Origin of the sequence: Paenibacillus rhizosphaerae, assembly GCF_014192015.1 — a bacterium.
GTDB lineage: Bacteria > Bacillota > Bacilli > Paenibacillales > Paenibacillaceae > Paenibacillus_AQ > Paenibacillus_AQ rhizosphaerae.
The window spans coordinates 230,687-288,357 of the sequence record NZ_JACHXJ010000001.1; the positions used below are offsets into that span (position 1 = coordinate 230,687).

Sequence of the window (57,671 nt, forward strand, 5' to 3'; positions counted from 1 at the left end):
GCGGAAGTGCGAATTATGCGGATGTATTAAGATCATGATCGCTATGCGCCGTCTATCCAGACGGTTTTTTTATATCTGTTATGCAAAGCGAACTAAGGCTTAGAAGGATATGAATCCAGGCTGGCGAACTCCTCACTAACCCAAAATGTTAATAAGAAAAATTCATGATGAAATAGGGGGCGTTTGAGGAGTATGAAAACGATTCGCAGCATGTTCGAACAGTTGTATTGGGCCGACAAGCGCATGCTGGATGCGCTGGAAGCTGAAGGGGACGGGGAATCCGGGGCCGAAGCGGTCCGGCTGCTAAGTCATACCCTGCGTGCGGAACAGGTGTGGTTCACCCGGCTGCAGGGACAGGACAGCAACCACCTGCCGCTTTGGCCAAACGACAGTCTGGATGACTGTAAACGTCTTGCGCAAGAGATGAGGGAAGCCTTCACCGCATATCTCGCTGAGCTAACCGCCGAACGACTGGACGATGTGTTAACTTATAGGAACCAGTTCGGGAGGTCGTATCAGACATCCGTTCGAGACATTTTGACTCATCTTGCCCTGCATGGCCAGTATCACAGGGGGCAAGTCAACATGAAGCTCCGCAGCGCCGGCATGGAGCCGGTTAACGTGGATTATATTACATTTGTGCGCCAGCAGGGGCAGTAATCCCCCGTTCTCTCATAAGCGAAAAAGTCATAACCACAGATTGTGGCTATGACTTTTTTTGGATGACCGGTGCTCCAGTTCGTACGCTAGAAGATATGCCCCAGCTTGTCGGGGTTTCGAACGATATAGATGTTGTGGATCTTCCCATCTTCAAAGTGAAAGAGCAGCACTCCATTGACTGCGCTGTCCTCCGAACGAAGTAATATGGCAGCTTCTCCATTGACTTTGCCCATCTCGACAGTCACTCCTTCGCCAAACATGGCTGCTTTACGCATACCACCAAGAAGGTAGCGGCCGACCCGTTCACGGGAGACCACGGGATGGACCGTTGCAACCACTTTGCCGCCACCATCGGCAACCAGCACGACATCCTGGTCCAGCAGCGATAAAAGCTGATCCATGTTCCCTTTCTTCAGCGCTCCCATAAATCCATGAACCCACTGCTGGCTCTCAGGGTGAAGATGAACGGGCTCATCGGATATCCGTCCCATCTTTGCGCTCGCACGGCTGAACATTTTCCGGCAGCTCACCTCGCTTTTTTCCATCAGCTCGGCGATCTCATTGTAGTTGAACCCCAGCGCCTCGCGGAGAATGAACACAGCACGCTCGGAGGTCGTCAGATGTTCAAGCAGTACAAGCATTCCGTAAGAAAGGAGATCATCCCTTTCCAATGCTTCCGCTGAATCGTCGTTTAACGTGAGAAAGGGCTCCGGAAGCCATTCACCGTAATATTCCTCCCTTTGTTTTCGTGCCGATTTCATCATGTCCTTGCAGTGATTGGTGACCATTTTGCACAAAAAAGCCTTGGGCTGCGTTAATTTCTCCCGCGGGACACCATGTACCTTAACGAAAACATCCTGAACGGCGTCCTCCGCATCGGAAACCGAACCTGTCAATTGATAAGCAAGCTTGAATAACAGCTTCTTGTACTGCATGTAAAGATCCTGCATCCGACTTGCTCCTTCCGCAGCTGATTTTCTATCTTCACCATAAAGGAATTTGGATCTTTAGGCAATTTCTACCGCCACTCGACGATTTCATCGAGGCGCTGCCTGGTTTTGGGACGTTTGGGATCCTCCTGCCGGTATCCGAAAGCGACCATACAGGATACGCCGAAATCGCCGGCGCCGATGATACCTTCGTTTTGTAAAATAGTTGTCACCTGCTTTTTGTCAAAACCTTCGATCGGACTGGAGTCAATGCCGATTTGAGCCGCGGCTGTCATCATGTTTGCCAGGGCGATATAGGTTTGTTTGCTGGCCCATTCAAACAGGAGACGGTCATTATCGTCGAGCTCCGTTTCGATGAAGGTTTTATAGAAACCGGAAACCCGCTGCGCCACGTCATCGGGCATACGCTGGATGTCTTTCAGCATTTTAATGACATGAGCCGAATTATGCCTTAAGCCTTGTCTGGCCAAGATCACAACAAAATGGCTGGCCGTAGGAAGCTGTCCCAGGGCACCGCCCGTGACAGGTTTTAATTTTTCGCGAAGCGCTGCATCCTGGATCACGACGAACTTCCAAGGCTCAAGGCCAACCGAACTCGGAGACAATCTCCCTGCCTCCAAAATAAAGAGGAAATCCTCATCCGATATTTTTTGGTTGACATCAAATACGTGGCATGCATGTCTGAATTGAAAAGCCTTTATAATTTCTTCTTTTTTACTCTCCGCTGCGATCATATGGATCAACCTTTCTTTGTCGTTTACACATATAACGAGGGAAGGCTGCGATGTGTGACCTCCGTAGAATCACGGCCCTTGGTTCATTTACAATGCGGAAGAACTGTGCTAAGTTTATTTTCGTATCAACAAGTGGTATATAGTTTCATTCTGTGAAACAAACAAACAACGACCGCGGACAATTGGATTCGGAGTACTAAAGATGATTTAAGGAGGAGAGAGTCTATGATGGATGAGTCGATGAAAAACCAGGTAAAACAGCAGTTTTCCCGGAATGCCGAAAAGTACGTGACGAGCGCAATCCATGCCAAAGGCGAGGATTTGGCCTGGCTCGTGTCATGCGCCAAAGCCAATGGAGAGATGAATGTGCTCGATATCGCGACAGGGGGAGGGCATGTGGCCAATGCGCTCGCGCCGCTGGTTCGGCAGGTAACGGCCTGCGATTTGACCCGTGAAATGCTGGCGGCTGCAGAACGCTTTATTGGCGGCAATGGACACACGAACGTAAGCTACATCACGGGAGACGCGGAGCAGCTTCCTTTTGAAGATGAATCCTTCGATCTGGTGACCTGCCGAATCGCCGCGCACCATTTCACGGATGTTCCGGCGTTTGCCGCGGAAGCCCTGCGGGTTGCCAAGCCTGGAGGGAAACTGCTCTTCATAGACAACGTAGCTCCCGAGCAGGATTCTTTGGATCTGTTTTATAATGATATCGAAAGGTTACGGGACGCGAGCCATGTCCGGGCATGGAAGAAATCGGAGTGGATCCATTTGCTCGAAAGCACCGGCTTCCGCATCGAGATGGCCGTCTGCTTCCCGAAACCGTTCCGGTTCCAGGATTGGTGTGAGCGGGCCGGTCTGCCGCAAGCGGAGAGAGATGCCTTGGAGAACAAGATGCTGCAGTCTGAAGAAGACGTACGCCGGTTTTTCTCAATATTTTCTGATGAAAACGGCAGGCTTTCAGGCTTTTCCGGAGAATCCTTCTATATTCAGGCTGTCCGGGTGGAGTAACAGGCGGGCATCTGCTGCCGGAGCGACTGTCACGCCTTGCCTTACCGATAACGGATGGGTCGGCCGTCGCTGCGTAACCGGGAGAAAAGGGGATTATGCAGCGGCCCGGCTAATAATCCGGAATTTGAAACAGAAAACCCAAGGAGGTCGTTAATCTGAAAGCAGTAATTCAATATGTGCTGCTTGGAGCTGCGGTGTTTGTTGCAGGATTGATCGTTATTCTACTTCTTACCAGTTCTGATATGGATGCGGAGCTGACCTATGTTGCGGCTATTGCATACGCACTGTTGTACTTAGCAAGTGTCATATCTGTTTGTACCGCGGTTATCGTTCATAAGATCAATCAATTAACAAAACAAGGATCCGATTCATCTAACGGGTTATGAAGCACCGGCAAGTACCGGACCCCAGGAATGATAAAATGTATATCATCAGGCAGGAAATGGGGAAAGGACGGATAAATGATGTAATAGCGCACATAAAATGAATCGGATCGTCAATTGCCGATTGTTTATGTATGCGCTTGCAGAATAACCGACCACATTAAGGAGGTTAAAAAAGCAATGGAGCAGCAGGTACAAAGCGAAACGAAGAAAACGAGGGGCGGCCGGACATACGGTATTATCGACTGCGACGTACATCCGTCTCCCAGAAACACGGACGAAATCCGGTTTTACATGTCCCAGCCGTGGAAGGACCGGTATCACGGAAGCACGCGCGGCTTTTTCGGCAATCCGGTTCACGGAGCGCGTCTGGACGCGACGCCTCCAGGAGGCGGCCCCACCGGCTCCGATCCAGATTTCCTGCGGGAGCAGCTCATCGACAAATACGGCCACGCGTATGCGATTTTGCTGCCGCGCGCCTTCTGCAATCTTCAACCTGACCCTGATTTCGGAACCGCAATCGCCGCCGCGTTCAACGATTGGCTGGCCGACACCTGGCTCGGCAAGTACAACCATGACGGCGTGTTCAAAGGATCGATTACGGTCAACCATCAGGATCCGCAGGCTGCCGCTCGGGAAATCGAGCGATGGGCCGGACACCCGCATTTCGTCCAGGTTATGACCGATTCCGGTGCTAGAGCCCCTTTCGGACAACGGCAGTATTACCCCATCTACGAGGCATGCGAACGCCACGGCCTCCCCTTCGCCATCCATCCGGGCACGGACGGCATGGGCATCAACGTCCAGCCTTCTCCCGGTTACCCCACCCATTACATTGAATGGCACACCTGTCTTTCCCTGGGCTTTCAGGCTCATCTCGTTAGCTTCCTCACAGAAGGCGTGTTCGAACGCTTCCCGAATTTCAAGATCGTGCTGACCGAGGGCGGTGTCGCATGGCTGCCCGGATTGATGTGGCGCCTCAACGCGGAGTATAAGGCGCTGCGGTACGAAGTGCCGTGGATGAAACGCCGCCCGAGCGACTACCTGCGGGATCACGTCCGGATCTCCTCCCAACCGCTGGAGCGTCCTGATGATGACCGCGAGCTGCTGCAGATGCTGGACATGATGGACGCGAAGCACATTCTGATGTTCGCGAGCGATTATCCGCATTGGGATTTCGATTCGCCTACGCAAACCTTTCCGCGGCTGCCCGAAGAGATGCACCGGCGGATTTTCTACGAAAATGCCCGCGAACTGTATAATCTATAACGAATTCGGTTGGGAGGAAGGCGAGGAATGGGAAGACATGTAATCGGAGCCGCGGCGGATCTGCCTCCGGGCAAGAACAAGATTGTGACGGTCGAAGGCCGTTCCGTCGGCGTGTTTAACGTAAACGGCAGCTATTATGCGCTAAAGAACGCCTGCCCCCATCAAGGCGCTCCGCTGTGCATGGGCCGGGTGACCGGGATGACCCTGCCGTCCGAGCCGGGACAGTATTTATATGGAAGGGACGGCGAGATTTTGCGGTGTCCGTGGCACGGCTGGGAGTTTGACATTACGAACGGCAAGTCGATCTTTGATCCGCATAAATGCCTGGTGAAGACTTACAAGGTGGCCGTCGAAGAGGAGAGTATCGAGGAAGAGAGCCCTTCCGTTGAAACTTACGAGGTCAAAGTGGAGGATGCAAAGATCGTCGTCTATATTTAATACACGGTACGAACCCGGGCTGAAGGTGTTAGTCGCAGCGGCCGGCAATTGTGGGACCTTGGCAAACATTTCGCCGTATGCGATGATGGGTTCATATATTCGCTCGGGAAGGGGAATTGAAGGAAATGAAATGCGCAATTTTGGACGATTATCAACGGGTTGCCTTATCGATGACGGATTGGTCGGCCTTAGCTGAGCGTGTCGAGCTCCGCGTTTTCGACCAACATTTCGGTGACGAGGAGGAGCTGGCCGCTGCGATCGAAGATTGTGAGATCATCGTCATTATGAGGGAGCGGACGCCGTTCCGGGAATCGCTGTTCCGGCGTCTGCCGCACCTGAAGCTGCTGGTCACGACGGGCATGCGCAACGCCTCGGTCGATCTGGCCGCAGCTGCGGAACAAGGCGTCGTCGTCTGCGGGACGCGGGGCGGCGGCGAAGGGACGACCGAGCTGACCTGGGCGCTCATTCTCGGTCTCGCGAGAAGGCTGGTGCAGGAGAACGAAGCGCTGCGCAGCGGTGGAGCCTGGCAGAGCACGATCGGCGTAGACCTGATCGGCAAGCGGTTAGGGCTGCTCGGCCTCGGTCATATCGGGAGCAACGTCGCGCGCATCGGGCAAGCGTTCGGCATGGAGGTGATGGCTTGGAGCCAAAACTTGACCGCCGACAAAGCCGCCGCCGCCGGCGTGAAGCTCGCATCGTCGAAAGACGAGCTGCTGGAGAGCAGCGACTTTATCTCCATCCATCTCGTGCTCGGTGACCGCACGAGAGGATTGATCGGCTCGCGGGAGCTTGGACTCATGCGTCCGTCCGCCTACCTCATCAACACCTCGCGGGCGCCGATCGTCGACCGGGAGGCGCTGATTGAGGCTTTGCGCAGCGGCCGCATCGCCGGAGCCGGCCTGGACGTCTTCGAGCAGGAGCCGTTGCCTGCGGACGACCCGCTCCGCACGATGCCAAACGTGCTGGCCACGCCGCATATCGGTTACGTGACCGAAACGTCCTACCGCGCCTTCTTCCGCGGCATTGTCGAGGCGATCGAAGCGTACCTGAAAGGCTCGCCCGTGAATGTACTTGGCTAACGACGGCTCTATAATCATCGGTAAGAAGCTGAATAAGATTTCAACCGATATGCCAATAAGCCGGGCCTCCTTTTTAGGGGGCCTTTTTGTGTGGTGAACATCGTTTTTGTCCTCGCAAAGACATACCGCTGTCTAAAATCTAGCATTTAAAAAATAGTCATTTAAACGTTCATATTCGCCTTTCCTCTCTTTCTCTTGCCTTCATAGTATGTTGGTATATTACAAGATTGGAGGAATGAACAGATGGCAGTTAGTCCTAGTCCGCTTTGTAGACAATTCGCTTCCATTTTGAAGGCGACCCCGCAGGTTATTAACGGTGTTTGTACGGCTTCATCGGTCAGAAACAACATTAAGCCAAGAATTTTAGGTAAAAGAACCAAATCATTTCTGGCCATCCCGCAGGCTTTTTCCTTTGAAAATATTGGCCGTGACGGGAGAGCCTTGTGCCTTGGCGAAACCGTTATTTTAACCGCAGAAATCAATCCTTTTATTTCCCGACTTCGCAGTCATGGCATCAAGGTAACGGCGCTTCATAACCACTGGTTGTTTACGAACCCTAATATTTGGTATATTCACTTCGAAAAAAACGCGAAACCGTTAACTTTCGCAAGAGACGTTCGGGATGCGCTCGATGTCCTGACAACGAAAACCGTTCGGCCTGTTATGATCAAAAAATAAATCAGGTCAAAAAGGTCCGCCAAAGGCGGATCTTTTTTGTTTCCGCTCTGAGCGATCATCACAAATACGGGTGCCAATGAAGAGTTCGAAGAGATCACGTCCCGATGTGTAGATGCATCCGCGAAGGGTTGCAGCGCACATTGGTGGGAATTCTCCTGATGTGTTAAAATTTCTCGTGTTTGTTCAATGATATGAGCTTGCCGAATAGCAAGCTGGCGTAGGAGGGTTCGAACATGAAAATATGGATCGTCGGCGCATCGGGTACGCTTGGAACGGCGGTTCGCCGTGAATTGGAGCCAAGCCATGAGATCATTACGGCCGGACGCAAAGGGGCCGACGTCACCGTCGATATGTCGGTGCCTGAAAGCATCATCGCCATGTATGATGCCGTCGGCAAGGTCGATGCGGTGATATGTACCGCCGGACAAGCTTACTTCGGTCCGCTTAAGGAGTTAACACCGGAGCATAATGAAATCGCGGTCTTAGGGAAGCTGAAAGGACAAATCAACCTTGTGCTGCTGGGGTTGGACCATGTGCATGATCGGGGAAGCTTTACCTTGACAACCGGTATTATTATGGACAATCCCATTGTCGGCGGCATCTCATCAGCGATGGCGGGAGGAGCCATCAAAGCCTTTGTACAGTCGGCAGCCATTGAAATGCCAAGAGGAATCCGCATCAACCATGTCAGCCCGAACGTACTGGAGGAGTCCATGGATACCTATGGACCTTATTTCTCCGGCTTTGAGCCTATACCAGCTAGAAGAGCTGCCCTAGCGTTCCGTAAAAGCGTGGAAGGTGCCCAAACCGGACAAACTTATACGGTCTATTGATAGGACGACCGGAGCGAGTGTTGTTATCCGTGAAGTCGAAGCTCGCTTAAACGAATTTAGCTGTTAGCGAACAAGAGCTTTGGCAGATATGCAGAGCCAGTGGTTGGAGGATATCCAACCACTGGCTGTTTTTATGAAGTTTCACGCTTTCTTTATTACCTTGACAGTAACCGAAGGTTGGAAAATCGAACGATAAAAAGCCGGGCCCTACTTCCCCGCTTGGACTTTGGTATAAGTCTGAACGAAAATGCCGTCCCCTTCCTGCCATTCGGCGATCAGAACTTCTTTATCATCGGTTACGTGATGCGATTCCAGCTGCGTTCTCAACCAGGATTCGTCAAATCCGAGATCCTTGATTTCGTCCCACAAAACCTTTCCGTCGCGGATGATCGTCACGGGAACGTATACCGGTTTGTCCGGCAGATTCAAGTCCTCCCCGGTCGTTTTCTGATACTTGGATTTTTTTAAAATGCTGAGGGAGCCGTCGGCCTCCAAATAGCAGAAGGCGACTTCCCGAATCGAAAAGGTCTCGCTCTGGCGGAGCAAGCTTTGCAGCTGGTTTATGTTCATCCGGTTTTTCTTCAGCTCCTGAAGATCCAGGACGCCGTTTTTAATCAATGCAGAAGGTTTGCCTTCGAATATCCCCCGGAAAAACAGCGATTTTTGCCCCAGGTATTCGATAACGACAAGCAGCACACCCCATAGGCAGATGGAATAGACGATATAAGGCAGCCCGACTTTCGGTTCATACAAGGCGTTTCCGAGCAGCTCCCCAAACACGATGGAGGCGATGAAAGTGAAAGGGGTAATTTGTTTTATGATTTTTCTTCCGGCAAATCTCACGATCACAAACAATAAAAAAAATCCGACGATTAGTTTGAGGGTTATAGGCCCTAAATGAATTTCCGGCATATCATTAACCTCGCTGCGGTTTCTATTTTGGATTACATTCTATGTATGCCCATATTGTGCTCGATATTTACTATCGACGCCTCATGCAGAACGCAGCAGAATAGAACCGGCATGACGCCGGTTCTTTGGCTAAAGTTATCAGAACGTGTCTGCAAAAAACTTATGCTTAACACGGTCCTGGCTACAGTCTGCTTATCGTCAGCAATCTTCTGCCCCTGAACCATATGGCAGTGCCGGTCCCCCACAGGATCAGGGCGGATCCAAGGCCGACAACGGACATATAAGCATTAATGTGAGCCGCACCCAACCTGGCTTCCACAGGCAGGAACAGCAGCGCTGCGAGCGCCAGCATACAAAGTAACGCCCCGGTTAGATGATAAAACTTGACCCGGAACAAAGAGGCTAGCGGAAAAAAGTGAATTCCGACAATCAGAGCGGTCACGATCGGAATCAACGCGGTGCGGCCGGCGGCATTGCAGACGGCAACCGCAATGGCGATCGCAGCCCCTTCTGCCGCAAAAATGATATTGAAACGGATGGCGATCCGTTTTCCGGGCCTGGCATCAGTAACCTCGCTTTGATCCTTGATCTTTCGTGACGCACGGATCAGCGAGGCACCGCCGATGAACAGCACAATCCCAACGGCGACGGCTGCGGCCAACCACAAGGGAGCTGCTAATTCCTGCAATCCCATGATGCCGGTATATGCCCACAGCGTACCGAATAAGGCCATGAAAAAAACGCCGCTTGCCGTTCCGCGTATGGCGGAACTATGGATAGTGCTAGATGGTTTTTTCATCATTTATAACTCCTCCGAATTCGATATGATCTTCTCTGGATTCATCATATCAAACGGACCGAAACCTTCGGTATTCACGGTTGTCATGACTTTGATGTGACAGTTGTCATCATTTGCACAGTGTTCAAACGCTGCGATAATTCGGCAGTATGCCATGCAAATGGGCGCCGGTCAGCTTCTGCAGGTTGCATTATTTGGTCCGCAAATACCGCTTGTCCTTTAGGAATAGCCACCAGAACAAAATAAACGCGGGCAGCAGAATAACGGTGCCGAAGCCGTATCCCCAGAGCAGCGACACGAACATCGAATGGTTCGTAAAACCGGCCTCCACGGTCAGGTCGGGGTGGACGATGTAGGGCATATGCGCTTTCCCGTAAGCGTAGCTGGCCAGGGCAAACTGCAGGATCACGGCGACGACGGACAGGCGCAGCCAGCCTTTCCCGCCGTTTTTCCGGCGGATCCACAGCGCGCCGTATCCGATGGCAAAAGCGACGACCGACAGCAAAAACCACAGCGACTGCTCCTGCATTCGGGCGACGATCCATAACGCTTCCGGAACCATCGTAAACGTCGCCAGGACGGCCATCGCCAGCGCCAGCGGCCCCAGAACGACCGCGATGGAGCGGTAATGCTGCGAGACCTGCTCGTCGCCGGCTTCCCGGCCGTAATCGGACAGGAACAAGGCGGACAGGAACAGTTCGGTCAGAATGCCGAAGCCGACGTGGGCGTACAGCGTGGCGCTGGCCAGCAGCTTGCCGAACTCAAGCTGGGGAAACCCCTGACTCCTATGAATAAATCCGCCTAGCGAAATCGGCAGTACGCTGACGAGCAGACCGGGGATCAGCAGTCCGGTGACGCCGGATACGATCCGAAGCGCCAGTTCATGCTTCTGCACGGAATACGAATAGACGATAAACGCGCTCCGAAACAGCAGCAGGACGAGCACCAGGCTTACCGGCACGAGCAGAAGTGTGCCCAGGACATAAGCGGCCCGGGGAAAAAAGCCGACAAGCGCGACCACCAGCAGGACCAGGAAGACGTTGGTGACTTCCCAGGAAGGGGAGAGGAAGCGATTGGCGATGTCGGCCGCATGCGGATTCCGTCTGCTGAACACCATGGACCAGAAGCCGGCGCCGAAGTCGATGGAACCGGCGATCGAATAGATGAAAATAAAGCACCAGAGAATGGTGATTGCAAGCTGCGTGTCGCTCATAGGCTTCTCCCCTCTCCGCTTACGCCCTCCACCCCGTCGAAGGAGACCGGATGCCGCTTGAAGTAGTAGTACATGACCACGGCCGTGACGATGAGCAGAAAGACATACAGGCCGAGGAAAAGGACAAACAGCGAACCGAGATGCTGCGCCTTCGTTGCGGCCGACGCCGTCGTCTGCATATGGTAGATCGTCCAAGGCTGACGTCCCGTACAGCTGAACACCCAGCCCGTTTCAATGCCGATCATGGACAGCGGGCCGGCCAGCAGCAGGGCGGACAGCAGCCACCTCGGATAGGGACGCTTGGTCAGCAGCCGCAGCCCGATCGTAAAAGCCGATGCGAGGATAAGCAGCGTGCCGATGCCGACCATGACGTTGAACAGCGTATGAATGATCAGCGGCGGCCACTGATCCTCCGGAAAATCATTCAAACCCTTTACCACCGTGTCGAACCGGTTGCCCGCCAGAAAGCTGAGCGCCCATGGGATTTCGATGGCGCCTTTAATACTGCGGGTATCTTTATCGGTGACGCCGCCGATCGAGAGCGGCGCGTAGGCTTGGGTCTCAAAGAGTCCCTCGGCGGCCGCCAGCTTCTCGGGCTGATGCTCATGCAGCATTTGCGCGGTCTCGTGGCCGCTAAGTGCCGTCATCAGCGAAATGATGCCGCCGATGAGCAGTCCAAGGAACAGGCTCTTCTGGTGATAGGACCGCTCGCGGTCCGACGATCCGCGCTTTAGCAGCTTATAGGCGGCTACCGAAGCGACCGCAAACGCGCCGGTCATATAGGCCGACAGCAGGACATGCATGGCCGTCGTCGGCAGGCTCGGGTTGAACACGGCCGCCCATGGATGAACGTCAAACACCCTGCCGTTTTCCATCCGGAAGCCGCTGGGCGTATTCATCCAGGCGTGGGCGTCGGTAATGAGCACGGCGGACATGCTGGATCCGATTGCAACGAAGATGACGCTCAGAATCCGCAGGGTTCCCGGAAGCCGGTCTGCTGCGTAGACATAGATGGACATGAACAGCGCCTCCAGGAAAAAGGCCCAGATTTCGATCTGAAAGGGGAGCGCGATCACTTGGCCGACGATTTCCATAAAGCCGGGCCACAAGAGGGAGAGCATCACGCCGACCAGGGTTCCCGACGGAATGGCAACGCCGAGGAGAATGGCGAGGCCCTTTGTCCAGCGTTTGGCGAGCGTGGCGTAATCCTTATCCTTTTTCACCTGGTACAAAATTTCCGCGATCACGATCATGAAAGGGATGCCAACCCCGAGCGTCGCAAAGATGATATGAAACGCCATGGACGAGCCGAACAGCGACCGTGCCAACATTACATTATCCATAAGGATGCCTCCGTTCTGAGCATAAAGTCGCAACTTATTCTGAACCAAGACTATCCAAAGTATCCCTGTACAGATAAATAACACCAAGGGCGCAAAATGGACGGGACAGAAAGGATGCGGGCGGAGACAATGGATTGTGGCTGCATGAACCCGGGCTGTATAATGAGGAAAAGATGATTAGGAAAGGGGCGACCCGGAGTGAAAATCAACGAATTGTCGCGGTTAACCCATGTCAGTGCCCGCTCGATCCGTCATTACGAGAATCAAGGTCTTCTAATCGCCGACAGACTGGACAACGATTACCGGGATTTCCACGATTCGGACGTCGGGCGGGTTAAGGCGATTCAGCTGTACTTGAAGCTGGGATTGACGGTTGAGGAGATCAAAGCGTTATTCAGAACGGAGGTGGCCGATCCTGACGGTTATGAATATTGCGAGGAGATGCTGGCCACGTATGAGGGAAAGCTGCAGCAGGTAAATGAGCAGATCGATGCCTTGCACGGGCTGAAAACATTACTGGAAAGGCAAATCGCCTTCACCAACGGGAAAAAGAACATCGTATAGCCATGACAGCACTGGAGCGAAGGAAGCAGGCTCCAGTTTTTTTGTGTTGACATTGACACTAGTGTGAACCTTTATGATGGGCTTAATCTCGTGATGAAGGGAGCATTACCTATGAATACAGGCTTTCCAAAAGACAACCGTCATGCTGGCGATTTGAATGCGTCTGGCCATTCCAAATCAGTCACCCTCATCGGACTTGGCCCCATGGGACAGGCGATGGGGCGTGTGCTGCTTGACCGCGGCTATGCCGTGACCTTGTGGAACCGGACCCCCGGCAAGGTGGAAGAGCTCGTTCTGCAAGGTGCCGTCCGGGCCGAGACGGTGGGCGGCGCTTTGGATGCGAATGAGCTTACGATTCTCAGCCTGACGGATTATGACGTCATGTACACCATTCTCGAACCGGCATCGGAGCGCTTGGCAGGCAAAACGATCGTCAATTTGAGCTCAGACACGCCAGAGAATGCCCGCAAGGCGGCGAAGTGGCTTGCGGACCGTGGAGCCCGTCTCGTCACAGGCGGCGTGCAGGTTCCACCTTCAGGGATCGGCCAATCCGGATCTTACACGTATTACAGCGGACCAAGGGAGGCGTTTGAGGCTCATCAGGAGACGCTGGAGGCGTTGACCGGCACTGATTACAGGGGAGAGGATCCCGGACTTGCCATGCTGTATTACCAGATCCAAATGGACATGTTCTGGACGTCCATGCTCAGCTATCTGCATGCGCTTGCGCTGGCTTACGCAAACGGCATTTCAGCGGCACAGCTTCTGCCGTATGCTTCAGCAACGCTGTCATCGCTGCCAGGCTTCATCGCATTTTACACGCCCCGCCTTGACGAGGGGCTGCATCCCGGCGATGTGGACAGATTGGCCATGGGTGTGGCGAGCGTTCAGCATGTCGTGCATACAGCCGAAGATGCGGGAATCGATGCGGCTTTACCGGCTGCCGTGCTCCAAATTTTCAAGGGGGGAATGGACAAAGGATATGCCGGGAACAGCTTTACCCGCCTGATTGAAACGTTCAAAGCATCCGAAACGCGGAACCTGTGACCCGTTCGCGATTCGCCGAAGCCTGACTCCATCTGGAGTTCAGGCTTTTTTGTAATGTATCCGAGAAGACGATTGACCTTCGTGGAGATCTAGGGGTATACTTTATTCAATTTTTCAGAATACGTTTTCGTTCGCTCGGCAAGAGCCGGAAAACGAGCGTCTGTCTTACATATAACGGTATAAGTTGACCTACAGAATAGTATGACTATGTGTTTGCTGCATGCAGCGTAACTAATTTTAGGAGGTTATCATTTGCTTACTACATTAAATCTAGCCGGTATTTGGGAACTCCAATTGGATGGAGAGAAGTCCGGTTTGCAAACGCCGCTGACCGATACGATGGCGCTCCCGGGTACGACATCCCATGCCCGAAAAGGGAAGCGGAACGAAGCCTCGGAGATCGCTTCGCTGACGGATGAGTATCGTTTTGAAGGTTATGCCTGGTTTTCGCGGACGTTTGAAGTGGACGCTTCACTCGCGGGATTACCCTGCTTCCTTTACCTCGAGCGTACGCGCGTGACAACCGTCTGGATCGACGGTCAGGAATGGGGCAGCCGGAACAGTCTGAGCACGCCCCATGTATATGAGATCTCCGGAGGACTGACAGCAGGAACGCATTCGATCCTCATTCGTGTCGACAACACGAACTATCCGACCAAAGGCGGCCATCTTACATCCCCGGATACGCAGACGAACTGGAACGGCATCACCGGACGGATCGAGCTGCAATTTACGGGCCAGCGTTACCTGCAAAATGTCCAGGTTTTTCCGGATGCTGCAAGCCGGTCGGTCACCGTCAAGGCGCGCCGCGTTGGCATCTCCGCAGACAAGCTGGTCGTGTCAGCATCCGGTTTTAACGGCGATTCCGAGCATCGGCCGGAGGCGCAAACATTCGTCCTCGCCGTTGATCGCGAGGTTGTTATCACTTACCCGCTAGGTGAAGACGCCAAGCTATGGAGCGAGTTTGAGCCCTACCTGTACAAGCTGAACCTACGTCTGGAAAACGAGGAAGGGACGCTGCTGGACGCGACCGAAATCGTATTCGGACTGCGGGCATTCCAGGCTGACGGCGATAAGTTTACCATTAACGGGGTCCGGACCTTTCTGCGCGGGAAGCATGACGGCCTCATTTTCCCGTTGACGGGCTATGCGCCGACGACCGTTGACGAATGGCTGCGGGTGCTTACCATCGCCAAATCGTATGGTATTAACCATTATCGCTTCCATACCTGCTGTCCGCCGGAAGCCGCCTTTACCGCGGCCGATCTGCTGGGGATCTATATGGAGCCGGAGCTGCCGTTCTGGGGAACCGTCACCGACGAATCCGATCCGAATCACAATGCCGCCGAACAGGAATACCTGATCCAGGAAGGGTTCTCCATGCTGGAGAGTTTCGGCAATCATCCGTCTTTCGTGATGATGTCGCTCGGGAACGAGCTGTGGGGCAGCAAGACGCGCCTCAGTGGAATTCTGGCCGCTTACAAGGCGTTCGATGACCGCCCCTTATATACGCAAGGCTCAAACAACTTCCAGTTCGTGCCGGACATTCTCCCGGAGGAGGATTTCTTCTGTGGCGTCCGCTTCTCGCGGGATCGTCTCTTCCGCGGATCTTACGCCATGTGTGACGCGCCGCAAGGCCACGTGCAGACGGACATGCCAAGCACCCGCAAAGATTATGACGAGCAGATCCAGCCGTCCGTCTTCGGTAAAGGACCGGAGGAAGGGTCCGGGAACAGCATCCAGATCCAGTACGGCACAGGTACAAAGACGGTGCAGGCGTCGGCCGTAGAGGAAGAATTGATCCCCCGGATTCCGGTCGTTTCGCACGAGATCGGGCAGTATGCCACCTTCCCGAATTTTGCCGAGATCGAGAAATACACGGGTCCCCTGAAGGCCCGCAATTTCGAAACGTTCCGGAAACGGCTCGAGGACAAAGGGCTCGGCCATTTGGCGGAGGCTTACTTTTGGAACTCCGGGCAGCTGGCGGTAGACTGTTATAAGGAGGAGCTGGAAGCTGCTTTCCGGTCCCGCAAGTTGGCAGGGTTTCAGCTATTGGATCTCCAGGATTTCAGCGGCCAAGGGACGGCGCTCGTGGGTGTGCTGGATGCTTTTATGGACAGCAAGGGCTTGGTGACTCCGGAGGAGTGGCGGACGTTCTGCTCCGACGCCGTGCTGCTGGCGCGTTTTGACAAATATCATTTGACAGCCGGGGAGCATTTCGGCGCGCACGTCGAACTGGCGTATTTCCGCGGCATACCGCTAAACGCGGCCGAGGTGGTCTGGAACGTTGCGGAAGGCGGGGCGATCCTGGCCGAAGGAACGCTGGCCGCAGAAGTATCCAAAGACGACAACTACGTCGATTTCAGGGATATCTCCTTCGTGGTTCCGGAACTTGCGGGTATGACACAGGTCGCATTGACACTCGCCATCACCGGGACGGATATCCGTAAAACCTATCCGCTCTGGCTCTACCCGTCTGGAGTGACTGTCGATGATTCTGCCCAGCAATGGGTAACCGTACTGGACCCAGGCGTCCTGGCGCGCCTTGCGCAGGGGGAGTCTCTGCTGCTTACGCCGGACCCGGCCCGGCTGGAATCCGCCGTAGACGGCACGTACTGCACGGACTTTTGGTGTTACCCGATGTTCCGGTCGATATCGGAGAGCATGAACAAGCCTGTGCCTGTCGGTACAATGGGACTGCTGATCGACCATTTGCATCCGGCACTGCGGCATTTTCCAAGCGCATCGCATTCGACGTATCCTTGGTGGAGCATCGCCACCCACTCGCGTCCGCTCATTCTGGACGACCTGTCCCGGGCCTTGTCGCCGATTGTACAGACGATCGACAATTTTGAACGCAATCATAAGCTGGGCCTCTTGTTCGAGTGCCGGGTCGGCGCCGGCAAGCTCCTCGTCTGTCCGCTGAATACGGAAGCGGTGAGCGGTACGCCGGAGGGCAAGCAGTTCCTGCACAGCCTGATCGAATATGTACGATCTGAAGACTTTGATCCGCAGGTTGAGCTTGCACCTTCCGAGCTGCAGTCGATCCTATAAGTTCTCGACCTTCAGGAATTGCTCAATCCGGGCGATGGTGTAAGCGCGGGTACGCTCGGATGGGCCAAGTTGCCGCCGCGTTGCAGCGCCCCGTTACTTGCCCGATGATTAAGGAGAAAAGGGCGCTGAAAGTGGCAAGAACCAAAGCGTTTGATACAAATGAAGTTCTGCATAAAGCGATGAAGGTTTTCGGGAGCCGGAGCCTGTACGGTATTATGCGGATGGTGCTGTCTCCTCAATCCAGGTGGTAGTCATGTTGAATAGAAGCGGTGCACAAAAAGGGCTATCCCGTGGTCATCGGTCATGATCATGGGGATAGCCCTTCTTCAAGCTGCTTAAAGTGTAAATAAGCTATTACAGGCCTGGTAGAATGTTTTTTGCGTTAGGCTGGCTTAAAGTTAGAGGTTTTACGAATTTGTAGACGGAATATCAGAGAATAGGCGGGAATACATGAAAAATGGAAGTATGATGAATAAACAAGAGAGAATTAAAACCGTCTTTTTATATGGTGTGTTCATTTGTTACATCCTTTTTTTATGTAAATTATTGCTTTTATCAAGAGTTTCACTTTTCGATTTGTTCAATAGTCAAAGGACTGTGGAAAGGTCAATCAATCTCATTCCTCTTCATAGTATAAAGGAATATATATTTAGCAACTCCGCCACGATCAAAAATTTCGCTTTTGCTAATGTGGTTGGCAATATCGTGATCTTTATTCCTCTTGGCACCTATTTGTCATTATTCAAAAACAACAAAAGAGTAATCCCCATTCTTCTATTTATATTCATAGCAAGTTTATTTATTGAGATCATTCAGGGGCTTTTAGGCATGGGAGCATCAGACATTGATGACATCATTTTAAATGGTTTGGGTGGAATCGCCGGTGTTTTAGGATACCGGTTTGTATTGTTTATATTACGGGATAAGAAAAAAGTACGTACTGCAATTACAATACTATCGGCAATAGGCTTACCTGTTTTATTATATTTATTATTTGCTGTGAGATTACGCCTCTGAATATCTTTATTGCATATACAAAATGATCCCTTACAGAAAAGGAACGGACATCCGACAAAGGATTGTTCCTCTGTCCAAATGTTCTTTACCGTAAGCCCGCTCCATGACCGTAATAAAGTCGCGCTATTCTTTTTCTGCCATTTGGTGGTTAATCAACAGGCCTGAAGTTATACATTGTTTCTTCGGCGTTAAGCCAGCTCCAGCCAGCTCCGGTTGTCCCGAATAAAATCCTCCAGGGACCGCGGATTTCGCCCGGTTACTCGCAGCACCGTGTCCGTAACCTGATCCTCCACTCCTTCTGTCCGAATACGGCGATCCAGATCAGCCAGGAGTTCGGCGTAATGGTCCGGAATACCAGCAGCTGTAAGCGACTGTGCCAGCTGCTCCTCCGTAATACGGCTGTGCGTGACGTCCAGGCCGGTAAGCCGGTTGATAACCGCTGCGGCTTCATCATAGCTGAGCGATTCGGGTCCCGTAATGACATGCTCCGTGTTGTGCGGTCCCTTGTCCGTCAGCGCATGGAAGGCGACGGCCGAAATATCTTCCGCATCCACGAAGCCGATTTTGCCGTCCCCGGTCGCCGTGAAGATTTGACCTCGCTGGCGGATGGTATGCCCGTGCCCGGCTTCCGTAAAATTTTGCATGAAATAGGAAGGCCGCAGCACGGCCCATTCGGGCGCATGCTCCTTCAGGTATCGATGGACGGGGCCGAAGACGGGCCCATGCTCCGTTACCGATGCGCTGGACAGCAGGACAAAGCGGCGGACGGAGGCGTCCAGTGCTTTGCGGATAAAAGGGACCATGACTTTATCCGGGTGCATGTCCGTCGGGGCGACGAGATAAATCGCACCAATACCCTGCAGGGCTGCTTCGTGGGTAGAATCGTCGTACCAGTCAAAGCGTACATGGTCTGCCAGCGTATTCTCCATATGGGACGGTCTTCGTCCGGCAGTCCGGATGGAGTAGCCTTGGTTAATCAAAAGCTGGGCGAGACGGGAGGAAGTTTTTCCTTGTCCTCCTGTGATTAGAATGCGATTGGATGAATCGGTATGCATAAGAACAGCTCCTTTTTTATCGTTTGGGCGATGATCAAAGCGCTAATGGGTTCCAGTAGTCCTGAAACCGGACAATTTTTCCGTTCTTGACCTCTACGACAGAAATATACTTCTGCTCGTACGGTTTACCATCCGCGAGGACCGTCCCGCTTCCTTCATACTGGGCAATAAATACCGGGGATTCCGCCGATACATGGATAAGCGGTTCGGTAAAAGAACGAATCTCAAGCAGGGTGTCCAGCGTTTCCAGGTACTCCTTCAGCGCTCTTTTACCATTTAAAATTTGCGTCAGTGCTTCAGGCGCATAAGGGAATTCGAAAACGACATCCTCATCAAACAAATCGAGAAAAGCCCCATAATCTTTGTTCATAATACGATCTGTGAATAATTGCATGATCGTTTTTGCCTGTGCAGAAGAAATTGTGCCCATTTCAGATGCCTCACTTTCTGGGGTGGAATGTACCTGTTTAGCTAAATTCGCCGAGGTCTGGAATTAATATAACAATTCCAGACCGAATGGTCAATAATATTTTGACTAAATAGTCTGAAATAAAAAATCGTTGGAAGGAGCGTCTTTTAACGGGATGCGGATTCCGATTCGTTGACTAGGTGCATTCCATTGGCATACGGGCGAAGGGAGGTATACAATACAATTTGGGCGCGCATCGCAAATAACCCATCAAAATCTGTTCATAGGAGGGGAACCATGCCGCAGGAAAATGTGATCAAAACCGTGATGAAACAGTACATTGACCGTTTCAATCAGGATGATGTGGAAGGTGTGCTTTCCCTTTTCAGTGAAGAAGCCACCGTGGAAGATCCGGTCGGCTCACCGGCTGTAGAAGGGAAATCCGCGATCGCTGAATTTTACAAACAGGTGGTTAATGGAAATACCCGAATCCGGCTTGAGGGGCCCATACGGGGATCTCACAGCAATTCGGGAGCCATGGCGCTGCAGATAACGACCTCAGCTGAAGGGAAAACCGTTTCCATACCGGTCATTGAAGTGATGACCTTCGACGAACAAGGCAGCATCGCTTCGATGATGGCATACTGGGGACCGGGGGATATGGTCATCAAGTAAAACGGTATTGGCATGGTTGCCGCCGTACTGGAGCACATGCTGCCCGGTGCGGCGGCTTTATGTTTTCTGGGGAGAAAAATGCACGAGGATACTCACCATACCGGATAATCATAAAATTTGATTATTTTCACGTCCGGCAGCAGGTGATATTCTGGGAAGGCGCAGCCCTGAAGTCAATATTATTATATGATTCCGCACTATTTTAATATTGTCCTTTCCATTGCATGACGGTAAGATCGTTGTAGTTTGGATTGAAACCGCTTCCTAAATAGAATTCCATATGCGTATTTCTACAGATAAGGATTGCTGATCAACTTGAAAATGAGGTGCAGTTCATGACGGAAATCGAAAACCTAAAACAGCAGTTTGCCGATCCGCCTGCTGAATTCAGCCCTATTCCTTTTTGGTTCTGGAACGATGCCTTGTCCGAGGAGGAAATCATCCGCCAAATTCATGATTTTCATGCCAAAGAGGTGGCAGGCTTCGTCATTCACCCGCGGATGGGCATGCCCAGAGAGATCCCCTATTTGTCGGAGAAGTACATGGACTTGGTTGAAACCGCCGTATCGGAAGCCGCCGATCTCGGGATGAGGGTCATTCTGTATGACGAAGGGATGTATCCTTCCGGCTCCGCCTGCGGACTCGTCGTGCAGCAGAATCCCGGGTTCGCCAGCCGCGGATTGCGGCTTCAGGAGATCCCATGCGATAAAGGATCAGGCCCCGTAAGGGTTCCCATCGCGTTATCACCGGGGGAGACACTGGTGTCGGTTCAAGCCGTCATCAAGCCGTCTGCGGGTGAGGCCCAAGTTGGAACGGCACTCGTGCTCGAATGTGAGAACGGCGGCGTGACGTTCACACCGCCGGACGAAGGAAATTGGTCGATTTTATTGTTCATTGAGACTCCGTCGCGGGGAACCATCCGCGGCGTTCATCCCGGACAGGACGATGGCGAGCCGGACGCTCCATTAGCGGCTGATTTGCTGAATCCGGATGCGGTGAGAAGCTTTATTACGATAACGCATGAAAGATATTACCTTAAGCTGCATCGTTATTTTGGATCGACCATATTCGCCTTTTTCACCGACGAACCGGATTTGCTCGGCCGCGGCCATATCAAGGGGCTGAAGCCATGGACGCACGGCTTCCTGAACGAGCTTATCGAAGGCGGCTTTCGCGAGCAGGATTTGCCGGCGCTGTGGTTCGAGACGGGAGACTCGGCCGCTTCCATCCGCGAAGCCTACGAAACGGCAGTTCGGAACCGGCTGGCGCGTACGTATTATAAGCAAATCGCCGAGTGGTGCGAAGCGCACGGCATCGGCCTTACCGGTCATCCCGCGGGAAGCGACGACATCGGTTTGCTGGAGCATTTTCATATTCCCGGGCAGGATGTCGTCTGGAGGTACATCGCCCCCGAAGACGGCAAGTCGCTCACAGGCGTGCACAGCACCATGGGCAAGTGCTCATCGGATGCCGCCCGCCACCGGGGGAGACGTAGAAACCTGAACGAATGCTTCGGCGTCTGCGGAATCGAGGGCGGCTGGTCGCTGAGCGCCGACAATATGAAATGGTACCTGGACTGGCTGTTCGTCCGCGGTGTCAATCTAATCAGCCCGCATGCCTTTTATTACTCCATCCGCGGGGAGCGCAGGGACGAGCGTCCGCCGGATGTCGGACCTCATAACATTTGGTGGCCGGAATACGGCCGGTTCGCCAGGTACATCAAGCGGATGAGCTGGATGATGACGGACGGCGTGAACGGAGCGGAGGTCGCCGTATTGGCGGGGGCTAAGCACCTGCCTTGGCAAATCGTCAAGCCGCTGTATGAGCATCAGGTGGAGTTCAATTATTTGGAGGAATCGCTGCTGAACGGCTCCTGCCGAATCGAGGGCGGGACGATTGCGATTGCCGGTTACCGTTATAAAGCGCTCCTGATCGAGGATTCCCTGCGGATCAAGCCTACCAGCCTGCAATTTCTAAGGATGTTTGCCGATCAGGGCGGTGTGATCATCGAATGGAGTCCGGAAGGCAAGGATAGCGCAAACATTGGCCAGGTCGCAGTAAGCCGCGCCGAAGAGATTCCGGAAGCGCTGGGACGCAGGCTGGGCAGGATGCATAGGCTCGAACCCGCCGCGGAGGCCATTCGGATCAGCCGGGTAATGAAGAACGGTGTCTACTTCTATGTCATCGTCAATGAGGGTGAAGAAGGATACGAAGGAGCCTTACGGATAAACCACACCGGTCCGGCGGAATATTGGCGGCCTTGGACAGGGGATTTCGAAGCGGCGAGGACGGTTCGAACAGAGGATGGACAGGTCGTCGACTTACGTATAGAGCGCAGGGAATGTATCATCGTTGCCGTGAATCCGGACTCGAATGACCCAGGGGCAAGCCTCAGAGCAGAGCCCTCGAAGAGCAAGAAGGATGGGAACGTATCGGTGGTGGACCTGTCGGAAGGATGGCAGGCGGTGGAGGGACCATGGACCGGGGAGCTCCCTTCGCTGTCGTCATGGACCCGTTGGGAAGGAATGGACCACTTCTCGGGAACGGTTATTTACGAGAGAACCCTTGAGCTCGCAGACCCGTCCGCGTGGGCGGAACTCCTGCTGGATCTCGGGGATGCCCATGAATTCGTTCGGCTTGAGGTGAACGGCCGGGAGGCGGGGGTCCGGATGTGGAAGCCTTACGTTTTTGATATTTCAGAGGCAGGGGTGCTTCCCGGAACGAACCGCCTGCGTGTGTCCGTCACGAACAGCCTGGCCAACCGTTACGACGGCAAGTCCTTTCCGTCCGGGTTGATTGGCCCGGTGCAGCTGAGGAAGGAGCCGCATCATTGAGATTTTCTATGCCAAGTAAATGATCATTTTATTGGATTATCGATCTTAAGAAACGTTCTGTGCGAAGAATCATCCCGGTGCGAGGGTGGTTCTTCCTTATTTTGAGACCGGTGAGGGGGAGATCAGTGATGAGAAAACCATGGGCTTACTTTGCATCGACATCCGGGCCGGAATTCAAAAAAGTGCTGATTGCCGCATCGCTGCTTGCGACGATTCCCGTATTGATTATGGGTTTGATTGCGTGCTGATTGACGATGCGCTGCACCAGTTCTATGGGCACATCAATGACTTGCAGGATGACAATACCGGGTTATGGTACCACGGCTATAACCATATCCACCAGGATCATATGTCCGGCATTCACTGGGCGCGTGCGAATGCTTGGGCGCGGCTTATACGATGGCCCGCGCGGCACGTACTTTACCGGAAGGGTATTTGTATCCCCAAATGATGCACATTTGGGGCTCCCTGCGTGATCAGCTTGCGGCGATAAAGAAACTTCAGAAAGATGGCGGCCTGTGGGGAACCGTGCTCGATCATCCGGATGCTTACGGCGAGGTTTCGGCTTCGGCGGGCATTGCTGCGGCTATGGTAACGCAGAACAAACCGCTACACGCCAAATATGTGCAGCGTGCCTTGGACGGAATCCTTGCCAATATTGCCGATAACGGACGGGTGATGAACGTTTCCGGAGGGACGGCCGTTATGAACGACATCGAAGGCTATCTTGGCGTGGGCCGGAAATGGGCCCAGGGCTGGGGACAGGGACTGGCGCTGGCCTTGTTGACTGCCGTGTACGAGAAAGCAGCGGGGGATCCGAAAAAAGAAGCCGCCTTGCAGCCGAATTCCAAAGAAGAAGAGCATGTTTGACGCCATATGACCGCCAAGCCCTCATTTCTTGGAGGGCTTGGACTTTTTTGCATGTCGGTTTTGTCCACAAAAAACACTGAATTTTGCATGTCGGACCGCTCTTTTTGGGATTACACTGATTGGCAGCCGCTACTCAAAACTTGAAGAAGGAGGTGAACAACCGGGTGATCCATCGATTTAGCGGGACATAGCGATCGCGGCGGCATAATTTGTAACCGCTTTCCGAGACAGTGTTTCCCGATTTCTTGATGTCGGGGAGAAGGAACGAGGAGTAATGATCTGTACGCTCCTGCAGACTTTAGCGATGAATTTTTGAAGATGCAAAGGAGGTTCAATGTAATGAATCGACGGGCACAAACCGCTGTACAAAGGAAGATTGGGTTAAAAATGATGGCCATGATCATGATGCTGGTGCTTATTATTCCGTCCGTTCCCCATTCAGTGATGGCTGCGGATACCGTGCTGGCCGAGGATGATTTCAGCGGTTATCCATTGGGAGAGCTTACGGTAGGTACCGACAACAGCTGGACGAAGGAGGGATCCGCCCCCAGCGTGACGGTCGCCAAGGATAGCGTGACCGGCGCCACTTATGGGTCTTTTACCAACACCACCACCGGGTCTTCCTATGTCGGTGAGCGGTTCGCCCCGCAAAACGGCGGCATGGTTCTGGAGTTCGATGCGAATATACCGACGAATAAGGGCGGGACCTTGTGGGTGATGGACGGCAAAGTCAATGCGACCAATGCAGCGGCCCTGCGCTATCAGCTGGATGCCGGGGTCATCAAGCGGGCCGGCTCCACTTCGGCCGCCAGTCAGATCAGCTACGATGTGAACCACTGGTACCGTTTCAAGATCGTATTCAACATCCCGAACAAAACGTACACCACGACGATCCAAGATTTGAATGCCGCTCAAACTGTCAAATGGGAGGAGCCGTTTTACAGTGACAGAACCAAACTCAGCAGCTTCGGCTTCTATCTCAATACGGGGGGAGGGACCATCAATCTGACGAATGTCAAGGTGACGTCCCTCGATTTGGGCCTAAGCCGTCTGCAGCTTGATGCGGAAGGATTCACACCGCAGCTTGATCCGGTGTTCGACCCTAACGTCACAACGTATAATGCCGAAGTGCCTTCTTCCGTAACGAGCATCTCCGTTCAACCGGCAGCAAGCAGCCCGGATATCGTCAGCGTATCAGTGGGAGAGCAAGCCGTTGCCGACGGAACGCAGGCAGAGGTGCCGATAACGGACAATGAGACCAGCATCGCCGTGAATGTGACTTCCAAGGTGTATGCAGGGATGACCCAGACCTATACCATCAACGTGAAACGGTTGGAGAAGTCGCCGGACCTGGTGTACGTTTCCACGGAGCCGCATGATAGGATGGTAAAAATCGGCTGGGAGGAAACGAGCGATCCGGCTTACAAGGAAGCCCATATCTATAAGGTCAATACGGATCAGAGCCAGACCTTGGTCGATACCGTGCCGAAAGGGAAATACATCTCGACCATTAACGGTTTGACCAACGGAACAGCGTATTCCTTTGTCGTGAAAGGACTGTACTCGGACGGTTCCGAGTCGCGTGGCGTTACGGTTACACAGACCCCGGTAAAACACGCCCCGCGCCAGATGGAGCGCTTGAACCGTGGTCTCGTGGCGATGAAGACGCAGGACGGTGTTTACGTCGGTTGGCGCCTGCTGGGCACCGATCCCGAGGACGCCGCGTTCAACGTGTACCGGGACGGCGTGAAACTGAACGACGCCCCGATGACCGGCAGCACGAACATGTTGGACATCGAAGGTGAAGGAGCTTCGACCTATTTTGTCCGCACGGTCGAAGAGGGAGCAGAGCAGAACCAATCCGAGTCCGTGAAGGTATGGGATACAAATGATTTGAGCATTCCGCTGCGCAAACCGCAAGGCGGGGTAACACCGGCCGGGGAAGCCTACTCATACCGGGCTAATGATGCATCAGTCGCCGATTTGGATGGTGACGGCGAATACGAGATCATCCTCAAATGGGATCCGACCAACGCAAAAGACAACTCGCAGGCCGGTTATACGGGCAATACGCTCGTCGATGCCTATGAATTGGACGGGACGTTCCTGTGGAGAATCGATCTCGGCCGCAATATACGCGCCGGAGCTCATTATTTGGACATCATGGCATACGATCTGGATGGAGACGGGAAAGCGGAAGTAACGTTCCGGACGGCGGACGGGACTATCGACGGCCAAGGCAACGTGATCGGCGACGCGGATGCAGATTACCGGAACGACAGCGGTTATATTTTAACCGGACCGGAATACCACACCATCTTTGAGGGAGCGACCGGGAAAGCCCTTGCCACCGAGGATTACGAGCCTGCCCGGGGCAATCCTTCCGACTGGGGAGATTCCTACGGGAATCGCGTCGACCGTTTTGGCGCAGCCATCGCTTATTTGGACGGCGAAAGACCAAGCATCATTATGCAGCGCGGGTATTATACGCGGATGGTCCTCGTGGCGTACAATTGGCGGGACGGCAAGCTGACCAAGCTGTGGACCTTCGACACGAATACGCCGGGCAATGAATCGTACGCAGGGCAGGGCAACCACCAACTGTCTGTCGCCGATGTGGACGGAGATGGCAAGGACGAAATATTTACGGGGGCGGCAGCCATAGATGACAACGGCACCGGCTTGTGGAACTCCGGCCTGGGCCATGGGGATGCGATGCATGTAGGCGACCTGGATCCGGATCGTTTGGGGCTGGAAATCTGGGCGGTTCAGGAAAATACCTCGGCAGCGTATTCCGCAGACATGAAAGACGCGAAAACAGGCCGGGTTCTGTGGGGCTCGCAGCAGATCGGCAAAGATGTAGGTCGAGGCCTGAGCGCCGATGTCGATCCTGCGCATCGCGGCGAAGAAGCATGGGCGATTGACGGGGAGTGGAACAGCACGACCGGCGGGTTGTTTAGCGCTCAAGGTGATAAAATTGCGAGCAGCATTCCGTCCTCGAACTTCGCGATCTGGTGGGACGGCGATTTGAGCCGGGAACTGCTGGACCACAACTTCAGCGATACGCCGGTCCGGCAAGGTGTTCCGAAGATCGACAAGTGGGACCCCGAGAACCATACGCTGAACAACCTCGTTACCTTTGACGGCATGGTCTCGAACAACGATACGAAAGGCAATCCCTCGCTTCAGGCCGATCTGTTCGGGGACTGGCGGGAGGAAGTCATGTTCCGCAATGAGGACAGCACGGAGCTGCACATTTATTCGACGACGGATGTCACCGATCATCGGTTGGTTACCTTGATGCATGATCCGACATACCGGTTAGCCGTCGCCTGGCAGAACACCGGCTATAACCAGCCGCCGCATCCCGGATTTTATCTGGGCAGCGGCATGGATCAGCCGGAACGGCCGAACATTCGCACCAACGTTGTACCCGCATCCCAGCTGAGCATTTATGCCAATACGGATGTAGTGTCCGTCGGCGATAAACTGAGCTTGTTCCCGGTCGTGACCCCGTCCGCTGCGGCGTTCGGAACGGTGAACTGGACGGTAACAGGCGGGGAGGGCAATTCAACGTCCATTGCCACGATTGATGATCGGGGGATATTGACGGCATTTGGAGAAGGTACGGTTAAGGTTACGGCGACAGCGGCTGACGTTCCCGGTTTGACGGCCAGCTTGACGGTTACGATCCATCCAGCGGCTGACGGGGGCTCGGATGGCGTACTGACGCTGCCTGTCCAAGTGGACGAGGACGGTATGGCGACAGCCGAAGCATCTCCGGAAGATATGCGGAAGGCGGTGCTCTCATCCGCCGGGGAGAACGTCGTGGTCGAGCTGCAGCCATCGTCCGCTGTGCAGGATGTCCGGCTACGCCTGCCGCTTCAGGCATTCGGCGAAGCCGGGAAAGAAATCAAGCAGGTGGTAGCACGTCTAAGCCTTGCCGAATACACGATCGATATGGATTTGATCGAACAAGCCATCAAGAAAGGCTCGACGACGCTTGATCTAACGGTGAAAACCGTGGATTCGTCCACGTTATCTCCCAAAGATCAGGATCAGGTCGGCTCGCATCCCGTTTACAGCTTCGGTTTTGACGCAGACGGGAAGAACATCGAGGGATTCGGGAACAATCTGAAGATTGCGGTCCATTATGACCTGCAGCCGGGGGAGAATCCGAAGCAGGCCGTCATTTTTTACTTGGATGACCAAGGCAAGCTGAAGGCAGCGAGCAGTGGCAAATATGACGAAGCGGCACATCGGTTTGAGTTTGAACCGGGACATAATTTCAATTGAGATCATCGTAAAATAACGGCAGGATCTGCTCCTCTTCCTGCGGCTGCACAGCGACTGTGCAGCCGTCCGAAGGGGAGTTTTCGCATTTGGCCGTCATTGGCTCATATACGCATGCGCAACGATTCTCAAGTATATGGGTTCTTCGAAATGGCGAAAATGATGAGAAAGATTCATAAACCGTGCTGCAAGGGGACCGACAAATGTCATTTATCAAGCAACTATGGAAAGCCATGCTCAAGGATGAATCTAAATCACAGGAAGCGATTGTCACACCATACACGGAAAACAACGAAAGACCATCCCTTCAGCATACGCTGGAGCAATTTGACGATTGCGCCGATCTGGTGCATCGAGCTTACCCCAAACTTCAAGTTGATATCGTGTATTTTAGCCCCATGATGGATATGGACAAGCTGACCCGAGACGTATTAACCCCGCTGCTGAAGGCTGGTGAAGATGAAGTATCCGACTTGTTGGAGCAAAGCCAATTTTCCAAAAATGAGGACAGCAAGCAAATCATTAAAGGGATTCTTTCGGGGCAGGCTGCTATCTTTTACAGGCAATCCGCCTATTTAGTGGATGTTTTTGGCCCTGAATCGCGCGCCGTTACCCAATCCGAAACGGAGACGGTCATCACCGGTCCCCATGATGCTTTTACAGAACGTGCGGGAACGAATCTGGCACTGATTCGCAGCCGAATTCGAAGCTCACATTTGAAAGTGATCCGGTTGTCCGTGGGGGAAGTCACCAAAACAGATGTGTTTATCCTTTATATAGAAGGCATTGCAAACATGGATTATGTCCATGAGGCGATAAGCAGAATTAAAGCTATTGAAATGGACGCCGTGTATGACACCTCGATGCTCATCCAATGCATAGAGGACAGCCCGAAATCCGTGTTTCCCCAATTCATTACGTCGGAACGTCCGGACGCGATTGCATCCAAGCTGGTATCCGGGCGGGTGGTCGGGCTCTGCGACGGGAGTCCTTCGGCATTTAGCGCCCCTACATCCGTGTTCGAATTTTTCTCTTCCTCGGACGATTACTACCAACGATGGATGGTCGGTACAGGGATCCGCCTGCTGAGATTCGTGGCCTTTATCATCACGGTGGCCTTCACCGCCCTTTACGTTTCCGTTACGACGTATCATTATGAGATGATTCCTGAAAATCTGCTGATCCCGTTAACGGAATCCAGAAGCAGGGTCCCCTTTCCACCTTTATACGAAGCTCTGCTGATGGAAACCACGATCGAGCTGCTTAGGGAAGCCGGCGCCCGGCTGCCCACCAAAATTGGGCAAACCATCGGTATCGTCGGGGGGATTGTCATAGGGCAGGCAGCCGTTCAGGCCGGTCTGACAAGTAATATTTTAATTATCGCCGTGGCAATCTCTGCGATCTCCTCCTTTGTTATTCCCAGTTATGCCATGAGCGGCTCGATTCGAATCATTCGTTTCGGGATCATCGTATTGGCAGGAATATGGGGGAACTTCGGGATTGCGATCGGGTTCACCGCGATCATTATTCATCTGGGTGGAGTGCTTAGCCTCGGTACGTCATACTTAACTCCCATTGCCCCGTTTAAGCTTAGGGATTGGAAAGATACGTTTATCCGGGCTCCATTTTTCATCCTGGATGAAAGACCCACGCAAACCAAGACTCCAAACCGGATAAGACAAAAGCCCAGAAGGTAGGTGACGGCTCATGAAGGAGAAGTTATCTGCGTTTCACGCCACCATATTAATCTATATGACCCAAGTCGGCGTATTCAGTTTCAGCCTTCCCCGAATGCTGGCCCAGCACTTTGGAACGAACGGTTGGCTTGCGATATTTATTTTGGCGCCCTTTGTATTTCTAAATACCGCGATCATCGCTGTTGTTTATCGGCTGTCCAAAGGGAAATCCGTACTTGAAACGATAGAAAAGTCGATTTCCAAAATCGTTCTATTCCCGATATACCTTTGTTTATGCTGTTTCTGGGTAACGATCGGTTGTTTAGCTGCGAAGGAGTACATATTTATCTTTCAAATCATTGCATTTCCTTCAACCAATCCAATGATCTTTATGTTTATTTTTTGTGTGCTCGCCTATTTATTAATTAATAAGGGAATTTACAATATTGCCAAAGTTTCGACCGTTTTTTACATCATCACGGTGTGGATCCTTTTTTTGTTCTTTTTTTACTATCATGACTTTAAGTGGACCCGGCTTACGCCTTTCATTTTTCAAGGTGGAAATCCGGACAAAATCAAAGGATTTTTCGATGTGTATCCGGCTTTTCTCGGATACGAGCTGACGATACTGCTCTTTCCATATGCGGACAAAAAAACGCATCTAATGCGGTCAGCATTTATAAGCAGTGGGCTGGCGACCATCGTATATGCGTTCATTGCCTTAGTCTCATTTGGCTTTTTCAGTTTGGGCTATCTGAAGGTGCTGCAATATCCGATTCTGGTCTTGTTTGCGTATGTTCACCTTCCGCTCATTGAACGCATTGAGAATCTGCTTTACGGTTTTCTCTTGTTTACGACGATGATCACGACGGTGATGAACAGCTGGGCTGCCGTTGAGGTTGGGAAAAGGATGTTCCCGAAATTAAAAAACGCCGTATTAAGTTTTTTGATCATTCTGTTCGGTTATGTGATCTCCTTTATCCCGGAGGTGCTTATGGAGGCGCGAAGGTGGCTGGATTACGCAGCTCACATAGAAACCGGTCTCGCTTTCGGTTTCCCGATTGCTTTGATCCTGTTGTTGCTTATTCAACGAAGCAGAGGTGAATTACAACCATGAACAAAAGGTGGCCCGGATTATTGTTGGCCCTTGTAATGCTTACGGGATGCGACGATCAGCACATATTAGAGAGAACCGGATTTTGCCACACGATCAGTTACGATCTTTTGCCGGACCATAATTTTAAAATCGGACTCAGCGTACCCAAGGCAGATCCGAACTCCAAGACGGATCGGGAAGTGCTGCAAGCCATCGCCCACAGCAGTAAGGACTCACAACCGAAATTGGTCAGACAAACCAGTCTGCTGCTGGTTAACGGACAGCTGCGGAACCTTCTCTTTAGCCTGCCCTTAGCCGAGGGCGGTCTCTTGGACCAAATGGATACGCTGAGCCGAGATCCAACGATTCCGCCTAAAGTCAAGATTACTCTGGCTGATGGGGATGCATATGATTTACTTAAGAAAAACTATAAGGAACACCCCAGAACCGACCGGTATATTTACACTTTGCTGGAAAAGGAAGCCTCGTATCAGACGGTGCCTGAGGCTACGCTGTACGAATTCATACGGGATTATTACGATGACGGAATCGATCCGATCGCCCCCATCATCAAAGACGCGGGAGATACGATTACGGTCTCCGGCGTAGGTCTGTTTAGAGGGGACAGATATATAACCAGAATCAAACCGGATGATTTGAACATTTTGGCGTTATTAAGACATAATCTGCAGCATGCAGATATGACGATCCATCTGGCCTCGGAAGGACAGCACAAAGAGCTGATCACCTTCAACTATCTGAAGAGTGACCGGAAGATCGATGTTCTTCGCGACAAAAGCGGTAAACCCGTGGTGATAATTCATATCAAGGCGTCCGGATCGGTCCTGGAGTATATCGGAAAATTGAAGCTGCACAGCGATGAAGACCGAAATACATTATTACAGCAGGCGGCTAGACATTTAGAGAAGCGGGCCGAAGAGATGATCCAGTTTATGCAGCATAACAAGGTGGACAGCATTGGGATCGGCGCGTATGTACGCAACAGCATGAGTTATGCGTCTTGGAAGAACCTTGACTGGTACGAAGAGTATTCTCATCTTACCGTCAAATGCAAGATTGATTTAAACATTATCAATTCTGGACAAACCCTCTAGAGGCGGTTAACTGATGAGGGGAAGGGGGATTCAGAAAGACGAAAAAAAGGGGTTGACACCAATCGGATTTAGGCATAGAATTGTCTCATAATCAAATATCTCAAATTAAAGACAAATGATTTTAAGGTTTTTGAAGGGAGGATATCGGATGCAAACGACATGCAAAAATAAAGCATACCTGGCGTTAATGCAGACTTCGAAAGAAATCCAGGAATGCATTAGAGCCGAGCTGGCGAAAACCGACCTCCATGTTACGGAATTTTCAGTATTGGAAGTCCTCTATTTCCATGGTAAGCAGACGATCCACGAAGTGGCGCAGCGCATTTTGGTGTCAAGCGGATCCATGACGTATGTCATTGATAAGCTGGAGCGCAAGCACTTGCTCCAACGGGTACCGTGTCCTGACGACCGTCGGGTGATCCATTTGGTTCTTACACGAGAAGGGGAAGAGTTCATGCAGTCCGTCATGCCGGGACATCAGGAACGGGTTGAGCACTTTTTCGGATCATTGTCGGAAGAGGAGTCGGGCATATTCATACAGCTGCTAGGAAAGATCAAGCATCAGCTTCATGTACAGGTTTAATGAACATCATATCCAAATAAAACGAGATAACGGAGGAATATGAAATGAGTAAAAAAACGATGGGAATTCACCATATTACAGCGATTGTAGGCCATCCGCAAGAAAATGTTGATTTTTATGCCGGCGTATTGGGGCTTCGCCTGGTCAAGAAAACCGTCAATTTCGACGATCCGGGTACCTATCACTTGTACTTTGGCAATGAAGGCGGCAAACCGGGAACGATCATTACGTTCTTCCCTTGGGCAAACGCGTACCAAGGCAAAATCGGCGACGGCCAGGTTGGAGTAACCTCTTACGTTGTGCCTGCCGGCGCGATGCCGTTCTGGGAAAAACGGTTGGAGCAGTTTCAGGTTCCTTTTACAAAAACGCAGCGCTTTGGCGAAACGTACTTGACGTTTGACGATCCGCACGGACTCCATCTGGAAATCGTTGAGCGGGAAGAAGGCGAGCCCAATGCCTGGAGCTTCGGCGCCGTAACTGCGGACGTTGCGATCAAAGGATTTGGAGGTGCGACCCTGTATTCTGCTCATCCGGAGCAGACGGCGGCATTGCTGGAGAACGTGATGGGTCTGGAACTCGTCGGCAAAGAAGGGGATCTGGCCCGGTACCGCTCTACTGCGGATATCGGCAACGTCATCGATCTGAAGCTGACATCGGCTGGCCGCGGCCAAATGGGGGTCGGGACGGTTCACCATATCGCCTGGCGGGCCAAAGACGATCAGGATCAGCTGGACTGGCGCAGCTATGTCGCAGATAACGGCTATCATGTGACACATGTGCGCGACCGCAACTATTTCAATGCCGTCTACTTTAAAGAGCATGGCGAAATCTTGTTTGAAATTGCCACCGATCCTCCAGGATTTGCCCATGACGAGTCTTTGGAAACGATGGGACAGCAGCTGATGCTGCCGGCACAATACGAACCTCATCGGGATGAGCTTGAACGGATCCTGCTTCCGTTTGAAGTCAGAACGCTGGACTAATTCATTGTTTAAGGAAGGGGCGATCCGCATGCTATCCATTGATCCCGAGACCCAGAGCGAAAGGGACAACTACAAACTTCTGATTGGGAGCATCATTCCGAGGCCGATCGCGTTTGTGACGACAGCATCACAGGATGGTGTATTGAACGGGGCGCCTTTCAGCTACTTTAATATCGTGTCCAGTAACCCTCCGATGATTTCGCTGTCCATTCAGCGGTCAGGCGGCGAGCTCAAGGATACAGCCAGAAACATTCGCGATCTCCAAGAGTTTGTCGTTCATATCGTGGATGAGGAGAATGTCCGCCAAGTAAATGAAACGGCGGCAAAGCTGCCTCCGGACCAAAGCGAAATCGAGAAGGCCGGTTTAACGCGAGCCGAAAGCACGAAAGTCTCCGTTCCGGGTATCGCTGAAGCCAAGATCCGGATGGAGTGCGTACTCGAACACGCGCTTGAACTGGGCGGAACGGCCTCAGACGGATGCGACCTCATCATCGGCAGAATCGTTCAGTTTCATATCCAGGAGGATCTGTATGAGAACGGCAGAATCGATGCCCGGCGTCTGGCTGCGGTCAGCCGGCTGGCCGGTAACCATTACGCGCGGATTGGGGACATTTTTACGATAGAGCGCCCGCAGTAATCTTAAAAAGTAGCTTTGCTTGACTGAAAAAGGTATGGAAATGAAATGACAAAAATGGCGGTGCAAGGGAGTTATCCCTGCGCCGCCATTTTCTAATTTAATGGTTGATATTGTGCTCTTTCTTACCGGGTGTCGTAAAATGGTCCTTGCCTTCTCCGGAGGGGTGCTCATGATATCGGAAGTATAAATTTCATGATGAAGTTTCCCTAAGCTTCCTGCATACGCTCGGAGCTCAGCCAATCCCGAGCCTGCTCGGTTCTTTCCGGGAGCGTTATACCGACATCCGTTTTGAGCTTCATGAGAGCTCCAATCAGCAACTGCTCACGCTCATCTCCAATACGAATGCGATTTCGGCCTCTCCACGCCCGAGCTGCTGGATGACAAGTTCAACTGGCATTTGCTCGGTATGCCCGAATTATTTCTGGCCCTTCCGCAGCAGCATCGTTGGAGCAGCAAAAGCAAAATCAGTCTGGAGGAGCTGCAGGATGAGCCTTTTGTCGGTCTAAAGACGACCTGCGGGTTAAATTACACCATTCAGCAATTGTTCGCCAAAAAACAGATTCGCCCGAACACCGTATTTGAAGCAGACGAATTGGATACGGTGGCCGGGCTGGTTTCTGCGGGTTTTGGGGTTGCCTTGCTGCCGAAGACGGTAGGTGTTCAAAATCATCGTTTGCAATGGGTGAAGGTCGATGATCCAGAATGTAAGCTTCCGATCGGGTGGTGTGGAAAAAAGACAGGCCGCTTACGCCTGTATCGGACATTTTCCTGGATTTCATCTGCGAAAAGTACCCCTTGGTTAAGCGGGAGTAATGCTGCATCAGTTCATTTCATCTTGGAGATGCCGCCGCTGATCAGATTGACCTTGACGGTAATGATGCCAATGCTGCTCTGACCCAACTTTAATTGTCCTTTGGTGCTGAGTTCCTGCCATTCCTTGGGCATGCTGCGGTACAGCTTTGCCGACAGGCCGTAGACGTCGATATCTTTGTCGAGTCCCGTTAAATACGTGTCCCTAATCTGGTTATTGATTTCTTGGGCTGCTTGCTGTTCAAGTTTTTGCTTATGGAGGCTTGTACTCAGCTGCGGAAGCGTCGCCTGCATGGAAACTTTGATATCGAAGACAGGTTTCCCGTTGACGATGCGCGGACGGATCGAAGACTTGATTTTATTCACAACCATCAGGGCCTTGATTTTCTTTTCTCCCTTGATGAGCGGCCCAAAGGTAAGACCAGCCAGCAGAAGTATGATGATCATAAGGATAGATTCGACAGACGGGTTTTGATGTGATGATGCATGAAGTAGAGCATGATCACTTCCGAAAAGCCGGCTCCTACATAGATCACCCCGCTCCACACCGGCTGCATGCCATGGGCAAGAAGCGGTTTCAGCAAGGAGTAATCTTTATGCGGAGTATTCGAGAACATAACGAAAAAGCCGAGCAGGATAACAACGGGCAGCAGAATGCTGGCTGTATTGGCAATCGATTGAATGCCAAGGTACGCGTTGACCACCGAAATGAACAGAAAGATCAGGGCAAACACCAATATCGGCGTTTCGGGGGAAAAGGTCAGGTGAATCCAATAGACGGTGTCCCGGGTCGTGATCGTGCATATGGCGAAGAGATAGATTCCTGCCGCTCCGGCCAGCACCCTTGCGACGAAAGGGTGGTAAGCTTTTGAGACCATCTCGAATATCGGCTGCTTGCCGCTTTTACGGATTCCGAAAGACAGGACGGCAATCCACGCTAGAGAGCATGCTGCTCCAAGAAGTACGGACATCCAGGCGTCCCGATCGGCCGCATCCAGCAGAACCGGAATAATGATGACATGGTTCATCAGCCCCGTGCTGAGCATCAAGATCATGACCGTTTGAATAAACGAAATAGGGGTTTTCATGGTCATCTTCCTCCTGATTTGGCAATCCTTTCTTCTTATAGTGGGATATTTCAGATGAATTATTCGGAGCGATTTGTTTATGAGTGACGCTGCGACAGTGCATACGACCGGTTTCAGGCGGAATAGGCTTGAATCCGGTGGGAAAAATCCAACACAAATAACCTTCTTCGATACGAGGGAGGTTATTTCGCCGTTGTGGAAGTTAGGCGATACGGGTCGAAAATGGAACGCTGCGTTGCCTTCTATTAGATCTATAAATCGGCAATATTAGAGTCCTAGCGGTCTATGAAAGTTGGCGGAACGGCGAAAATGGGCCTGAGACGGCTAAGACAAATGCATATACCACTTGTCTTCCCGAAGAGTATTATAGGAAAGGCAGAGGGGGTGGATGCTAATGAGAATTGATTTAGGCTGCGGAAAAAATAAATTTCGAGGATGCATCGGAATCGATAAAACGAATTATCCGGAGACGGATATCGTGTGCGATATCAATAGGCGCCTTCCGCTGGAAGATCATTCGGTTGATTTTGTAATGGCTTCAAACAGTCTGCAGTATGTTGACGATCTCGGGGCCGTGATGGAGGAGATTTACCGGATATGCCGACATCGGGCGGTCGTTTGCATCATCGCGCCATACGCCCATGTGACTTCTCATATGGTCAATCCCCAATACAAGCAGTTGTTCAACGAGCATTCTCCTAGATACTGGACTAAGCATAAAGGGATGACGCTAGACAACGACGATTTTCTGTTCTCTCCCAACGACCAATGGTCGTTGCAGGATGAGGATAGCGGCATTCATATGGATTTCAGGGTCCTGCGGATGGAGTTTTTTTATTTCCCTCCGTTCAGGTCGGGATATGATCCATTTGAACTTGCCCTTCTTCGTCAGTCTCAGCTTAATGTTGCTTTTCAAATCATGTACCAATTACTGGTCGTAAAAGAACCCATCAGCGATAATGATATATTTATGTTAAAAAACTCGATATGGTTCGAGGAGCCGGACTATGTAAAAGCCCAGAGGATGGTTAATTCTGGGGAAAACGTTGAGGAGGAGCCGTTTCACTTGGAATACCTGTCACCTATCCTGCAAAGCCGAAATGAAGTCATTCAAATTCCTGAAAATCAGAGGGTCCGAAGACAAGGCCGCAGGAAGAGGGCAGGCTATAAGAAACACCGCAGATCCCCAAGATTTCAGCGGTGATCTCTGTTGACGGACAGAAGATGCAGTTCACTTTTTACACAAAAAACCGCGATACAATCGCGGTTTTTTGCTTTTCACTACAGACATCATTTGATTTTCATTTCAACGACGGGCAGTTCCCCGAGCGGTTTAGGGGTTCCGGTGTCATCCGACTCGAGGTACATCTTCAGCACAAGTGAGCGGGGCTTATCGAGCATGCTGCTGCTGAATATTTGCTGAAAGCCCTCGTCGGTTCCACTTCCGGATACAGGGCTCAGCTGCACGACCCTTCCATCCCTGTTGGTGGAGACGATGTTCATGTAACGGAACTTGTCCCGGATGGATCGCCTGGTCTCAGGATCCGTTGTGCTGCCGGGATCGACCGTGAAGGTAGCGAGCGTCATCAGCGGAGAGATCTCCACCTTGGAGAGAACAACCTTATGGCCGTCGATGCTTATGGATCGATCGGGTTGCATAACAACGGTCTGCGTCTTTTCAAATTTTGGTTCTAAATCAACGTAAATTTTCATACGGTCGGAATAAAGGAAGTCCACAGCGACCGCTCCAGTTTTCGGGTCGCCCAGCTTCCCGGGATTTACGGAGGTCACCTGAAAATCGACCTCGATGCGGCTCGGAAAAGGCTGGCTGCGGTCAAGTATCACTGTGCTCAGAGCGGACCAGCTGTGTACGTCCTCATTGCTGATCTGCAGCTCAGCATTCAGAGGCCTGCCTGAATTCAAATCGGTCACTTTGACGCTGTTTACCGCCTTGATTTCCTGGCCGGAATCCGCTTTAGCCGTGTAAAACAGCAGCATCTTGTTCTCGTCCGCCGTGACGGCATCTAGTGTAATTCGGTAAGGACCGGAGGAAGCCGACTTGTTGACGATTTGGATGTAATCGTTGCGTACTGCGGATTCCAGTGTCGCATGGTCCACGTCAGATAGGGGCTCATATTTCGCCAGCACACCCCAGTCCCCATCCTTCGCGGAATGCAGAGCAGGCAGACTGCCTATCGGGGCGCCCCGCCACCATCCGGCACCCAGCAGCAAGGCCAGCACTGCAGCCGCGACGGCATAGGGCAGGTAACGACGCTTCCGGGTAGCCGATCTATTGGCGAACCCGCGCCGTATCGCCTTGGAAGCTTCCGTGTCGCTGATTTGCATCCGTTCCCGCCGGAGCTGTGCCGCATCAGCAAGCAGGGCTTGTTCTTCTGGGTTTGTGTTCATTCCCAATCCCTCCGATTCTTCATCCATTTGCGGAGCTGGCCAAGCCCCTTATGCTGCCACGTTTTGACCGTGCCTTCCGGTTTGCCTAGAACCGCGGCGATTTCCGTGAGTGTCAGGTCGTTGTAGTATTTCAGAATCAGCACATGGCGGTATTTCGGCTTCACTTTTTCCAGCAGGGGGCCCATGGCGAACTTGTCGTGGTTGAACGCTTGGAAGGCATCATGAGGGTGGCTAATCTCCTCGAGCTGCTCAACCACGGTAGGAACGGCCCGCTTCCTACGCCGCTGCTCATCAATGCATACATAAATGAGAATGCGGATGAGCCAAGCCTTCAGCGCCCTGCCGTCTTTAAGCGTCGAGCGTTTAACCCATGCTCTGCACGTCATCTCCTGCAGCGCCTCCAGGGCATCATGACGATTGCGCAAATAGCTGTAAGCGATGTTCAGCAGCGTTTCCCGGTGTTTCATAATGGCGTCATAAACATCGGTTTCTTCTCCGGCTTGTCCAATGCTAACCTTTTTCATTTCTGCATGAGAGCCCAAGCAGGCAGCCCTCCTTTCTTTGTCTCTGTGGTACAGACGGACCCACGTATCAAACGGTTTTAAAAATCTTATTTATAATTATTCTAATTAAATATTGACTTTAAATTGATAAATGTTATCATTTATTCATGAGGTTTTTTGATTATCATTTTACGAAAAAGGTGGAGAGCTAATGAGTACAAATCAATCCGATTCCAATAAATTGACAACGAGCTGGGGAGCCCCGGTTGGGGACAACCAAAATTCCATCACGGCCGGACATCGCGGTCCTACCCTGATTCAAGATGTTCACCTGCTGGAGAAATTAGCCCACTTTAATCGCGAGAGAGTGCCGGAGCGCGTCGTTCATGCGAAAGGTGCCGGAGCGCACGGTTATTTCAAAGTGACCAACGACATGTCTAAATATACCAAAGCGAAGCTGTTCCATGACAAGGGCAAGCGGACAGATCTCTTTATCCGGTTCTCGACCGTTGCGGGGGAACTGGGCTCCGCAGACACCGTCCGCGACCCGCGCGGATTTGCCGTGAAGTTCTACACCGAGGAAGGCAATTACGATATCGTCGGCAACAATACGCCGATCTTTTTCATTCGTGACGCGATCAAATTCCCGGACTTTATCCATACTCAAAAGCGCGATCCGAGAACGCATCTGAAAAATCCGAACGCCGTATGGGATTTTTGGTCTTTATCTCCTGAATCGCTGCACCAAGTAACTTACCTGATGGGAGACCGCGGCATTCCGGCGACGCTTCGTCATATGCACGGTTTCGGCAGCCACACGTTCAAATGGGTCAACGAGCAGGGGGAAGCCGTGTGGATCAAGTACCATTTTAAAACAGATCAAGGCGTGAAGAACCTGGATCCGGACCTGGCGGCAAAACTGGCAGGTGATAATCCCGACTACCATACTCAGGACCTGCAGCAGGCGATAGACGCAGGGGACTATCCATCCTGGACGCTGTATGTCCAGATCATGCCGCTGGAAGAAGCAAATACGTACCGGTTCGATCCGTTCGACGTGACGAAGACGTGGTCCCAGAAGGATTATCCGTTAATCGAGGTTGGGAAAATGGTGCTCGACCGGAACCCGGAAAACTATTTCGCCGAAGTGGAGCAGGCCACGTTCTCTCCAGGCAACCTGGTTCCCGGCGTTGAACCGTCTCCGGACAAAATGCTGCAGGGCCGCCTGTTCGCTTATGCGGATGCGCATCGTTACCGCGTAGGGGCGAACCACAACCATCTGCCGATTAACCGACCGAAGGTGCCGGTCAACAACTATCAGCGCGACGGATTCATGAATCCGGGCACGAACGGCGGCGGATCGGTCTATTACGAACCTAACAGCTACAACGGACCGAAGGAAGATCCGCATGCCCGGATTACTCCGTTCGAGGTTTACGGTTCTGCGGCACAAACGGCGTATGATCACGACGATCACTATACGCAAGCCGGGGACCTGTACCGCTTGATGAGCGAAGAAGAGAAGACCCGGCTCGTCCGGACCATCGTGGAAGCGATGAAGCCGGTAGAGCTGGATGAAATTAAGCAGCGCCAGATCTCCCATTTCTACAAAGCGGATCCGGAATACGGAACGCGTGTAGCCGAAGGTTTGGGCTTAACCGTCCAAGCGTAAAGCGGCAGCAGCGGTTTTGCCCACAAGAGCGGCAGCCGCATGGATCGAGGCGTGCGAACAAATGAAAGGAAGGGTGATCCGGCATGATGCTTCAGCCAAGTGTATGCCCCATGTGCCACCAGCCGATCAAAAATTTGAAGCATACGATCATTTGCGGCTGCGGGAGCAAAATCAAAACCAAAATCAAGTTCTAGTAACGCTTAATCAACTTTCATTAGAAGCTCACCCAGATCATTAAGGGTGAGCTTTTTATTTGCATAGGCCGCCCCGTAAAGCGTTTTCAATTCTTCCTGAATCATAAAGGGGGGCGGGGATTTCCGTCGATAGTCCCTGGTTGCTCTGATCTGTTGTTTGATGCCGTGAGCGGGTGGCTCTGCAACGAATAGTCATCTGTTGCGCTCGTTGTCCCGGGTTGCGGTAACGCCCTCAAAACGAAAAAAATCCTGTACAGTCGAATGACTGCACAGGATCGTTGTGCTTCTCCTACAGGATGCTTACAGGGCGCGAGTTTGCGTTTTACCCGATTCCTCCCGCCGGATTCGCAGCTGCGTGCGGCGGCCGAGCAAGAGTCCGACCAGAGACGCCATCATCTGCTGGAAAACCATGCCCAGAACGACAGGAACGGCGACCGGCGCGGGAAAATAGGCGACAGCTAGGACGGCGCCCGCGCTGATGTTGCGCATCCCGCCGTTGAAGACGAGGGCGACCTGCTCCGGCTCGCTCCAGCCCATCAGGGCGGAGATCGCGAAGCTCAGAAGGTAGCCGGCTGCGGCCAAAAAGACGATGACCGCGGCCATGCCGACCAGCCGGGGGCTGATATCGGACAGGTACGGAGCGACCACGGAGCCGTTGATCATGATGACCAGCGCCATGGCCAGTTTGGAGAACGGGTTGAGGCGCGGTCCCCAGACCGGAACGATGGCGCCTTTGCTCCATTCGTTTAAGGCCATGCCGAGCAGGGAAGGGACCACGATCATGCCGAACAGGCTGCTGATCATCGGCAGGATGTCCATATGAACGCTCGTTCCGATCAGCAGCGACAGAATGCCGGGAACGGCGAAAGGCGCGATCAGCGTGTCGACCAGGATGATGGATAACGTCAGCGCAATATGGCCCCGGTACAGGCTTACCCATACGAAGCTGCTGACCCCCGTAGGGATGACGGCGGCAAGCACTAGCCCGGTGATCGTATAAGCATCGAGCGGGAATAGAACTTTGCCCGTACCGAGGGCGACCAGCGGCATGATCACATGCAAAACCAGCAGGCAGGCGAAGAGCGGCAGCGGCCTTTTCATGACACTGAGAAAATCCTTGAAGCTTAAGCTGATGCTTCCGGCAAATGTCATAAAAGCAAAAAGCCAGGGAGACATGAACGTATACGAAGACAGCAATCCTCCGCATAAGACGCCGATCACGATGCTGGCCGGCGTAATCAAAGGCATGATTCGGTTGAGTCGGGCATTCAGCGATTGCAGCATAAGCAGTCCGTCCTTATGTTTTCGTATTTATACATTATACATGGCATGGCAGTATTGAAAAAGGCTGAATCTGCCAGGTGGGCACTGGCGAGCTGTTTAATTTCGGCATCAGGCCAACTGATAAAGGGCATCCCGCGGACAGCGTTCTCTATGAAAATATGGAGCTTCGGCCAGCCATGTGATTGGAAATGGCCATGAAATCTATGATAAAATAAAAGATAAACCCATTTGTACGGAGTAAAGGAGCGGCCTATTATATGAGACCCATACAGTTCGTGGCCAAGACGGCCGGCGTGTCCGTTGCGACCGTGTCCCGGGTGCTGAACAACAGCCCCCTCGTCAAGGAATCGACGCGCAAGAAAGTGCTGGAAACGATCAAAGCACTGGATTATGAGCCCAATTCCCTCGGCAGGGAATTAAGAAGAGCGGAGACGCGTCGGATTATGGTGCTGACTCCGAGCCTCGTCTTTCCAATCATGGCGGACGTATATAAGGGCATACAGGATGTAGCTCAGAAGAACGGATATCAGGTGCTGGTCTGCGCCTCCGAGGGTGACCACGATAAGGAAGAAGAGCTGCTGCAGATGCTCAAGAAAAAAATCGTCGACGGCGTCATCGTCGTGGCTTCCACCTTGAGCGCGGAGGAGCTGAATCAGCTGGCCAAAGATTATAGCATTGTACAGTGTTCGGAATATGAGCAGGTGCAGAACGCTTACAGCGTTTCGGTCGACAATGAGCAGGCAGCCTATGATGCGGTAGCTCACCTTTTGTCCCTGGGTCACCGGCGAATTGCCATGGTTAAAGGGGGGAGCGCCAAGAGTTCTTCCGCCGCCAGGGAGCAGGGGTACCGGCGAGCGCTGGAATCGGCGGGGATCGCGGTGCGCCCGGAGTGGATCAGAGAGAGCGACTACGAATACCAGAACGGGTACGATCTTGCCGTCGAATGGCTTCAAGCCGCGGAATATCCGACCGCCATTTTCTGCTCCAGCGACGCTACAGCCATCGGCTGCGTCAATGGTGCGATATCGCTGGGCAAATCGGTGCCGGGTGACGTCGCCGTCGTCGGATTTGACGATACGGTGGAATCGCTGATGAGCCGGCCGCCCATCACGACGGTACGCCAGCCCAAGTATGATCTCGGCCGAGCCGCCATGGAAGCGCTCCTCCAAAGTATGCGCGGAGAAGCGGGCGACAACAAGACGATCCTGCTGCCGCATGAAATCGTCATTCGGGAGTCGACGGGAAGGCGATTCCGCTGACAGGTGAAAAATGGGGGCTTGCGCTCCTTGCGGAAATTGCTTACAATAGCGCTTAAAGAAACGGTTACCAAGCAGCCGTTTTTTTAAAACCGCTGAAATGTAATGCGTTACATTTCTAATCCGGATTCGCGCGAATCAAAGGTAACGCTTAGCAAAACCAACCAGTAAGGCCAACATCTCTTTTTCATACCTTAAAATGTAACGCATTACATTTTGCCGATTGAAAGGTGACTTTCCGGATTCACCCGGGGAAAGAAAGCAAGCATGTTCATCAGGATAGGAAACCGAGAAACCGCATTGTAAAACACAAAAAGTGGTGATGTGACATGGCTCAAGCGGCGGGAAAGCTTCCCTTAAGCGAAAAAATCAGTTATGGCTTTGGAGACTTGGCGTCCAACTTCGTCTGGGGGATGACGACAAGCTATCTGCTCTATTTTTACACGAATGTATACGGCCTGGCCGCCACGGCCATCGGCACCTTGTTTCTGATTACAAGAATTCTTGACGCGGTAATCGACCCGGTGATCGGGGTCATGATCGACAAGACCAGCAGCCGGTTCGGCAAGGCGCGGCCGTTCATTCTCTTTTTGACGATCCCGTTCGCCATCTTCAGCGTCTTAACGTTCATAACGCCGGATTGGTCGGAAGGCGGGAAACTGATCTACGCCTACTTGACCTACCTGATTCTTGGGATACTGTATTCCGGCGTCAACCTTCCTTACGGCGCACTGATGCCGATGATGACCAAGGATCCGGAGGAGAAAAACCAGCTAAGCAGCTTCCGGATCATGGGGATGGCCATCGGGGCTATCGCGGTATCGGCGCTCACCAACCCGCTGGTGAAATGGATCGGCGGCGGGAACGACCGCTTGGGGTTCCCGATTACGATGGGCATTTTCACGGTCGTCGCCGTCGTGATGTTTTATGTGGTGTTTCTCAAGTGTAAGGAACGGTTCTCGGAGAGCGCCGAGAAAACCAAAGAGTTTAGCACGCTCACATCGGCTAAGCATATGTTGGGCAATCAGCCTTGGGTGATGATCGCCCTGAACTCCCTCTTCATGTTTCTGCGGATCGGCGTCGTATTCGGCGTGCTGGTGTTTTTCGTACAGTACGTTCTGGGCCAGCCTGAAATGATTCCGCTGTACTTAACGCTGGCGAATGTAGCCAACTTTGCCGGAGGCGCGCTCGCCCCGTTTGTACTTCGAAGACTCGGGAAGCGGAACGGGAGCATCGTGGCCTTGACCGTCGCCGTGCTGCTGTACGGTATATTGTTTTTCCTGGAAAGCAGCCCGCCTTTTCTGTATCTCGCCATTTTCTTTATCGCCAACATTGGTATCGGCATCAACAGTCCGGCCAACTTCTCCATGCTCGCCGATACGGTGGATTACCATGAATGGAAGTTCGGCCACCGGTCCGAAGGCATGCTGTATTCGGCCTACAGCTTCGCCACCAAGTTCGGTATCGCCGTCGGCGGCTCCGTTGTCGCTTATGCGCTTGGGTTCGCCGGTTATGATCCCGATGCGGTTACTTCGCAGGCGACCGATATGATCCGCATTCTGTTCTACTTGGGACCGATCCTTCTCACCATTCTGCAAATCGGTTGTCTGGTGCTGTATAAGCTGGACAAGGAGCATAAGCAGATTGTTCAGGATTTGGACCTGCGCACGTCGTCGGCTGAAGCCTAAATTCTATAGAGGAGTGATTTCACATGATTCAAATTCCAGTTGGTTTGCAGCTGTTTTCGGTACGGGAAGCGCTAGCCCAAGATTTCGCGGGGACGCTGCAAAGCATAGCGGATATCGGATACAAAAACATCGAGTTCGCGTTTCACAACATCCGGGAAGACGGCACGTTTGAGGTTGACTACACGGCGGCGGAGCTGAAGGCCATGATGGACAAGCTGGGCCTGCAGGTCGTCACGAGCCATGTGGCCTATCATCCGAATCTGGATCTGGATGCGGTCATCCACTATAACGCGGAGATCGGAAGTAAGGGCATCGTTATGCCATGCGCCTTTTTCCGTGGCCGGGAGGATGCGGTGGAATTGGCCAAATGGCTCAACGCGTCCGGGCGCAAGTCCAAAGAAGCCGGCATCCAGTTTTACTTCCATAACCATTTTCATGAGTTTCAGGAGTTTGACGGCCAGACCATTATGGACATTCTGCTGGAGCATACTGATCCGGAGCTGGTTCAGATTGAATTCGACACGTTCTGGGCGCTGCGCGGCGGCGTGGATCCCATCGCTTTTATGGACAAGTACGGCAGCCGGATCGGGCTTCTTCACCAGAAGGATCTGGCCCCGTCGGCCAATCCGGTGAATCTGCTGGAGAAGGTTTCAGGGCATCTTACCGATGAAGTGGTGTTCTCAGCTGCTAACCAGGAGGATTTCACCGAGATCGGCGCAGGCGTCATGGACATTCCGTCGATTCTGAAAAAAGCGGAAGAGCTCGGAACGGTTCAATACATCATCGTGGAACAGGATCAGACCGTCAAAGGCGAGCTGGCCAGCGTGAAGGAAAGCTTCGACAACATCCAGCGGCTGCTGGCGCAGTAAGGCAGAACTTCGGATAGACAACCAACCGGGAGGGAACAAGATGACTACTCTGAAAATCGGCATTATCGGATGCGGCGGGATCGCCAAGGGCAAGCATTTGCCCGCGTTGGCCAAGCAGCGGCACAAGGCGGAAATGACGGCGTTTTGCGACATCGAGCTGGATCGCGCGGAGCTTGCGGCCAAGGAGTATGGAACGGAAGAAGCCAAGGTATATACGAATTACAAGGAGCTGCTCAAGGATCCGTCGATCGACGTGGTGCATGTGCTTACCCCGAACAGCACGCATGCCGTCATTACGGTCGCCGCGCTGGAAGCCGGCAAGCACGTCATGTGCGAAAAACCGATGGCAATGAACACCGCTGAGGCGCAGCAAATGCTGGATGCGGCGAAGCGCACGGGCAAAAAGCTGACGATCGGCTACCAGAACCGGTTCCGTGCGGATTCGAGAGCGCTGTATGCGGCATGTGAACAAGGGGATCTTGGCGAGGTTTATTTTGCGAAGGCGCATGCGATCCGCAGACGCGGCGTTCCGACATGGGGCGTGTTTATGGATATCGAAAAGCAGGGCGGCGGCCCGCTGATCGACATCGGCACGCATGCCTTGGATCTGGCCCTGTGGACCATGGACAACTATAAGCCGAAGCTCGTCGTCGGATCCGCGTTCCATAAGCTGAAGGATAAGATGGACGGAAACATGTTCGGCCCATGGAATCCGGAAGCGTTCAAGGTGGAGGATTCGGCCTTCGGCTTCATTAAGATGGAAAATGGAGCGACGATTACACTGGAAGCTTCGTGGGCGCTGAACATGATCAACGCGAAAGAAGCACAGGTCACCCTGTGCGGTACCGAAGGCGGGGCCGAAATGTTCGGCGACGCCTGGGATAACAAGGGCACGGTGACGTTTAACCATTCGCGGTATGGGCAGCTGGTCGAAACGAGCACTTCTGTGGGGGGCGGCGTCGCCTTTTACGAAGGGGAATCGCTGAACGCCGGCGAACTGGAGGCGAAGCAATGGATTGACGCCATTCTGGAAGATCGGGAGCCGCTGGTTAAGCCGGAGCAGGCGCTTGTGGTGACGCAGATTCTCGAGGCCATCTACAAATCGTCGGAAACCGGCAATGCGATCATGTTGTAATCACCTTTATATATGAAGAGAACTGCCTGTCCCCCGCGATGTGGACAGGCAGTTCTTCGTTTGGGGCAGGGACGTCAGATTAACATGCCACCGGAAACTTCGATCCGCTGCGCGTTCACCCAGCGGTTGTCTTCGGAGAGGAGGGCAGCAATCATCGGCCCGATGTCATCCGGAAGTCCGGCGCGTCCAAGCGCCGTCATGCCGGCGATCTGCTGATTCAGCTCGGCGTTGTCGCGCACCATGCCGCCGCTGAAGTCGGTCGCGATCGCTCCGGGTGCCACCGTATTGACGGCGATGCGGCGCTCGCCCAGCTCCTTGGCCAGGTACCGGGTAAGCACCTCGACCGCGCCCTTCATCGAGGCATAAGCGGCACTTCCCGGGATGCTCATGCGCGTCAGCCCCGAGGAGATGTTGACGATGCGCCCGCCATCATTGATGAGGGGGAGCAGCTTTTGCGTCAGGAAAAAGACGCCTTTGAAGTGGACGTTGTACAGCTGGTCCAGCTCTTCTTCGGTTGTCTGCTCGATGGAGTTGTGATGCGAGGTTCCGGCATTGTTAACCAGGTAATCGAACCGCTTCGCCCCAAGCTCCGCCAAGACTTGGCGGACGTTCTGGGCGAAGCCGTCAAAGGTAGAGGCGTCTGCCGTGTTCAGCTGCAGGGCAACAGCCTCTTGCCCCAGATCCCGGACGGACTGGACGACTTGCTGCGCTTCGGCTTCATTGGTGTGATAGGTAAAGATCGAATCAACGCCGCGTTTGGCAAGATGGAGAATCGTATTCCGGCCCAGGCCGCGGCTTCCGCCGGTCACGAGAGCTATTTTTCGATCAGAGGATTGTAATGTCATCAAGATGACCTTCTTTCCATGAATTTTGCCAGCCATCAAGTATACTAACTAACTGGTTAGTTCATAATATATTACTAACTAACCGGTTTGTCAATGGCTTAAAAATCGTGATATAGTAAATCCTATGCAAAAACACGGGAGGAACCACTATGCGTAACGCCGAAGCTACGAAAGAGAAAATACTGGAGGCGGCCATGGCCGAGTTCTCCGCCTACGGAATTGCCGGCGCCCGGGTGGACCGGATCGCCAAAATGGCGAAGTGCAACAAGAACATGATCTATATTTATTTTGAAAATAAAGAGCAGCTTTTCTCGACCGTGCTGGAAATGCATTTGACGAGAGTGTACGAGGCATTTGACTTTACTCCGGAAGATCTTCCGGGGTATGCCGCGCGGGTTTTTGACTTTATGATGGCCAATCCCGAACTGATGCGCCTGATGACATGGTTTGCGCTGGAGCAGAAGACGGAGCAACTGGATCAGCGGAAAGAAGCCCACAACCGCAAGATTGCGGAGCTGGCGAAAGCACAGGAGACCGGGCACATCGGAACGGATTTTTCCCCGGCGTTTCTTTTGACCAGCATCATGGTTCTGGCCACGGCCTGGATGCCGACCAACCCGTTTGGTCCATCGATCGATCCAGCCAGTGCCGGCAAAACCGATGAGCTGCGGGAAGCGATTATGAGGGCGGTCGGACGGCTGGCGGGTGAACCTGCACCTAAGGAAAATCGCTGATCAAGGGTAAAAAAGGGAAACTTCATTTTATTAGTCCCCAAGGGAGGTTTTTGGATGAAGATCGAGGGAGACTGCGTCCAGGGCTACAAAGGCAGGAACATATCCTATACGTTATTGTCTAAAGGAGAAACCAACTCCAGCGGCTTGGCTATCATTTTTCCGGGACAGGGGTACACCGCACAGGCGCCGCTGTTGTTCTACTCTATGGGTATTTATCTGAACCAAAATTACGATGTGCTGCAGGTGAACTATCAGTATAACGATCCGTTCTACCGGGAGTTCAGCTTTGATGAGATCGCCGAAGCGATCCGCACCGATGTCGGCACCGTGATCGACCGTGTACTGCAGACCGCATCTTATGATGACTATGTTCTGATCGGCAAGTCCATAGGAACGATTGCGCTTGGGTTTGAGGTGCAGCGCGATCTGTTCCGGAAGGCCAAGGTTATCTGGTTCACGCCTTTGCTGGGCAGAGAGTTCGTCTGGAACGCGATGATGCACAGCAAGCAGCGAAGCCTATGCTTCATCGGCGACAACGACAGCTGTTATATCGAGGAGAGATTTCAGCAGCTCCGGGAAAATCCGAATTTGCTGCTGCGCTTGATCCCCGGCGTGAATCACGGCCTGGAATACGAAACCGATCTCTTTGCATCGATGGATGTGTTAAAACAGGTGATGAAGGAAGTAGAAGCATTTTAACCGGGGTGGTGCTGGTTCACGGACCGGTTTTCCCTTAGCCGGCGGAGGACCAGGACGATGAGCTCATATATGGGTCCTATGGCAGAGGATGCCATAATTAGGAAAATAGAAGTATCGCAATAAATGCTTGTACCCGACGCGGCGTCACCTTTTATAATGGGCCTACCGGTACAAATAGGCGCCTAAATCATTTTACCCGTATGGAGGTCATTGGCATGACGATCGGAAAAAATGAAATTATTTCCACACGGGAGTTCGACGCACCGCGGCATCTTGTGTATTAAGCCTAGACGACCCCTGATCTGCTGGCCCGCTGGTGGGGGCCACACGGGTTCACAAATACGTTTCATGAAATCGACATCACGCCGGGCGGAGCCTGGAAATTTACCATGCACGGACCAGATGGCCGGGCGACTAAAGTTACTTTTCGCCAGACGTTCAAAAAGGAGAAGCAGTTTGAGCAGATCAAACAAATGTGCATTAACGGCAACGAGGAGAATTTCGACCGGTTTGGCCAACTGCTAGAGGAAATAAAGTCCGGTTCCGCGGGTTAAAGCATCGTCCGAAAGGAGCAGGATGTGACAGTCAAAAGCATGGGCATACCGAATGTTGCTGCCGTAATGAAAAAAGGCCCAAGGGCATGATCCCTTGGGCCTATGTACGTTGAAATCAAATGGCAAATACATGACGTCCGATATTTACGGTACGGGCTCGCGTCCAAATCCACTTATTCGTTGCCGTTTTCGGATTATAGTAGTAGAGCGAGTTATGGGTCGGATCCCATCCGCGCACGGCGTCGATGGCGGCACGGTAGGCGGTCCGGTTCGGCTTCATGCCGTACTGGCCGTCGCTGACGGCGGTGAATGCGTTCTTCTGAAAAACGACGCCTTGAATGGTGTCCGGGAACTCGTCCGACTGAATCCGGTTCATGATGACGGCACCGACGGCTACCTGTCCTTTATAGGACTCGCCGCGGGCTTCAGCGTAAATGATTTTAGCCATGATCTCCATATCGTTTTTGCTTAAGGTGTACTTCCGGAGCTGTCTCCACGTAGCGGGACCGACCGTGCCATCCGCAACGGCGCCGTACTCCCTCTGGAATTCCTTGACGCTGGCCTCCGTGCCGGGGCCGAATTTTCCGTCAAGCGTACCGCCATAGAGACCGAGCACCTGCAGCCGGTACTGTAAATCAGAAACTTTGGGATCCTCGCTCCCTAATTTAAGGACGGGAGCCGCTTCGGCATGATCAGCCTTCCACGCGAAGCTTTGAATGACTAAGAGGACGACGAGGATCGAGGTAACTGCCCATTTTTTGGTTGTCATCGAAATCATCTCCTTCACGAGGCATTATAACGGGAGGAGGACGGGCAAGGCAAAGCCATAAACTGGAAAATATGTGGTAAAACCTTGCGGCTCTAAGCGAAATTTTGGAAAAACCGCCGACGCTAAAATGATGGTATGGGTTCGTTTTTTACACGTTACGCATTTGGAACTAATGAATTCGAAGCCGCGGGATGCTATAATTGAACAAAATTGAAAGCGTTTTACTTGGGCGGCAGACGGAGCATTAGGAGCCTTACATAAGGGAGTGCAAGAACGGATGGGGAAACGGAATTGGTTTTACCGCCAGCTTTTTTCATATATGCCGGCCTTTTTAATCGTCATTTCGTTTATTTTTTTCGTCTTCTTTCAAATGCTGGGGGATCAGAGCCGCAAGGAAGCCGTAAAAGCCAATGAGACGCTGATGCTGCAGGCAATGAGCTCCATTGATTCCTCCCTGAAAACGATCGAGCAGATGCTGATGACGGAACTGCTAAATAATCCGGATTTGTCGACTTTTTATAAAAGCGGAACCGAAAACGACTATTACCTGAACATCCGGATCGTCAAGTTTATGAATAATTTCAGAAACTCCTATCCCTTGGTGGATTCCATTTATCTCGTCCGGTCCAGCGACGGATTTGTCCTGAGCAATGCGACCAGCTCCAGCCTGGAAGACTATCCGGATGAGCCTTTTATCAAGCCGTACATCGAGCAGGCCAGGAAGGATGAGGGCTGGAGCGGTGTCCGCTCATTCGAGGAGTTCAGCATCAAAGGGCCGAAACGGGTCGTGAGCCTTGCGCTGAAGGCGCCTTTCCTGAAGACCGGACAGGGATTTCTGGTCGTGAACGTAACGGCGGATGGGCTGAGCCAGTTGATCGAAAGCATGTACAGCCGGGATGTCAGCTACATCCATATCATCGACAAGTCCGGGGCAGACGTGCTGCCGAACGGTAAATCGGAGCAGGAGCGCAGCATCGTGTCGAGCGCCATTTCGCCCGTGACCGGGTGGGATTACCAAAGCGGACTGATAAACGGAAAATGGGTGGACGTGGCCAGCCAGCTCTATAACGTCTGGTTCATCCTCGGTATCGTCATGATCGCTGCGGGCGGCCTGTGGATCGTTTATGCCGCTCGGAAAAATTACAAGCCGATCGAAAGAATCGTCACCCAGGTGCAAAAGTTATCCCAGACGAAGGCGGCGGCCCTGATGCAGGGCAGCGGCCAGGACGAGTTTACTTTTTTGCAGTCCGCCATTAACCAGATGCTGGAGCAGTCCAACACCTATCAGCGCCAGTTCCGCGAGGATCTGCATGTCAAGAAGGCGTATTTGTTCCAGCAGCTGGTCGAAGGGCAGCATCTTCCGAAATCTGAAGAATGGGAGATGCTGCGGGACATGATGCAGCTCAACGATCTCGACATGCCGCAGGTCGTGTGTGTCGTGGAGATCGACAAATTTGCTTCGTTCTGCAGCCAGTTTACTCAAGAGGACCAGTACTTGATGAAGTTCGCCCTGAAGAGCGTCATCCAGGAAACCGCCCAGGAGCACGGAGGCATCGTGTGGACGGAGTGGATTTCGGGGGATGGGCTGGGGGTGCTGGTGCAAATCGAGGAGGTGGACGATCCCCAGGGCCGGGTCACGGATATGCTGGATCATGCAAGAAAATGGGTGCAGGAGCATTTGAAGCTCACTGTAACGATCGGTGCGGGAGCGGTAGCCCGGTGCCCGGCCGAGATTCCGGAATCTTACACCCATGCCCAGCAGGCCCTGAAATATAAAATGGTTCTTGGCAGCAATCGGATCATTTTCTATGACTCGCTGGCCAAAGAGGATCAGGTAGCCATGTTCGATTTTTTTCAGCTGGTCCACTCCATCGCCCAATCGTACCGGATTGGCAAGCCGGACTGGATGGACAAGTACGACCAATTGATTCAAGGCATCGGGCAGCATCTGCTGAGCCGCGACCATATCGTCAGCCTGGCGGATTATTTGATCTATTCCATCGGGCGGGAAATGGGCAAAATGACGAAGGAATATCAGGAGCTGTGGGAGGAAGCCGGACACCGTCCTCTCCAGCAGGCGCTGCATGCGTCCGATACTTTCGAGCAGGTGGAAGAGAGCTTCAAGCAGACGCTGGAATGGTGTTATGAACAGTTGCTGCAGATTCAGGTTACCCGGAATCATTCGGATACGATCCGCAAGGTCCGCGAAACGATGGAGCGGGAATTTGCCAATCCGGATTTGTCGCTCGACTTCCTCAGCGACCGGTTCGACCTCCCGTCCAAAACGCTCAGTAAATTGTTCAAGGAGGAAACCGGGCAGAAGTTTGTGGATTATTTAATCGAGCTTAGGGTCAGCCGCGCCCGGATGCTGCTGGAGAATACGGATCATGCCGTTCAGGAAATCGCAGAAGAAGTCGGATATTTGAATGTCATTTCGTTTGGCCGTATGTTTAAAAAAATCGTAGGCCTGTCTCCGGGGGAATACCGTGATCACATCACCCGGACAGAGCGGGACTCCGCCGCTCTCTGACAAGGCTGTTTGCGCCGATTTCTCAAGGTGCCGTATCCCGCCGGGACAGATCCCTGCGGGATTTTTTTGGGTATGGACGAGGCCGCAAAGAAAAAAGTTGTACGGAGAAAAAGGTTTACCCCGCCAATCTTTTCCTATTGGACCGCCGATTCAGCAGGGACGCGGAAATAAGTTGACCGGGCGAAAGTTGTATATTGAACGCATCCGTGCCGTGCCGATAACATGAAGGCAACTCAAGCGCAAAGGAGAGTCGGCAGGTATGGAAGCAACTCGCAGCAAGGCGGCTTCGCCGCATCCCCCCGGATTGGCCGCCCGACGGAAGAGGGCGGGGTCACAGGCCGGCCGGAAAATAAGGAAGCACTGGCAGTTTTATGTGCTCGTCTTTCTCCCTCTGCTTTATATCGTCATTTTCAAGTACGTGCCCATGTTCGGCGTCATCATCGCATTTAAGGAGTACAACGTCGTACAGGGCATCCTCGGCAGCCCGTGGGCCGGGCTGAAGTACTTCAAGCAGCTGTTCGATACCCCGTTCTTCTGGCAGTACTTTAAGAACACGCTCGAAATTTCGCTGTACGGCATGGCCATCGGATTTCCCGCGCCGATCATCCTGGCGCTGGCGCTGAACGAAATTCGCAACGGCTTGTTCAAGAAATCGGTCCAAATGATTACCTATGCGCCTTACTTCATATCAACGGTCGTCATCGTATCGATCCTGATCGTCAACTTATCGCCGAACGTCGGGCTCTTGAGCAACATCTTCAGGTCGCTCGGGATGGAGCCGATCGATTTTATGGGCCAGGCGGGATACTTCAAAACGATATACGTCCTTTCGGATGTATGGCAGTTTACTGGCTACGGGGCCATCATCTATATAGCGGCGCTGTCCGGGGTCAATCCCGATTTATATGAGGCCGCCAAGGTGGACGGAGCTTCCCGGTTTCAAAAAATTGTCCATATCGACCTTCCCAGCCTCGTTCCGGTCATCGTCATCATGCTGATTCTGAACCTGGGACAGATCATGGGGCTGGGCTTCGAGAAGATCTACTTAATGCAAAATCCGCTGAACCTGAACACGTCGGAGGTCATTTCGACTTACGTCTATAAGATCGGCTTGCTGGGTGCCAACTTCAGCTTCTCGGCCGCAATCGGTCTGTTCAACTCGGTCATTAACTTTGTGCTGCTGATCCTTGTCAATTTCATCGCCAAAAAGATCTCGTCCAACAGTTTATGGTAGGAGGTGCGAAAAGCATGCACTCAACGAAAATACGCGAGGCGGTAGCGGACCGGCTGTTTTTGGGCATCGTCTACCTGTTTTTATCGCTGGTACTGATCGTCATTTTATTTCCTTTGCTGCATGTGCTGAGCGCATCCTTCAGCTCGCCGGCGGCGGTGACGTCCGGGAAGGTATGGCTCTGGCCCGTCAATTTCAGCCTGGTCGGCTACAAGGCGGTATTCCAAAATTCCGATATTTTGATCGGGTTCGGCAATTCGCTCTTTTATTCGGTCGTGGGTACGCTCATTAACGTGTCGTTCACCGTGATGCTGGCCTATCCGCTGGCGCGCAAAACGTTTTACGGCCGCGGGCTGATTATGGTGCTGATCGTGTTTACGATGTTTTTCGACGGCGGGCTGATTCCGAACTATCTGCTCGTCAAATCCCTGGGCATGGTCAATACGAGATGGGCCATGATCATCCCCGGCGCACTGGCCGTATTTCAGGTCATCATCGCCAGAACGTTCTTCCAGTCGCTTCCCGACGAGCTGGCCGAAGCCGCCGAGATGGACGGATGCAGCGACATGAGATTTTTTCTGCAGGTCGTACTGCCGTTATCCAAGCCGATCCTTGCGGTATTGTTCCTGATGTATGCCATCGGGCACTGGAATGCCTACTTCAATGCACTCATTTACCTGAAAGACAACAGCATGTTCCCTCTGCAAATCTTCCTGCGGAACATTCTCATCCTGAGCTCGGAAAATTCCGACATGATGACCAATGTGAACAGCCTGCTCGTGCAGCAGGGGCTGAAGGATTTGCTGAAATATTCGCTTATCGTCGTCTCCAGTGCGCCGGTGCTGATCATTTATCCTTTTGTCCAGAAGCATTTTGTTAAAGGAGTCATGATCGGATCGCTGAAGGGATGAAGGTGGTGGACGGAATTACGTAAGGGGGGTGTGACTGGGTTAACGCTGCAGGATGTTTTGAAGTGGTCATTGGTAAGGGGGCATGGATATGAGCCATTCAAGCAAAGGAGGAATTTCTTTGAAAAAACGGGCATTTATTGGCTTAAGCGTGTTATTGGTATTATCCCTACTGCTGTCTGCATGCGGAGGCTCCAAGCAGGAGCAGAATGACGCAGGGGCCGCTGCCTCGGATCCCAGTAAACCGGTGGAGCTGTCAGTATTCGCACCGCAGCAGGCGGGGATCGAAAACATGGACGTCAACAAGTTCTCCAAGTACATCGAGGACAAGCTCGGCATCAAGTTCAACTGGAGCACGGTGCCGGACGCCGGCTTCAGCGACAAGAAGCTGCTGCTTCTGGCGAGCGGCGACTACCCGGCCGTCATTATGAACGCGGGCATATCCAAGGCGGATCAGATCAAATACGGCCAGCAGGGAGCCTTCATCCCGCTGAACGATCTGATCGATCAATATGCTCCCAACATTAAAAAGGCGATGGAGGACGTGTCTTACCTGAAGCAGGGCATGGTCGCCCCGGACGGCAAAATTTACGCGCTGCCGAAGCTGAACGAATGTCTGCACTGCACCTATGGGCAGCGGATGTGGATCAATACCTCCTGGCTGGAGAAGCTGGGCCTGTCGATGCCGACGACGACCGATGAGTTTTACAACGTTCTGAAGGCCTTTAAGGAGAAAGACCCGAACGGCAACGGCAAAGCCGACGAAATTCCGTTCACGACCTCGTCCGACGGTGTGTGGGGAGGCGGAGTTGATTCGTTCCTGCTGAACGCCTTTATCTATGACAACACCTCGGATTATTTAAGCGTCAAGGATGGCCAGGTCATCTACTCGCCGGCGCAGCCTGAATGGAAAGAAGGACTGAAGTATTTACGCAAGCTGTTTGAAGAGGGCTTGATGGATAAAGCCGTTTTTACGCAGAACAACGATGCGGTGAAGCAGCTGGCCAACAAGCCGGACGCCGCCGTGGGCACCGTCGGATACGCGCTGCTCAGCAGCGCCTTCAGCGTAGATGATTCGAACCCGAGACATAAGGATTACGATGTCGTTCCGCCGCTCAAAGGTCCAAACGGAGTCCAGATGACAGGCTACAGCATCGGCGCGGGCGACGGATCGTTCGTGATCACGAATAAGGCAACGAAAGAGGAGCAGGTTGCTGCCATCAAGCTGGCGGATTACCTCTGGTCCGAAGAAGGAACGGTCATGACCTCCTGGGGCTTTGAAGGCGAAGGCTGGAAAAAAGCCGACAGCGGCAAGCTGGATTACAACGGCAAACCGGCGAAGTATGAAGTCGTTCCGAAAGCTCCATCCGCGAACGGGGAAACGACACTGGACAATTTCTGGTGGCAGCTCGGCACAATGCAGATGCTCAACTCCATCCGCGAATCCTTTGCCGCTCCAAGCGATCCGCTGGGCAACGGTGCCTATGAATACCGCTTGTGGCTGGCCGCCAAAAAATACGAGCCTTTCGCCAAGCCGGAAGTGGTCTATCCTGCGGATACGTTCATTGATCCGGCGGACGCCATGACGGTTGCGCAAATGCAGAAGTCGCTGACCGATTATGTGAAATCGAGCCTGGCGCAGTTTGTGACGGGAAACAAAGACATCGACAAGGATTGGGACAGCTACATCGCCGGCTTCAATGGACTAGGTATTCATACCTGCAATCAAAACCAAGATGGAGGGCATTTCATGATGGTTACGACCGAAAGGATCCGATACGCCGCACAGGTTCAGCCGACCGAACGGCAGCTGGCCGTACAGGAAATGGAATTCTACGCGTTCATTCATTTTACGGTCAATACATTTACGGACCGGGAGTGGGGAGACGGGAAGGAGGACCCGGCTATCTTTAACCCGGCGGAGCTGGATGCCGGCCAATGGGTGGCGGCGATCAAGTCAGCCGGGATGAAGGGGCTGATTCTGACCTGCAAGCATCACGACGGTTTCTGCCTCTGGCCGAGCCGGTATACGGAGCACTCGGTCAAGAACAGCCCGTGGAAGGACGGGCAGGGCGATGTGGTCCGGGAAGTGTCGGAGGCCTGCCGGAGAGAAGGCATACGCTTCGGCATTTACCTGTCGCCCTGGGACCGGCATGAGCCTACATACGGCGATTCGCCGGCGTATAATGAATATTTTACCCATCAGCTGAGGGAGCTGCTGACCGGTTACGGTGACGTGTTCTGCGTCTGGTTCGACGGCGCCTGCGGCGAAGGGCCGAACGG

At 52.8% G+C, this 57,671-nt stretch carries 50 protein-coding genes and 3 pseudogenes (2 of these 53 running past the window's edge); 38 read left to right on the forward strand and 15 right to left on the reverse strand.

All coding sequences use genetic code 11. The features are described from left to right. Positions 1–30: the 3' end of a hypothetical protein gene (locus FHS19_RS00870; RefSeq protein ID WP_183577330.1), read on the forward strand. Its footprint begins 222 nt before the window's first position; 30 of the gene's 252 nt are visible here — the last part of the coding sequence; the start codon falls outside the window, past its left edge; its stop codon occupies positions 28–30. Positions 31–192: 162 nt separating this feature from the next. Continuing rightward, positions 193–660: a DinB family protein gene (locus FHS19_RS00875; protein WP_183577333.1), complete on the forward strand. Its 468-nt coding sequence runs from the start codon at positions 193–195 to the stop codon at positions 658–660. 86 nt (positions 661–746) lie between these two features. Here the strand turns inward: FHS19_RS00875 and sigJ are convergent, their stop codons facing one another. Continuing rightward, a complete protein-coding gene (sigJ, locus tag FHS19_RS00880) occupies positions 747–1,610 on the reverse strand; it encodes an RNA polymerase sigma factor SigJ (protein ID WP_183577336.1) in 864 nt (287 codons plus the stop codon). Positions 1,611–1,678: 68 nt separating this feature from the next. Continuing rightward, complete coding sequence (locus FHS19_RS00885; RefSeq protein ID WP_183577339.1) at positions 1,679–2,344, reverse strand: NAD(P)H-dependent oxidoreductase; 666 nt, start codon at positions 2,342–2,344, stop codon at positions 1,679–1,681. A 228-nt stretch (positions 2,345–2,572) separates the two neighbouring features. On the opposite strand from FHS19_RS00885, the gene FHS19_RS00890 reads away from it, so the two are divergent. The 6 genes from FHS19_RS00890 to FHS19_RS00915 all read left to right on the forward strand — a co-directional run bounded on the left by FHS19_RS00890 (position 2,573) and on the right by FHS19_RS00915 (position 8,035). Further along, positions 2,573–3,355, forward strand: a complete 783-nt coding sequence (locus tag FHS19_RS00890; protein WP_246426467.1) for a class I SAM-dependent methyltransferase — start codon at positions 2,573–2,575, stop codon at positions 3,353–3,355. A gap of 563 nt (positions 3,356–3,918) precedes the next feature. Continuing rightward, on the forward strand, positions 3,919–5,007 hold the full coding sequence (locus FHS19_RS00895) for an amidohydrolase family protein (RefSeq protein WP_183577345.1): 1,089 nt from the start codon (positions 3,919–3,921) through the stop codon (positions 5,005–5,007). Between the two features lie 27 nt (positions 5,008–5,034). Next, on the forward strand, positions 5,035–5,445 hold the full coding sequence (locus FHS19_RS00900; RefSeq protein ID WP_183577348.1) for a Rieske (2Fe-2S) protein: 411 nt from the start codon (positions 5,035–5,037) through the stop codon (positions 5,443–5,445). A 125-nt stretch (positions 5,446–5,570) separates the two neighbouring features. Then, positions 5,571–6,524, forward strand: a complete 954-nt coding sequence (locus FHS19_RS00905; protein ID WP_183577351.1) for a D-2-hydroxyacid dehydrogenase family protein — start codon at positions 5,571–5,573, stop codon at positions 6,522–6,524. A 243-nt stretch (positions 6,525–6,767) separates the two neighbouring features. Next, positions 6,768–7,202, forward strand: a complete 435-nt coding sequence (locus tag FHS19_RS00910; RefSeq protein ID WP_183577354.1) for a DUF1259 domain-containing protein — start codon at positions 6,768–6,770, stop codon at positions 7,200–7,202. A gap of 233 nt (positions 7,203–7,435) precedes the next feature. Continuing rightward, positions 7,436–8,035 carry a short chain dehydrogenase gene (locus FHS19_RS00915; RefSeq protein ID WP_183577357.1) on the forward strand — a complete coding sequence of 200 codons (600 nt, stop codon included), beginning with the start codon at positions 7,436–7,438 and terminating at the stop codon, positions 8,033–8,035. A gap of 207 nt (positions 8,036–8,242) precedes the next feature. Here the strand turns inward: FHS19_RS00915 and FHS19_RS00920 are convergent, their stop codons facing one another. The 4 genes from FHS19_RS00920 to FHS19_RS00935 all read right to left on the reverse strand — a co-directional run bounded on the left by FHS19_RS00920 (position 8,243) and on the right by FHS19_RS00935 (position 12,302). After that, positions 8,243–8,947, reverse strand: coding sequence for a DUF421 domain-containing protein (locus tag FHS19_RS00920; RefSeq protein ID WP_183577360.1), 705 nt, complete (start codon positions 8,945–8,947; stop codon positions 8,243–8,245). Between the two features lie 181 nt (positions 8,948–9,128). Continuing rightward, on the reverse strand, positions 9,129–9,749 hold the full coding sequence (locus FHS19_RS00925) for a hypothetical protein (RefSeq protein ID WP_246426390.1): 621 nt from the start codon (positions 9,747–9,749) through the stop codon (positions 9,129–9,131). Positions 9,750–9,936: 187 nt separating this feature from the next. Then, entirely contained in the window at positions 9,937–10,959 is a 1,023-nt protein-coding gene (locus tag FHS19_RS00930) for a cytochrome d ubiquinol oxidase subunit II (protein ID WP_183577362.1), read from the reverse strand. Further along, complete coding sequence (locus tag FHS19_RS00935; RefSeq protein WP_183577365.1) at positions 10,956–12,302, reverse strand: cytochrome ubiquinol oxidase subunit I; 1,347 nt, start codon at positions 12,300–12,302, stop codon at positions 10,956–10,958. The genes FHS19_RS00930 and FHS19_RS00935 overlap by 4 nt, the downstream gene beginning before the upstream one ends. A gap of 198 nt (positions 12,303–12,500) precedes the next feature. Here FHS19_RS00935 and FHS19_RS00940 point away from each other — a divergent pair, with 198 nt between their 5' ends. The 4 genes from FHS19_RS00940 to FHS19_RS00955 all read left to right on the forward strand — a co-directional run bounded on the left by FHS19_RS00940 (position 12,501) and on the right by FHS19_RS00955 (position 17,984). Next, entirely contained in the window at positions 12,501–12,866 is a 366-nt protein-coding gene (locus tag FHS19_RS00940) for a MerR family transcriptional regulator (protein ID WP_183577368.1), read from the forward strand. Positions 12,867–12,977: 111 nt separating this feature from the next. Beyond that, positions 12,978–13,913 (forward strand): NAD(P)-dependent oxidoreductase, encoded by a 936-nt coding sequence (locus tag FHS19_RS00945; protein ID WP_183577372.1) that lies wholly within the window; start codon positions 12,978–12,980, stop codon positions 13,911–13,913. A 252-nt stretch (positions 13,914–14,165) separates the two neighbouring features. Next, entirely contained in the window at positions 14,166–16,967 is a 2,802-nt protein-coding gene (locus tag FHS19_RS00950; protein ID WP_183577375.1) for a DUF8487 domain-containing protein, read from the forward strand. Between the two features lie 450 nt (positions 16,968–17,417). Continuing rightward, positions 17,418–17,984 (forward strand): VanZ family protein, encoded by a 567-nt coding sequence (locus FHS19_RS00955; protein ID WP_204797510.1) that lies wholly within the window; start codon positions 17,418–17,420, stop codon positions 17,982–17,984. Positions 17,985–18,172: 188 nt separating this feature from the next. On the opposite strand, the gene FHS19_RS00960 is transcribed toward FHS19_RS00955, so the two are convergent. Both FHS19_RS00960 and FHS19_RS00965 read right to left on the reverse strand, forming a co-directional pair. Further along, positions 18,173–19,039 (reverse strand): NmrA family NAD(P)-binding protein, encoded by an 867-nt coding sequence (locus FHS19_RS00960; protein WP_183577378.1) that lies wholly within the window; start codon positions 19,037–19,039, stop codon positions 18,173–18,175. Between the two features lie 34 nt (positions 19,040–19,073). Further along, a complete protein-coding gene (locus tag FHS19_RS00965) occupies positions 19,074–19,469 on the reverse strand; it encodes a nuclear transport factor 2 family protein (RefSeq protein WP_183577382.1) in 396 nt (131 codons plus the stop codon). 276 nt (positions 19,470–19,745) lie between these two features. Here FHS19_RS00965 and FHS19_RS00970 point away from each other — a divergent pair, with 276 nt between their 5' ends. From FHS19_RS00970 to FHS19_RS01025, 11 genes and pseudogenes are all read left to right on the forward strand, one after another. Beyond that, a complete protein-coding gene (locus FHS19_RS00970; RefSeq protein ID WP_183577385.1) occupies positions 19,746–20,123 on the forward strand; it encodes a nuclear transport factor 2 family protein in 378 nt (125 codons plus the stop codon). Between the two features lie 335 nt (positions 20,124–20,458). Next, positions 20,459–22,957: a glycosylhydrolase-like jelly roll fold domain-containing protein gene (locus FHS19_RS00975; RefSeq protein WP_183577388.1), complete on the forward strand. Its 2,499-nt coding sequence runs from the start codon at positions 20,459–20,461 to the stop codon at positions 22,955–22,957. 244 nt (positions 22,958–23,201) lie between these two features. Beyond that, positions 23,202–23,827: pseudogene (locus tag FHS19_RS00980) on the forward strand (glycoside hydrolase family 88 protein); the annotation flags it as partial. Positions 23,828–24,214: 387 nt separating this feature from the next. Continuing rightward, positions 24,215–28,123: a rhamnogalacturonan lyase family protein gene (locus tag FHS19_RS35220; protein WP_446686411.1), complete on the forward strand. Its 3,909-nt coding sequence runs from the start codon at positions 24,215–24,217 to the stop codon at positions 28,121–28,123. 200 nt (positions 28,124–28,323) lie between these two features. Then, a complete protein-coding gene (locus FHS19_RS00990) occupies positions 28,324–29,817 on the forward strand; it encodes a spore germination protein (protein WP_246426391.1) in 1,494 nt (497 codons plus the stop codon). A gap of 10 nt (positions 29,818–29,827) precedes the next feature. Next, a complete protein-coding gene (locus FHS19_RS00995; protein WP_183577394.1) occupies positions 29,828–30,913 on the forward strand; it encodes a GerAB/ArcD/ProY family transporter in 1,086 nt (361 codons plus the stop codon). Beyond that, entirely contained in the window at positions 30,910–32,007 is a 1,098-nt protein-coding gene (locus tag FHS19_RS01000) for a Ger(x)C family spore germination protein (protein ID WP_183577397.1), read from the forward strand. Before FHS19_RS00995 ends, FHS19_RS01000 begins: the two co-directional genes overlap by 4 nt. A 148-nt stretch (positions 32,008–32,155) precedes the next feature. Then, positions 32,156–32,590 (forward strand): MarR family winged helix-turn-helix transcriptional regulator, encoded by a 435-nt coding sequence (locus FHS19_RS01005; RefSeq protein ID WP_183577400.1) that lies wholly within the window; start codon positions 32,156–32,158, stop codon positions 32,588–32,590. A 44-nt stretch (positions 32,591–32,634) separates the two neighbouring features. Then, positions 32,635–33,573: a ring-cleaving dioxygenase gene (locus FHS19_RS01010; protein WP_183577403.1), complete on the forward strand. Its 939-nt coding sequence runs from the start codon at positions 32,635–32,637 to the stop codon at positions 33,571–33,573. A 28-nt stretch (positions 33,574–33,601) separates the two neighbouring features. Beyond that, positions 33,602–34,210: a flavin reductase family protein gene (locus tag FHS19_RS01015; protein WP_183577406.1), complete on the forward strand. Its 609-nt coding sequence runs from the start codon at positions 33,602–33,604 to the stop codon at positions 34,208–34,210. Between the two features lie 248 nt (positions 34,211–34,458). Then, positions 34,459–35,105 (forward strand): annotated as a pseudogene (locus tag FHS19_RS01025) (LysR substrate-binding domain-containing protein). Here the strand turns inward: FHS19_RS01025 and FHS19_RS01030 are convergent. Both FHS19_RS01030 and FHS19_RS01035 read right to left on the reverse strand, forming a co-directional pair. Next, positions 35,036–35,467: a Ger(x)C family spore germination C-terminal domain-containing protein gene (locus FHS19_RS01030; RefSeq protein ID WP_183577412.1), complete on the reverse strand. Its 432-nt coding sequence runs from the start codon at positions 35,465–35,467 to the stop codon at positions 35,036–35,038. The pseudogene FHS19_RS01025 and the gene FHS19_RS01030 overlap by 70 nt on opposite strands. Further along, complete coding sequence (locus FHS19_RS01035; RefSeq protein ID WP_183577415.1) at positions 35,464–36,108, reverse strand: GerAB/ArcD/ProY family transporter; 645 nt, start codon at positions 36,106–36,108, stop codon at positions 35,464–35,466. Before FHS19_RS01035 ends, FHS19_RS01030 begins: the two co-directional genes overlap by 4 nt. Before the next feature lie 388 nt (positions 36,109–36,496). On the opposite strand from FHS19_RS01035, the gene FHS19_RS01040 reads away from it, so the two are divergent. Next, positions 36,497–37,312, forward strand: a complete 816-nt coding sequence (locus FHS19_RS01040) for a methyltransferase domain-containing protein (protein ID WP_183577418.1) — start codon at positions 36,497–36,499, stop codon at positions 37,310–37,312. Positions 37,313–37,398: 86 nt separating this feature from the next. On the opposite strand, the gene FHS19_RS01045 is transcribed toward FHS19_RS01040, so the two are convergent. Together FHS19_RS01045 and FHS19_RS01050 are read right to left on the reverse strand one after the other, a co-directional pair. Beyond that, entirely contained in the window at positions 37,399–38,517 is a 1,119-nt protein-coding gene (locus FHS19_RS01045; RefSeq protein ID WP_183577421.1) for a DUF4179 domain-containing protein, read from the reverse strand. After that, the gene (locus FHS19_RS01050; RefSeq protein ID WP_246426392.1) at positions 38,514–39,059 is read right to left on the reverse strand and encodes a sigma-70 family RNA polymerase sigma factor; all 546 of its coding nucleotides are present in this window, start codon (positions 39,057–39,059) and stop codon (positions 38,514–38,516) included. Before FHS19_RS01050 ends, FHS19_RS01045 begins: the two co-directional genes overlap by 4 nt. A gap of 172 nt (positions 39,060–39,231) precedes the next feature. On the opposite strand from FHS19_RS01050, the gene katA reads away from it, so the two are divergent. Then, positions 39,232–40,692 (forward strand): catalase KatA, encoded by a 1,461-nt coding sequence (gene katA / locus FHS19_RS01055; RefSeq protein WP_183577424.1) that lies wholly within the window; start codon positions 39,232–39,234, stop codon positions 40,690–40,692. Positions 40,693–40,753: 61 nt separating this feature from the next. Beyond that, a complete protein-coding gene (locus FHS19_RS01060; RefSeq protein WP_183577427.1) occupies positions 40,754–40,930 on the forward strand; it encodes a hypothetical protein in 177 nt (58 codons plus the stop codon). Positions 40,931–41,186: 256 nt separating this feature from the next. Here the strand turns inward: FHS19_RS01060 and FHS19_RS01065 are convergent, their stop codons facing one another. Next, positions 41,187–42,170 (reverse strand): bile acid:sodium symporter family protein, encoded by a 984-nt coding sequence (locus FHS19_RS01065; protein ID WP_183577430.1) that lies wholly within the window; start codon positions 42,168–42,170, stop codon positions 41,187–41,189. 257 nt (positions 42,171–42,427) lie between these two features. On the opposite strand from FHS19_RS01065, the gene FHS19_RS01070 reads away from it, so the two are divergent. The 4 genes from FHS19_RS01070 to FHS19_RS01085 all read left to right on the forward strand — a co-directional run bounded on the left by FHS19_RS01070 (position 42,428) and on the right by FHS19_RS01085 (position 47,118). Then, entirely contained in the window at positions 42,428–43,429 is a 1,002-nt protein-coding gene (locus tag FHS19_RS01070) for a LacI family DNA-binding transcriptional regulator (RefSeq protein ID WP_183577433.1), read from the forward strand. Positions 43,430–43,755: 326 nt separating this feature from the next. After that, positions 43,756–45,114, forward strand: coding sequence for an MFS transporter (locus FHS19_RS01075; RefSeq protein ID WP_183577436.1), 1,359 nt, complete (start codon positions 43,756–43,758; stop codon positions 45,112–45,114). A gap of 23 nt (positions 45,115–45,137) precedes the next feature. Further along, positions 45,138–45,983, forward strand: coding sequence for a sugar phosphate isomerase/epimerase family protein (locus tag FHS19_RS01080; RefSeq protein ID WP_183577439.1), 846 nt, complete (start codon positions 45,138–45,140; stop codon positions 45,981–45,983). Positions 45,984–46,023: 40 nt separating this feature from the next. Then, complete coding sequence (locus tag FHS19_RS01085; protein WP_183577442.1) at positions 46,024–47,118, forward strand: Gfo/Idh/MocA family protein; 1,095 nt, start codon at positions 46,024–46,026, stop codon at positions 47,116–47,118. Positions 47,119–47,192: 74 nt separating this feature from the next. Here the strand turns inward: FHS19_RS01085 and FHS19_RS01090 are convergent, their stop codons facing one another. Then, positions 47,193–47,963 (reverse strand): SDR family NAD(P)-dependent oxidoreductase, encoded by a 771-nt coding sequence (locus tag FHS19_RS01090; RefSeq protein ID WP_183577444.1) that lies wholly within the window; start codon positions 47,961–47,963, stop codon positions 47,193–47,195. A 149-nt stretch (positions 47,964–48,112) separates the two neighbouring features. Here FHS19_RS01090 and FHS19_RS01095 point away from each other — a divergent pair, with 149 nt between their 5' ends. The 3 genes from FHS19_RS01095 (at position 48,113) to FHS19_RS01105 (ending at position 49,950) form a co-directional block, all read left to right on the forward strand. After that, complete coding sequence (locus FHS19_RS01095) at positions 48,113–48,697, forward strand: TetR family transcriptional regulator (RefSeq protein WP_183577447.1); 585 nt, start codon at positions 48,113–48,115, stop codon at positions 48,695–48,697. Between the two features lie 54 nt (positions 48,698–48,751). Continuing rightward, positions 48,752–49,396, forward strand: a complete 645-nt coding sequence (locus FHS19_RS01100) for an alpha/beta hydrolase (protein WP_183577450.1) — start codon at positions 48,752–48,754, stop codon at positions 49,394–49,396. A 302-nt stretch (positions 49,397–49,698) separates the two neighbouring features. After that, positions 49,699–49,950: an SRPBCC family protein gene (locus FHS19_RS01105; protein ID WP_312887163.1), complete on the forward strand. Its 252-nt coding sequence runs from the start codon at positions 49,699–49,701 to the stop codon at positions 49,948–49,950. Positions 49,951–50,065: 115 nt separating this feature from the next. On the opposite strand, the gene FHS19_RS01110 is transcribed toward FHS19_RS01105, so the two are convergent. Then, a complete protein-coding gene (locus tag FHS19_RS01110) occupies positions 50,066–50,719 on the reverse strand; it encodes a cell wall hydrolase (protein WP_246426393.1) in 654 nt (217 codons plus the stop codon). 277 nt (positions 50,720–50,996) lie between these two features. Between FHS19_RS01110 and FHS19_RS01115 the strand changes: the two genes are divergently transcribed. From FHS19_RS01115 to FHS19_RS35605, 5 genes and pseudogenes are all read left to right on the forward strand, one after another. Further along, positions 50,997–53,249 (forward strand): helix-turn-helix domain-containing protein, encoded by a 2,253-nt coding sequence (locus FHS19_RS01115; RefSeq protein ID WP_183577456.1) that lies wholly within the window; start codon positions 50,997–50,999, stop codon positions 53,247–53,249. A gap of 259 nt (positions 53,250–53,508) precedes the next feature. Beyond that, entirely contained in the window at positions 53,509–54,483 is a 975-nt protein-coding gene (locus tag FHS19_RS01120; RefSeq protein WP_183577458.1) for an ABC transporter permease, read from the forward strand. A 14-nt stretch (positions 54,484–54,497) separates the two neighbouring features. Then, a complete protein-coding gene (locus FHS19_RS01125) occupies positions 54,498–55,391 on the forward strand; it encodes a carbohydrate ABC transporter permease (RefSeq protein ID WP_183577461.1) in 894 nt (297 codons plus the stop codon). 88 nt (positions 55,392–55,479) lie between these two features. Continuing rightward, positions 55,480–57,096, forward strand: a pseudogene (locus FHS19_RS35600) (ABC transporter substrate-binding protein); the annotation flags it as partial. 45 nt (positions 57,097–57,141) lie between these two features. Further along, positions 57,142–57,671: the beginning of an alpha-L-fucosidase gene (locus tag FHS19_RS35605; protein WP_376771828.1), read on the forward strand. It continues 895 nt past the right edge of the window; 530 of the gene's 1,425 nt are visible here — the first part of the coding sequence; it begins with the start codon at positions 57,142–57,144; its stop codon lies off the right edge, out of view.

Excerpts from the sequence above, each read along its gene's own strand:
- FHS19_RS00875 (WP_183577333.1), top strand. The coding sequence starts at position 193 with ATGAAAACGATTCGCAGCATGTTCGAACAGTTGTATTGGGCCGACAAG.
- sigJ (WP_183577336.1), bottom strand. The coding sequence starts at position 1,610 with ATGCAGGATCTTTACATGCAGTACAAGAAGCTGTTATTCAAGCTTGCT.
- FHS19_RS00885 (WP_183577339.1), bottom strand. The coding sequence starts at position 2,344 with ATGATCGCAGCGGAGAGTAAAAAAGAAGAAATTATAAAGGCTTTTCAA.
- FHS19_RS00890 (WP_246426467.1), top strand. The coding sequence starts at position 2,573 with ATGGATGAGTCGATGAAAAACCAGGTAAAACAGCAGTTTTCCCGGAAT.
- FHS19_RS00895 (WP_183577345.1), top strand. The coding sequence starts at position 3,919 with ATGGAGCAGCAGGTACAAAGCGAAACGAAGAAAACGAGGGGCGGCCGG.
- FHS19_RS00900 (WP_183577348.1), top strand. The coding sequence starts at position 5,035 with ATGGGAAGACATGTAATCGGAGCCGCGGCGGATCTGCCTCCGGGCAAG.
- FHS19_RS00905 (WP_183577351.1), top strand. The coding sequence starts at position 5,571 with ATGAAATGCGCAATTTTGGACGATTATCAACGGGTTGCCTTATCGATG.
- FHS19_RS00910 (WP_183577354.1), top strand. The coding sequence starts at position 6,768 with ATGGCAGTTAGTCCTAGTCCGCTTTGTAGACAATTCGCTTCCATTTTG.
- FHS19_RS00915 (WP_183577357.1), top strand. The coding sequence starts at position 7,436 with ATGAAAATATGGATCGTCGGCGCATCGGGTACGCTTGGAACGGCGGTT.
- FHS19_RS00920 (WP_183577360.1), bottom strand. The coding sequence starts at position 8,947 with ATGCCGGAAATTCATTTAGGGCCTATAACCCTCAAACTAATCGTCGGA.
- FHS19_RS00925 (WP_246426390.1), bottom strand. The coding sequence starts at position 9,749 with ATGATGAAAAAACCATCTAGCACTATCCATAGTTCCGCCATACGCGGA.
- FHS19_RS00930 (WP_183577362.1), bottom strand. The coding sequence starts at position 10,959 with ATGAGCGACACGCAGCTTGCAATCACCATTCTCTGGTGCTTTATTTTC.
- FHS19_RS00935 (WP_183577365.1), bottom strand. The coding sequence starts at position 12,302 with ATGGATAATGTAATGTTGGCACGGTCGCTGTTCGGCTCGTCCATGGCG.
- FHS19_RS00945 (WP_183577372.1), top strand. The coding sequence starts at position 12,978 with ATGAATACAGGCTTTCCAAAAGACAACCGTCATGCTGGCGATTTGAAT.
- FHS19_RS00955 (WP_204797510.1), top strand. The coding sequence starts at position 17,418 with ATGAAAAATGGAAGTATGATGAATAAACAAGAGAGAATTAAAACCGTC.
- FHS19_RS00960 (WP_183577378.1), bottom strand. The coding sequence starts at position 19,039 with ATGCATACCGATTCATCCAATCGCATTCTAATCACAGGAGGACAAGGA.
- FHS19_RS00965 (WP_183577382.1), bottom strand. The coding sequence starts at position 19,469 with ATGGGCACAATTTCTTCTGCACAGGCAAAAACGATCATGCAATTATTC.
- FHS19_RS00970 (WP_183577385.1), top strand. The coding sequence starts at position 19,746 with ATGCCGCAGGAAAATGTGATCAAAACCGTGATGAAACAGTACATTGAC.
- FHS19_RS00975 (WP_183577388.1), top strand. The coding sequence starts at position 20,459 with ATGACGGAAATCGAAAACCTAAAACAGCAGTTTGCCGATCCGCCTGCT.
- FHS19_RS35220 (WP_446686411.1), top strand. The coding sequence starts at position 24,215 with ATGATGGCCATGATCATGATGCTGGTGCTTATTATTCCGTCCGTTCCC.
- FHS19_RS00990 (WP_246426391.1), top strand. The coding sequence starts at position 28,324 with ATGTCATTTATCAAGCAACTATGGAAAGCCATGCTCAAGGATGAATCT.
- FHS19_RS00995 (WP_183577394.1), top strand. The coding sequence starts at position 29,828 with ATGAAGGAGAAGTTATCTGCGTTTCACGCCACCATATTAATCTATATG.
- FHS19_RS01000 (WP_183577397.1), top strand. The coding sequence starts at position 30,910 with ATGAACAAAAGGTGGCCCGGATTATTGTTGGCCCTTGTAATGCTTACG.
- FHS19_RS01005 (WP_183577400.1), top strand. The coding sequence starts at position 32,156 with ATGCAAACGACATGCAAAAATAAAGCATACCTGGCGTTAATGCAGACT.
- FHS19_RS01010 (WP_183577403.1), top strand. The coding sequence starts at position 32,635 with ATGAGTAAAAAAACGATGGGAATTCACCATATTACAGCGATTGTAGGC.
- FHS19_RS01015 (WP_183577406.1), top strand. The coding sequence starts at position 33,602 with ATGCTATCCATTGATCCCGAGACCCAGAGCGAAAGGGACAACTACAAA.
- FHS19_RS01030 (WP_183577412.1), bottom strand. The coding sequence starts at position 35,467 with ATGATCATCATACTTCTGCTGGCTGGTCTTACCTTTGGGCCGCTCATC.
- FHS19_RS01035 (WP_183577415.1), bottom strand. The coding sequence starts at position 36,108 with ATGAAAACCCCTATTTCGTTTATTCAAACGGTCATGATCTTGATGCTC.
- FHS19_RS01040 (WP_183577418.1), top strand. The coding sequence starts at position 36,497 with ATGCTAATGAGAATTGATTTAGGCTGCGGAAAAAATAAATTTCGAGGA.
- FHS19_RS01045 (WP_183577421.1), bottom strand. The coding sequence starts at position 38,517 with ATGAACACAAACCCAGAAGAACAAGCCCTGCTTGCTGATGCGGCACAG.
- katA (WP_183577424.1), top strand. The coding sequence starts at position 39,232 with ATGAGTACAAATCAATCCGATTCCAATAAATTGACAACGAGCTGGGGA.
- FHS19_RS01060 (WP_183577427.1), top strand. The coding sequence starts at position 40,754 with ATGAAAGGAAGGGTGATCCGGCATGATGCTTCAGCCAAGTGTATGCCC.
- FHS19_RS01065 (WP_183577430.1), bottom strand. The coding sequence starts at position 42,170 with ATGCTGCAATCGCTGAATGCCCGACTCAACCGAATCATGCCTTTGATT.
- FHS19_RS01070 (WP_183577433.1), top strand. The coding sequence starts at position 42,428 with ATGAGACCCATACAGTTCGTGGCCAAGACGGCCGGCGTGTCCGTTGCG.
- FHS19_RS01075 (WP_183577436.1), top strand. The coding sequence starts at position 43,756 with ATGGCTCAAGCGGCGGGAAAGCTTCCCTTAAGCGAAAAAATCAGTTAT.
- FHS19_RS01080 (WP_183577439.1), top strand. The coding sequence starts at position 45,138 with ATGATTCAAATTCCAGTTGGTTTGCAGCTGTTTTCGGTACGGGAAGCG.
- FHS19_RS01085 (WP_183577442.1), top strand. The coding sequence starts at position 46,024 with ATGACTACTCTGAAAATCGGCATTATCGGATGCGGCGGGATCGCCAAG.
- FHS19_RS01090 (WP_183577444.1), bottom strand. The coding sequence starts at position 47,963 with ATGACATTACAATCCTCTGATCGAAAAATAGCTCTCGTGACCGGCGGA.
- FHS19_RS01095 (WP_183577447.1), top strand. The coding sequence starts at position 48,113 with ATGCGTAACGCCGAAGCTACGAAAGAGAAAATACTGGAGGCGGCCATG.
- FHS19_RS01100 (WP_183577450.1), top strand. The coding sequence starts at position 48,752 with ATGAAGATCGAGGGAGACTGCGTCCAGGGCTACAAAGGCAGGAACATA.
- FHS19_RS01110 (WP_246426393.1), bottom strand. The coding sequence starts at position 50,719 with ATGACAACCAAAAAATGGGCAGTTACCTCGATCCTCGTCGTCCTCTTA.
- FHS19_RS01115 (WP_183577456.1), top strand. The coding sequence starts at position 50,997 with ATGGGGAAACGGAATTGGTTTTACCGCCAGCTTTTTTCATATATGCCG.
- FHS19_RS01120 (WP_183577458.1), top strand. The coding sequence starts at position 53,509 with ATGGAAGCAACTCGCAGCAAGGCGGCTTCGCCGCATCCCCCCGGATTG.
- FHS19_RS01125 (WP_183577461.1), top strand. The coding sequence starts at position 54,498 with ATGCACTCAACGAAAATACGCGAGGCGGTAGCGGACCGGCTGTTTTTG.